The organism is Methylophilus sp. DMC18, from assembly GCF_056314005.1.
The window spans coordinates 169,874-225,191 of the sequence record NZ_JBQUZE010000003.1; the positions used below are offsets into that span (position 1 = coordinate 169,874).

The following is a 55,318-nucleotide window of genomic DNA, read 5'->3' on the forward strand; positions in this document are numbered from 1 at the left end:
ACCATCAGACTCTTTGATCGCGTAAGCGAAGATGATTTCCAGAATGCCAGCGGCGAAAAGTTGTAACCAAGCCATAAATTGTCCTAAAGTGAAGCCAAGCCGTCCTGTGAAAACGCAATGGCTGGATGGCTTCCCCACTGCGCTAAAGATAGTCATCTTTTTGTGCAACATCCCTATTAAAAGCAAAAAATATTTTTGAATGGATCAGGGAAATGTCAGCGGTCCGCTGACAGACCCAGCAAAGCTATTGGTGTTGCAAGTAATCTCGCCATCCAGAAAACTGAGAAATTTCATCTGCAGTTTCCAGGGCGTAATCCTCACAAATAAATCCGGTGACCCATGAGCCATCTATCAGTTCAACCTTGCCCAGTCCTAATGGCGCCGGAATATCATTTAGAAAGGCGCCTAGCTCTTGGGTGGGGATTTCCCAGATTTCCACCTCAAATGACCGGCCACCGGTTGCAACTCTTCTTAACCCTGGTCGTTTGGGCGGTGAGCCCGCCAAGGCATAAAACTGGTAAGCAGGGGAGGTCTGTGTTTTTTTGAGCAATTGCCCGCCTTTATCTTTTAATTGCCAATTCAAGGGTAAACCGTCTAAATGTGCGCCACACACCAGCAGCTGTGAGCGATCATTTTTTGCCAAGGTGGTAGGGGGCGCGGCCATGTGTTCGAATTGACCAATCAGCGGTAGTTTTGAGGTGCGCTGAAAACTGTCCGCAATACTTAAAAGATATTGGTCACAGAATGCACGCCCAAAAAAAGTCACCCCGGAAGGCAGGCCATTCCGCATGAATCCAGCCGGAACCGCTACCGCCGCATAGTCGAGCAGATTCATGAAGTTGGTGTAAGTCCCCAAATCAGAGTTACGTTTCACAGGCTCTGCCGCTAGCTCGACCAAGGTGACTGGGCGGGGGTAGGCCGGTGTGATCATGAAATCCAGGTTGGCAAGAATGGCATCCGTCTTGACTTTTAGCGCTTGTAATTTGTATTGCGCTCTAAACGCTTGCACCGCCGTGGCAGTTGGTGCTTTCTGCAGCACATCTCTGATGACAGGCAGCACCGCTTCTGGATTATTCTCAATCAACTCGCCAACGACGCTGTATCTTTCAGCGACCCAAGGGCCTTCGTAAAGAAGCTTCGCAGCCTCCAGAAAGGCACTGAAGTCTATTTCAATGGCAATGCCCCCCATGGTCTCAAGGGTGGAGACTGAACGCTCAAAGAGGGCCTGACTTTCAGCGCAACCTAGAAACTCTAATTGTTTAGGGACGCCAAACTTAAATCCGGAGGCGGGGATACCAAACGATCTGCCCGTGTTCCAGCCAACATTGGCACGACTGTATTCGTCTTCTGGATCCTTATGCGCAGTGAGTGCTAGCAGTTTGCTTGCTTCCAATGCAGTCGCGGTAAAAAAGGTCGTGCAATCCAGTGTGCGACAAGCTGGCACCACGCCAGCCGTTGAAATTAAGCCCTTGGTGGCTTTCAATCCAATCAGGTTATTGAGCGCTGCCGGAACACGCCCGCTGCCTGCGGTATCCGTTCCGAGTGCAAACGATGCCAGTCCCAATGCCACTGCCAGCGCGGAGCCTGCACTGGAGCCGCCACTGGGATATTCAGCAAGGACGCTATTGCGGCAGAGTCCATAGGGGGAGCGGGTGCCGTTAAGGCCAGTCGCGAACTGATCAAGATTCGTTTTACCGATGGGGATCGCGCCTAGTGCGATCAACTGCGCAACAATGGTGGCATTTTTTGCCGGGATGTAACTAAACGCAGGACATGCCGCCGTGGTCGGGACACCTGCCAGGTCGATGTTATCCTTGACCGCAAATGGGACGCCATACAGCGGTAAGCTTTCCGGCCCGGTTGCCTCTAGATTTGCCAGATAAGGCGCTAATTCTTCTTCGGTCAGAATGTGGATGAAGAGCTTGTATTCTGGATTTAACTGGAGGGCTCTTTCGCGCAATGCTTGAATGAGTTCACGGGGTGAGAACGCATGCTTGGCATACGCATTTTTAAGGGCATCCAATTGCAGGTTATATGGGTGTTTCATTTCAATGTCCTTTAAGCTTCGTTAATCACGACCACACACTGCCCGGCTTTGACTGGTGAGCCAGGGGAGACCCGTATCTCTGCCACGACACCATCGACAGGTGCTTGGATTTCAATTTCCATTTTCATGGATTCAAGAATGACTAAAGATTCGCCAGCGGTCACCTGTTGCCCAATCTGCACAACGACTTGCCATAAATTGCCGGCAATATGACTTTCTACGCCGACCTGACCCTCGGTTAAGGTGGATTCTTCAGTGTCACTGGTTAAGTGTTCATCTATTTCAAAATTGGCCTGGCCAGTGTCAATCCAGCGCTGACGCTCCGCATCGAATGCCTTTTTTTGATGGGTTCTGAACGCTTGAATCGATGATGCTTCCCGCGCCAAGAAGGACTGATATTGCGAAAGATTGAGGCTGGTCTCTTCAATCTTTAATGGATAGCGACCGAGTGGAAAATCACGCCGGATGACAAGTAATTCTTCGGCCGACACGGGGTAAAAGCGAATCTGGTCAAAGAAATTCAATAACCATGGCTTTCCTTCAAACGCAGCTACCTTTTTATAGCGACTCCACATTTGCAGGGTGCGACCCACAAACTGGTAACCCCCTGGGCCCTCCATACCGTAAACGCACATGTAAGCGCCGCCAATGCCGACGGAGTTCTCGGCCGTCCAGGTTCTGGCCGGGTTGTATTTGGTAGTGACTAATCTGTGCCTTGGATCCAAAGGGGTCGCGACTGGCGCGCCAAGGTAAACATCACCCAGCCCCATGACCAGGTAACTGGCGTCAAAAACGATTTCCTGCACTTTTTGAATATCCGGCAATTCATTAATGCGGCGGATAAACTCCAGGTTGCTCGGGCACCAAGGCGCATCTTTACGCACGGTGGTCATATATTTTTCGATCGCCAATTGGCAAGCGGGATCGTCCCAGGACAATGGCAAATGCACTACCCTGGATGGCACGGTAATGTCTTGCGTTGAACTGAGTTTGCCCCAAATTTCTTGGATCAACGCCAATAATGTTTTTAATGGCAGCTGTTCAGGCTGGTAATGCACTTGCAAGGAGCGTATGCCAGGGGTGAGGTCAATAATGCCTGCAGGATTACTTTGTTCGATGGCTTGCATCAAAGCATGCGCTTTGAATCGTAAGACAAGGTCTAGCTCAGGGGCACCGATCTCAATCAACAAGTGCGTATCGCCAGATAGTCTTGCGACGAGCTTGGACTCCTTTTCCCCAATTTCCAGCACGATAGGGGTCTGCAGTTCTGCCGCCTGCCAGGATGCAGTGATTGGACTCAGGCCTGCAATTTGTTGCTGTTGTTCTTTAAAAGCCTGTCTGGCGGTGGCGATGGTCACCGGGATAAAGCGAACTTTGTCTCCTGCCTTGAGTTGTCCCAGGTGCCACAAGTCCGCTTCAATCATCGTCACCGGGCAGACAAAGCCGCCCAGGCTGGGCCCGTCAGGTCCGAGAATCACCGGCATGTCACCGGTGAAATCAACCGCACCTATCGCATAGGGATTATCGTGAATATTGGAAGGGTGTAAACCCGCTTCACCGCCGCTTTCTCGGACCCACTCAGGTTTAGGTCCAATCAGGCGAACACCGGTTCTGCTGGAGTTGAAATGTACTTCCCAATCTGTGCTTAAAAACTGTTCGATGTAGCGCTGAGTGAAATATTCCGGGGCGCCATGCGGGCCATAAATGACTCGGATCTGTCTGGTCTCAGCAAGGGGGGGGTAGAGGTCTGGCGGTAGCGCGATGCCCGCAGCAGCATCCTCTAATGCTGGCAGGTGGATGACATCCCCGGCCCTTAAAGCGCGCCCGGCATGCCCGCCGAATTGGCCCAGCGTAAACGTACTTTTACTGCCCAAATATTCAGGAATCTCCAGGCCGCCCCTGAAAAGCAAATAGCTGCGGGCGCCTGTTTCGGCAATTTTGCCTAAGGTTAACGTTGACCCTCGCTTGATGTGGAGAGAGACATTGTGTGGCACCTGCTCTCCATCCACTTTTACCGGGATGGTTGCACCCGTGATAGCGACAACGGCATCCGTATTGAAGCGCAAGGTGGGACCACTCATGGTGATTTCCAATCCGGCGGCACGTTCCTCGTTCCCCAGCAAACGGTTCCCCAAACGGAACGCCAGGCTATCCATTGGGCCTGAGGGCGGAACACCGACGGCCCAATATCCCTGGCGGCCAGGATAATCCTGGATAGTGGTTTGCGTGCCCGGAACAAGGACTTCAAATGTGTGAGATTGATACGCCAACCCCTCAAGGCAGCGCGTCCAGGGATGACCTTCTGAAAATGGCCGGTCGGATAATATTTGTCTGAGGTAGTCACGGTTGGTCTCTACGCCGTATAGCACGGTCTCTGCGAGCGCGTCATCCAGACGCTTTCTGGCTTCCTCCCTGGTGGTTGACCAGCTAATCACTTTTGCAATCATGGGGTCAAAATAGGGCGGCACTTCGCATCCCGCCTCAACCCAGGTGTCTACACGCAATGCTTTTCCATCCGCATGTGGAAACGCAACATTGGTCAACAAACCAGGGCTGGGTTGAAAGTCTTTCCCTGGATCTTCTGCATACAGGCGCGCTTGTATTGAATGGCCTTGGGGGTGCAGTGTTTGGCGAATGTCTGACAAAGGCGGTAAGTCGCCAGCCGCCAATTCAATCATCCAACGCACCAGGTCAACGCCCCATACTTGCTCGGTAATACCATGCTCTACCTGTAAGCGGGTATTCACTTCGAGGAAATAAAATTGCTCGGCAAGGCTGTCATACACAAATTCTACGGTGCCCGCACTGCGGTAATTAACCGCTGTTGCTAATTTAATCGCCGCTTCACATAGCGCCTGCGCCATGCCGTCCGGCAAATTGGGCGCCGGGGTTTCTTCTAATACTTTTTGGTTTCTGCGCTGCACTGAGCAATCACGCACCCCCAAGGCAATGACCTCACCGTTGCCATCCCCAAACACCTGAACCTCTAAGTGTCTGGCGCGTTCAATGTATTTTTCAATAAACACGCCAGAGTCACTAAAGTTGTTCTGTCCCAGGCGCCTCACGGCTTCAAACGCTTCGGCAAGGTCGCGTTCGTTCCAGCACACGCGCATACCTATGCCACCACCCCCTGCGGTACTTTTCAGCATGACCGGGTAACCTACCTGCTTGGCTGCAGCGGTCGCCTCGTGCACGCTCTCCAACAACTCAGTGCCCTCCAGCATGGGCACCTGATGGGCTTTTGCAATGGCCCTTGCCGTGTGCTTAAGCCCGAAAACGCGTAATTGTTCCGGGGTTGGGCCAATAAAGGCGATGCCTGCTTGTTCGCAGGCTTCTGCGAACGCTGCATTCTCAGATAAAAATCCATACCCAGGATGAATGGCAGTCGCCCCTGTGGTTTTTGCGACTTCAAGTATTCGCGCTACATTGAGATAAGTATTTGCAGCGGGGCCATCACCTAGGCTAATCGCCTCGTCGGCCTGCTGAATATGTAAACTGGCAATATCCGATTCTGAATAAACCGCCACCCCTTTCACGTTCAGGGCTTTTAGGGTGCGGAGGATGCGGCAAGCAATCGCCCCTCGATTTGCAATCAGTAGTTTATTGAACATACAAATGATCTTCTGAGGGCGGGTCGTCCCGCATATACGAAACCGCGCTGAGGTCGTCCACAGCGGGATCCACTGGCTAGGTGAGTATTTGGATAGCCGTTAAGTGACTGACTAAATCATGTTTATTTAGAGAAGTCTGCTCTTGCTGTCATGCCTTGATACAAGGCATCAAGCACTTTTCGAAAGACGCGTATCATCTTCTTTTTGAATGTTAGTTCCATACAAACACCTCCGCTTGGGTTGGGTTCCATCCATTACATGGGTTGTTCAGTTGTGGGCAATTCGAGATCAACACAATTAAATCCTGGTGCGCTTTTAATTCCACATATTTGCCTGGCGCTGAAATGCCATCTGCAAAGGTCAAGCCGCCCTCCGGAGTGACCGGAACGTTCATGAAGAAGTTAATGTTTGCGCCAATATCCCGCTTGTTCAATCTGCCATCATGCAAACAGGCGCACATGAAATTGTCTCTGCAACTATGCATGTAGCGCTTGTCGAGTGAATAACGTACGGTATTACTTTCCTGAGCGCATGCGCCTCCCAGGGTGTCGTGGCGACCGCAGGTATCTGCCACAATCGTGGCTAATGGATTGCCCAGATTTGAGTACAGCGTTGTACCGGTCGTCAGGTAAACCTTGTTCTGATTACGCATGGTCCGTTGCGCGTCATAACGCTCTCTTGGATTGCTCGCGCTATAAAAAAGGGTATCCACGGCCTGGTTACCTTCAGTGTCTAACAGCCTGAATGTCTGTCCTGCTTTGACTTCAAACAAATAAGGTTCGCCTGCCGGAATGACATGGTGAAAAAAGGCTTTTTCAGCAGCTAATGGGCTTGAGATGATGTTCATATTGATTCTTTCCTCACAGGTAGAAGCGTTCAGTGTTATGGAAAGCACGACCGTTTTCTGGCCGTGACTGTCGACACACTTCACTGATACTTTCGCTCTCTGCGTTGCGCCATGACAGTTGCACGGGGCGGGGGTGATACTCAGGATTGGGATCCAATGGATGTTGAATGGCGGTCAGAATCACCAAGGTGTCCATTGGTGCATACAACTCCACGTAATCACCTGCACAAGAATGGTTGGGCTCAAAGAACAGGGATCCCTCGTCATCCACGGTCACTTTGCTAAAAAAGTTGACGACCATGAGCAAGTCTTGAAGATCAAGGTTCCATTTACCCATCTCAACCAACAGATTATCCGTGCCATTACGATAGAAATTATTTCTGAGTTCCTGATAGCGGCCAACGCCATATTTCGCTAGGACTTCTTGAGCGTTTAACACCCCGCCCAAACTGTCATGCCAACCGCATGTATCCTCTGTGATGGCGGCGAGTACTCTCCCCATGTCCGAGTAAAAGCAATGTCCTTTTGTGAGCTTGGCCGTGTGTTGCGCTTTTAAGGTGTCTGGTAAGTTCAGCCGCTCGCTGTGTTGATGTGCATTCAACATCATGAGGCTGACATTGGCGTGACCTTCGACGTCGGTCATGCGCAAAACCTGGTCTTTTTTCAGGATGAAGGAGGTGTGACCTCCGCCTGGAACAAGCTCTTCGTAGAGGATGCTAGATGTATTTGTATCGTTGTTCATCGGTAAACCTTTTAATTCGTTTGATTAAGCACATGGGTGGGCAAGGTCGCCACCTGCGCTTGTTGCTGGCGTCTGTCCTGATTGAGCTTGATGTCGTAGGTGATACGCGCACCGTAGGCTTTGGGTGCATGTGGATCGACTCTGACCTTATCAAATACCATCAATCGGGTGCCCAAATGAAAGCCCTCAGACAAGTCATGGGTGACCATGAAGACCGTCAATTTTGTCTCTTTGCATAGCTCTAACATGAGTGCATGCATATCTTTGCGAATACCAGGATCCAGCGCGCCAAAGGGTTCATCCAGCAACAGGATACGTGGTTGAGCGATCAAAGCCTGCGCGATGGCGAGGCGTTGCTGCATGCCGCCAGATAGCGCAGACGGGTATTGATGCAAATGGTGATCCAGCCCGACACGGCTGAGAATTTGCGTAGCCTTGCGTCTTGCTTCTTTCTTTTTAGCTCCCCACAGGCGCCCCCAAAAAGGCGATGCTGAAAACTCCATACCTATGACTACATTCTCCAGAACCGTCAGGTGCGGGAACACCGAGTATTTTTGGAATACCACCCCGCGGGATGGGTCTGGCTCTGCCGGGAGTTTTTGCCCATCCAAAAGAATCTCACCTTTGGTGGGGGTCTCCTGGCCCAGCAGCATGCGCAGGAATGTAGATTTTCCGCAGCCGGAAGCGCCTACCAGCGTGCAAAACTCGCCTTCTTCGACCTTAAGATTCAGGCCTTCTAAAACGACATGGTCTCCGTAGCTTCGCCACACATTCTTAAACTCTATAAAGCTCATGCGTCTGCTCCTTCCGCCCAAGGAAAGCAGACTTGATGCAGTTTTTTGAGGGCATAATCTGTCAGCCAAGCCAGCAAGGTGATCCACAAAACATAGGGCAAGATCACATCCATTGCCAGATATCTACGCACTAGAAAGATGCGATATCCCAGGCCTTCTGTGGATGAGATAGCTTCCGCAGAAATCAGAAACAACCAGGCTGAGCCCATCAGTAAGCGCAGGGAAGTCATCAGTCTAGCCAGCAATTGCGGTAGTACCACCCGTATCATTAACGTCCATGAGTTAGCGCCTAATGTCTGTGCTTTAATGATGATTTCCTTGGGCAATTCTCGTGCCCGTTGTTCGAGGTCGCGCGCCAGCATGGGCGTGAGTCCGATCACGATCAGCATGACTTTAGAGAGCTCATCCAGGCCAAACACGATAAACAGGATGGGAAGAATCGCCAGCGGCGGCACCATGGAGATGATCGCGACCAAGGGGGAGAGTGATGCCCGTAACAACGGGATCGACCCTAATAAAATACCGAGCGTTAACCCAAGCGATGCAACAATGGCTAAGCTCATCCCTAGTCGCTTCAAACTGGACAAGGTGTCATCCAGCATCAGAAAGGTCCCTGTGGAGGGATCTTCTGTAAAGGCCATCAGCTTCAGGGCTTCCCACATTTGAGAAACACTAGGCAGGAGCTTGTCCTCTGGATTTTCAACCAGGCGAAGATGTGAGTTCACCAAATACACAACAATGATCAAGATCATTGGTATTGCGGCAAGCATCCATCTCGTCCCCCTGCTGGGGTGTTGATTAATTAATCTCATGATTGACCTGTTTAGAGCTTGCCATCAACCGCCATTTGCAGATACGTGTCAGTGAATCTGAGTTTGATATTTTTGCTATTACCGGTGACGACGCCGTTGGGATATTCAATGCCAATGGCGGTTGCGGATTTTGCTGCAGGCCCCAGCAATCCATTCTCGAAAGAAAAACTAGAGACCTTTTGCATCACCGTTGGCAGTTTCGCGTCCCTGACAAAGGCCAGTGAGGCAGCAGGTTCATAAAACAGGGCGGTGGTGGAAATTTGCTGCATGTATGAATCCAGGGTTGTGCCAGAGTGCTTTGCCATGTATTGCAACGCCTCTTTATCTTTTGCTTTCATGAGTGCCATCACTTCAAACCATGCGCCCGTTAAAGCTTTCCCTAGCGATGGGTTTTTTCGTAAAGTGTCTGTATTGACGACCATCAAGTCGATGATTTCGCCAGGAATCTGGCTGGAGGTGAATGCTTTTGAGGTATTTGGCAGCGCGGCTAACTCAGAGAGTTGAGGGTTCCAAGTTGCCATTGCTTTCACAGAGGGTGTGCTAAAGGCGGCGACAACATCTGCATCTGAGACATTGACTAACTTCAAGTCCTTTTGGGTGAGTCCGGCCTGTTCCAGAGCCCTTGCCAGTAAGTAATGCGATACAGAATATTGAACCAAGTGTACGCTTTGCCCCTTGAGGTCCTTGATCTGTTTATTCGCACCCTTAATGACAATACCGTCGTTACCATTTGAATAGTCGCCGACAATTAATGCGGTGGAGTCAACGCCACCCGCCGCTGGCACAACCAATGCATCCAGATTGGCCATACTGCAACCATCAAATTGCCCTGCGGTATATTGATTAATGGACTCAGCATAATCGTTCAACTGAGTAACTTTAATCGTGATACCGTATTTCTTTGCCCATTTGGCGACGATGCCTTTTGCTTGCGCATAATCCCATGGCATCCATCCAGCATAAATGGTCCAGCAAATATTGAATTGTTTTTTTGAGTCAGCAGCGAATGCTGTGGTATTGAACAAAGAAAAGCAAAGCAGCGTCAGTGCGATTGTAAAGCGTCGAACTAGCATAGGAGAACTCCAAGTAAATTATTCGGCAAGGGAGCAGCTAACATTCAAAATGTTGCTATCTCCCGGGCTTTTATCCCGCCGTGTAACCTCTTGGAGGTCGTCAGCTCTCGGACCAGCACTCACTCACGTAAGCCGGAACCCTAGCCAACCATTAGGTAATGCAGCGTTCATACCTGCTGCCCCACATGACTAAACTAGCAACTAATATGCCAGTCAGTAAATCCTTGTTTTAAATGGATTTCCTATAAAAGTGATCAATATTTATGCACTTTGATAGTGCGTTAAGTCCAAGTTTGGGCGTGATTAAAATCGTGCAATACGATAAAAATGCAATCATTCACTGGTAAATGACAGAGAAAATACTTTCAGAGAGAGTCAGCCTCACCTCACAAAGGCATGCTTACCAAGCGTCTCTATTCAAACTGATCAACCAGGAAAAAATAAAGCCCCAGAAGGTCCGGGGCTTTAGCGCAGGTGTTTGGTATCACCAAACAACGCTTTTAATATACAGGTTAATGTTTGCGACTTTTAGTTTATTGTCGCCAACGACTCTGCGAATTAAGCAAAGTTTTTTGCTGCAAATTCCCAGTTCACCAGGTGATTGAGGAATGTTTCAACGAATTTAGGACGGGCATTGCGGTGGTCGATGTAGTAGGCGTGTTCCCAAACGTCGATGGTCAACAATGCAGTGTCGCCTGTGGTCAATGGGGTGCCCGCGGCGCCCATGTTGACGATGTCTACAGAACCGTCGGCTTTTTTCACCAACCAGGTCCAGCCTGAACCAAAGTTGCCGACTGCTGAAGCTTGGAAAGCTTTTTTGAACTCTTCATAAGAGCCCCATTTGGCATTGATGGCTGCAGCCAATGCACCTGTTGGCTCACCACCACCGTTTGGAGACAGGCAGTTCCAGAAGAAGGTATGGTTCCAGATTTGTGCAGAGTTGTTGTAGATGCCAGCAGAAGATTTTTTCACAATCTCTTCCAGGCTGGCATTTTCAAACTCGGTGCCTTTGATCAGGTTGTTGAGGTTGGTGACGTAGGCTTGGTGGTGTTTGCCATAGTGATAGTCAAAAGTTTCTTCAGACATGTGTGGGGCTAATGCATTTTTTGCAAAAGGCAATGCTGGTAAGACGTGTTCCATGGAATTTCCTTTTTTAGGTTTGATTGAAATAACTGCCTGTCATGACTAAACGCAGGCGATGTGACTTTAGAGTCACGAGACTGGTAGAAAGTTTACCAATTTAGTAGGGTTATTTTGCCACAATTTATGCACTTGCAAAACCATGTGAGGACTAGGGTAAAGGCTAGGCCATTGATTCAGCCATTTATTTTTTTTTGGCACGCGGGTGTGCAGCGTCATACACTTTGCTCAAATGCTGAAAATCCAGATGTGTATACACCTGGGTGGTGCTGATATTGGCGTGCCCAAGCATTTCTTGTACGGCACGTAAGTCACCGCTACTTTGGAGTACGTGACTGGCAAAGCTGTGACGCAGCATATGAGGATGCACCTGGTTATGCAGGCCCTGCTTGATGGCCCAGTCACTGATGCGCTTTTGGATGCTGCGACCATTGAGGCGGCGACCTTGCTGGCTAATGAAGACCGCGGGTTGCTGTGGCTGTTTGAGCAGCCACAGTGGTCGCTGGGCCAACCAGGCCTTCAGTGCAGCAACGGCTTTGCTACCCAGCGGGACCATCCGTGTTTTATTGCCTTTGCCGGTGACGGTGACCATGCCTTCATTTAAATCCAGCCGGTCCAGGTTGAGGCCGACCAGTTCGCTCAGTCGCAAGCCTGAGGAGTAGAACAGTTCCAGCATGGCGCGGTCGCGCACAATGATGGCGGTATCGCCCTCCAGTTCGACCAGTTTGATGGTTTGCTCGATGGATAACGCGTGTGGCAGCGTTTTGGCGGCTTTGGGTGCGCGCAAGCCGATGACAGGATTGGAGGGGAATTGGTGATGCAGGACCAGATAACGGAAGAAGCCGCGCCAGCTGGAGAGCATGCGCGCGATGCTGCGGCCACTCAGGCCTTGGCTATGCAGGGTGGCGATGCTTCGACGGATGTGTTGCGGGGTGATCGATTGCAGCGTGTGCCCGTGTTGCGCGAGCAGTTGTTCTAGGTCACGCTGGTAGTTGTTGCGGGTGTGTTCACTGAGACCACGCTCGAAATGCAGAAAATCGAGGTAGTCATCTAGCAATTCATGCATGCGAGTATCCGCAGTACTTTAAATATGAGTCAGCGGTAGCCAGTGCCCGCCGCAGTTGGAGTGACCATGCTTGTTCATGCGGACTCTGGGTCACAGCCAACGCGGCAATCTGGCTGCGTTGCCATGGTTGATTTACGCTGACAATTGCCGCAAGAAGATCCCTCTTGGCGGAAACCTCAGCGGGGGCTTTCATACGATATAGCGTGCCAGCGAGGCGCTGACCAGTTCACCAATGCGGTTAAGGAACAGGGTGCCCATGCCCGCATAAAAGCGGCTGCGTTGTTCGCTGGGGATGGCCATCAAACCAAACGTCACTTCCTGGTAGCGCATCGGAATCACGGCCAGCGAAGCCGGAGTTTCACTAAACCAGCCAGCAATATCCATGGTCGGCAGCGTGCCACAGTAAGGTTGGCTCAAGTCTTTGGCCCAGTTTTTGAGCGAGTCTTCTGCCGCAATAAACAGGCTGTCTGGCGCATGGGCGTCATTGGCCCATAGTTTGAGTTGCGTATTTGGCAACTGAAACTGGCTGGACAAAAACTCGACCAGATGCGCATGCAAGGCCGGCACGTCTTTGGCATACAGTAAGCCTAAAGTCAGCTCGTGCACCTTGTTGGCCGTGGTTTCGTTTTCTTCAGCAGTCAGGATCAGCTCGGTAAATCTAGACTCCAGCACGCGGATTTTGTCGCGCTGGGCGATTTGCTGACGTTCTGCCAGTGAAATGGTGCCTTTGCCATGTGGGCTGGGCAGGAACAGCTCTGCCAGTAAGTGGGCATGACGCTCAAAGAAGTCAGGGTGTGCTTTGAGGTAATGCTTGATGTCGTTTTCGTTGATGCTTTCTTCCATGATACTGCTGTTCTTTATCTTAAGTTCTTTGTTTTAAATTTCAATTTCGCCGTCAAATACAATCTCTGCCGGCCCGGTCATCAAGACGGGCGACTCTCCGCCTGCCCATTGGATGGTGAGGATGCCGCCACGGGTATGAACTTTGATCGGGCTTTGTAGTGTACCCAGTTGGATGCCACTGACGGCTGCCGCGCAGGCGCCAGTGCCGCAAGCCAGCGTTTCACCACTGCCGCGTTCATAGACACGCAAATTGATCTCATGCTCGTTCAGGACCTGCATAAAACCCGCATTCACGCGTTGCGGAAATTGAGGATGCGATTCTATTTGCGGACCAAGGCTGGCGACTTCGGCCGTATGCACATTGTCTACCAGCATGACTGCATGCGGGTTGCCCATGGATACTGCGCTGACTGTGATGGTTTCGCTCGCCAATGGCAATTCATAAGTGGTTGCTTGTTGCTCAGCCTCAAATGGGATCTGCGCGGGTGTAAAACGAGGCGCGCCCATATTCACTGTGACTTGTCCGTCTTCTTGTAATTTGAGCGTAATCACGCCACTGGCGGTTTCGACCTTGATTTCGTGTTTGTCAGTGAGCCCTTTATCCACGACAAATCGCACAAAACACCTGGCCCCATTGCCGCATTGCTCAACTTCGCCACCATCTGCATTAAAAATGCGGTAACGAAAGTCCACGTCAGGCGTGGTCGTCGACTCGACCATCAATAACTGGTCGCAACCCACGCCAAAATAGCGGTTGGCGATGTGCTGGATTTGGGCATGGGAGAGGTTGACGGGTGCGCGAGTCGCATCAATGACGACAAAGTCATTGCCGGCGCCCTGCATTTTGGTGAATCTTAATTTCATAGCTCAAGATAATACCTTATCACGCCGTTGAAGGCATCCATGGTCCGCATATTTATTCCTTGTTGCCGTTAAACTCGGGTAGAATCTTCGTTCCCAATTTTGCGGTCGGCTTTAGCCTTTAGTCGATCGCTTTTATCAACTCTTTATACTTTTCAAGGCGTCAAACATGAGTGAATATCTTTTTACTTCGGAATCCGTTTCCGAAGGTCATCCTGACAAACTGGCCGATCAAGTTTCTGACAGCATTCTCGATGCCATTCTCGCCCAAGATCCGACAGCACGTGTGGCGGCGGAAACTCTGGCAAATACCGGCCTGATTGTGTTGGCCGGTGAGATTACGACGACAGCCAATGTTGATTACATCAAAGTCGCGCGCGATACGGTGAAACGCATCGGCTACGACAATACGGATTACGGCATTGACTACAAAGGTTGCGCGGTACTGGTGGCTTATGACAAACAGTCCCCGGACATTGCGCAAGGCGTCGATAACGCCAATGATGATCCTCTGGATCAGGGCGCGGGTGATCAGGGTCTGATGTTTGGCTATGCCGTGAACGAAACGCCACAACTGATGCCTTTGCCCATCTGGTTGAGCCACCGTGTCATGGAGCGTCAATCGCAACTGCGTAAAGATGGCCGCTTGCCTTGGCTGCGTCCGGATGCCAAATCACAAGTCACTATCCAGTATGTCGATGGCAAACCGCATAAAATTGACACCGTGCTGGTGTCTACCCAGCATGCCCCCGAGATGAATTTAGAAGCTATTCGTGAAGCTGTCATTGAAGAAATTATCAAACCGACCTTGCCCGCAGAATTGATCAAAGGCGAGATCAAGTATCTGGTCAATCCGACCGGTCGTTTTGTCATAGGCGGCCCGCAAGGTGATTGCGGCCTCACTGGCCGAAAAATTATTGTGGATACCTATGGCGGTGCTGCACCCCATGGTGGTGGCGCATTCTCTGGCAAAGACCCTTCCAAAGTCGACCGCTCAGCCGCTTATGCAGGTCGTTATGTCGCCAAAAACATTGTGGCTGCAGGCTTGGCAGATAAGTGTCTGGTACAGGTGAGCTATGCGATTGGCGTGGCGCAACCGACCTCTATCATGGTCGAGACCTATGGTACCGGCAAGGTGTCTGATGAACGTCTGACACAATTGGTACGCGAGCATTTTGACTTGCGTCCCAAAGGCATTGTCAAAATGTTGGACCTGTTGCGACCTATTTACAGCAAAACAGCAGCATATGGTCACTTTGGCCGCGATGAACCCGAGTTCAGCTGGGAAAATACCGACAAGGCGGCAGCACTGCGCGCGGCGGCAGGATTGTAAACAACATTCACGTAAAAGTAATTTTGAAGAGGGCATTTGCCCTCTTTTTTTATGGCTATTTGACCTGAATCAATTGTAAAATTGTTAGCAGTTGTATGGGGGTTGTAAACGGGATGCTTAAAACAATTAAAGTGAAGGACGTGCGCCTAGGCATGTACATTCATGAGCTCAAGGGGCCGTGGATGGATCATCCATTTTGGCGCAGCAAGTTTGTGCTCAAAGACCCTGAAGACTTGCAAAAACTCCTTGCCAGCCGCATCCAAGAGGTAGTGATTGATATCAGCCAGGGCCTCGATGTTGCTAAGGCCAAAAAAACCTTGTCCGAACCCCCTCCGCAGCCAGCCTTGTCCGATAAGGAACTGGTCATGCTTGAGCTGGATGGTCCTGCACCGTCCCCACCGCCCGCCTCACCTGATCCGAATAGACACACCCCGACCACGATTGAGGCTGAGCGAGAGCAAGCGGTTAAGATCATTGCTTCTTCGCGCAAAGCCATTAGCTCAATGTTTCAGGACTTGCGCCTGGGAAAAGCGATAGAGGCAGAAGCAGTGATGCCCATCGTGGAGGAGATTTCTGACTCTGTTACACGTAATTCGCATGCGCTGATTAGTCTGGTACGGCTAAAAACGGTAGATGATTACACGTATATGCACTCGGTGGCGGTATGCGCACTGATGGCGGCCCTGGCAAAAGAGCTCAAACTTTCTGATGCAGAGATCCGTAAAGCCGGATTGGCCGGATTAATGCATGATATGGGCAAAGCTGCGATTCCGCTGGATATTTTGAATAAACCTGGCGCACTCTCTGATCAGGAGTTTGATATCGTCCGCCAGCATCCGCAGTTGGGCTACGATATGTTGCTTAAAGCGAATGTTGCCGATGAAGTCACGCTCGATGTTTGTTTGCATCATCATGAGAAAGTGGACGGAAGCGGCTATCCCAAGCGACTGTCTGGAGACCGCATTAGTATTTTTGCCAAGATGGGCGCTATTTGTGACGTGTATGACGCCGTTACGTCGACCCGTTCATATAAACCGGCTTGGGAGCCAGGTATGGCACTCAAACGTATGGCCAGTTGGGCCGGGCATTTTGATCCGGTCATCTTTAAGGCTTTCGTCAAGAGCTTGGGTATTTATCCTGTGGGGACTGTGGTAATTTTGAAGTCTGGCCGTTTGGCTGTCGTGGTCAGGCAATCGCCTGACAGTTTACTCAAGCCGGTCGTGAAGGTGTTTTTCTCCACAAAATCCAAAACGCGTATTCCCGTGGTTGAATTAGATTTATCCAAGGGAATGGATGAGATTGTAGGCAATGAGTCCGCTGCAGCCTGGGGTGTAGACAACATTGATCATTTATGGACGAATCATTAGTCCTCGCCATCGCAGCAACAATAAATAAAGGGAGCTTAGCTCCCTTTATTTATTCTGCTTCGGTTTTTTTTGTGCGTTTGCTGGTGGTTGTCTTGGTTGTTGTCTTTTTGGCAGGCGCTTTTTTAGCTGTCGTTTTTTTACCAGTTTTAGTGCCGCCGTCTTTCGCTGCCTTTTCGGCCAATAACTCTAGCGCTTGCTCAACGGTTAACTCTTCCGGCGTCACACTCTTTGGCAGTGTGGCGCGGATCCCGCTATGTTGTACATAAGGACCATAACGTCCTGAGAATACCTCAATACGCCCCTCGCCTGAAGGGTGCGCCCCCAAATCAGCCAGCGGTGCCGGGCCCCCGGCAGCCGCCAACAGTGCGACTGCGCCTTCCAGCGTAATGCTGAACACGCTTTCAGTTTTTGGGATGGACTTGAACTTGCCGTCGTGATTGACGTAGGGGCCAAAGCGGCCAATATTGGCGACGATTTTTTTACCGGTTTCCGGGTGTGCGCCCAGGTCCCGAGGCAGGCTGAGCAGCATGTGCGCCGTATCAATATTGATCTGGCTGAGGGGGATCTCTTTGGGGATGCTGACGCGTTTTGGTTTTTTCTTTTCGCCTTCCACGGGCTGACCTACCTGCAAATAGGGGCCATAAGGGCCGTTCATCAGGTAAATGTCTTTTTGGGTTTCCGTGTCCTGACCGATGACGACCGGTTCGGCGGCGGCATTGGTTTCACCATCCAGGCTGCGTTTGTAATCACATTTGGGGGTGGCGTTGTAGCCGGTACAACCGATAAAGCTACCATAGCGGCTCAGTTGTTTCTGCAACTGGCGGCCACATTTGGGACATTGTTCATCGATGAGCTCATTGCCCGGACGTTCGACATCGGCCTTGACCTGAATCTGCTGGTTAAACCCTTGCCAGAATTTGTCCATGACGGGCACCCAGTCTAAATTCCCCTCCGCAATTTCATCGAGCTCGTTTTCGAGTTTGGCGGTAAAGTCATAATCCACATACTGGGTAAAGTGCTCGGTCAAAAACTTGTTGACGACACGACCTACGTCCGTAGGGGTAAAGCGTTTCTTATCCAGTAGCACATACTCGCGGTCTTGCAAGGTGGAGATAATGCTCGCATACGTCGAGGGGCGGCCAATACCGTATTCTTCCAGTGCTTTGACCAGGCTGGCCTCAGAGTAACGCGGCGGCGGCTCGGTAAAATGTTGCTCGCCATAAATACGCTCAACGTTCAGCACTTCGCCTGTTTCCAGGTGCGGTAGTTTGGCCTCGGCATCTTCGTCGTCTTTGTCGTCGTCCTTGCCTTCCATATAGACGGCAATAAAGCCAGGGAAGACCAGCGTTTGCCCACTGGCACGGAACAGATTAGCCTCGGAGCCGACGGCCAGATCAACACTGACCGCGTCATATTTGGCCTGTGTCATCTGACAAGCCAGCGTGCGCTTCCAGATCATTTCATACAGTTTGAACTGCTCGTCATTCAGATATTGACGCACACTGGCTGGCGTCCGTGTAATATCGGTTGGGCGGATCGCCTCGTGTGCCTCTTGGGCATTCTTGGCTTTGGTTTTGTACATGATGGGCGCTTTAGGCAGGTAGTCTGCGTCAAAATGCTTTTTCACGTAGTCGCGGATTTGCATGACTGCTTCAGTGGCCAGGCTGAATGAGTCGGTACGCATGTAGGTAATCAAACCGACGGTGCCGCTACCCACGTCTACCCCTTCATACAGTTGTTGTGCAACACGCATGGCGCGGCTGGTGGTAAAGCCCAGCTTGCGCACGGCCTCTTGTTGCAAGGTTGACGTGGTGAAGGGGGCGGCCGGACTCCGGCTGCGTTGTTTTTTCTCAACGCGGGTGACCGTTGTTTTGCCGGCAGACGCCAGCAGCAGTTTGCCGACGATATCGGCTTGCTGGTCATGATTGATGACGGTGAACTGTTCGACTTTTACCCCATTGAGCTGCACCAGCTTGGCTTCAAAACCATGCGCATGCTTGAGCGCACCCATATGGATGCTCCAGTATTCCTGACTGCTAAAGGCTTCGATTTCGAGCTCGCGTTCAACAATCAGGCGCAAGGCCGGGCTCTGCACGCGGCCAGCCGAGAGGCCGCGGCGGATCTTTTTCCATAGTAGTGGCGATAAATTAAAGCCAACCAGATAGTCCAGCGCGCGGCGCGCCTGCTGCGCATTGACCAGGTCCATCGAAATGTCGCGCGGATGATCAATCGCATACTTGACGGCGGTTTGCGTGATTTCGTTAAACTCAACGCGTTTGAGCAATTTGTTCTTGATCAGCTTTTTCTCGGCCAGAATCTCGGCAATATGCCAGGAGATGGCCTCGCCTTCGCGATCCGGGTCGGTTGCCAGATAAATGCTGTCTGCATTTTTGACTGCTTTGGCAATCGCATCTACATGCTTGCTGTTGCGGTCGATAATGCCGTACTTCATGGCAAACTGCTGGCTTGGATCGACGGCGCCATTTTTCGGAATCAGGTCTCGTACATGCCCGTAAGAGGCCAAGACTTCAAAGTCGCCGCCCAAATACTTTTTTAGGGTTTTGGCTTTGGAAGGGGATTCTACAATCAGTAGTTTGGACATTGCGTAGTCTGTTTAAGCGTTGGCTAGATAATAGCAAGCGTTGCAACGGCTAGACAACCTTCCATACAAGAAAGTGCCGTTTTATACACCTGCCATCCTCAAATAGTTGTTTTATTCTTCAGTGGACACCGCAACTGGAAACGGTTTGCGTGCAAAGGCAATATGTTTTTCGTCTTGTGTGGCAATGGTCAGCGCCATGTCGTTGCTCGAAAATTTCTCGTGGTCAAACATGGGATCTTCATCCTCCTCTTTGGCCTGGCTCAAATGCTTGAAGTCATACAAGTCAAAATCTGCCAAGTGTGAGGGCTCCACATTACCAATGGCACGGAAAATATTATTGATGCGCCCTGGTTGTTCACGCTCCCAGTTGTTAAGCATGTCTTTCACTTTTTGCCGCTGCAAGTTTTCCTGGCTGCCGCACAAATCACACGGAATAATCGGAAACTGCATGCCGCGTGCATAAGCGGCAATGTCTTTTTCGGCACAATATGCCAGCGGGCGGATCACCATGAATTCGCCACGGTTGGTCGCCAGCTTGGGCGGCATCGCCTTCATCTTGGCCCCGTAAAACATGTTTAAGAACAAGGTTTGCACAATGTCATCGCGATGGTGTCCCAGCGCAATCTTGTTAGCACCCAGTTGCTGCGCCGTGGTGTAAATAATGCCACGACGCAGGCGTGAACACAGGCTGCAAGTGGTTTTACCCTCAGGGATTTTTTCCTTGACGATGGAATAGGTGTCCGCCTCGACGATGCGATATTCCACCCCCAGTTTTTCAAAGTAGGCCGGCAGAATGTCGGCTGGAAAGCCCGGCTGTTTCTGGTCCAGATTCATCGCAATCAGTTTGAAGTTGATCGGCGCGCGTTCTTGCAGCGCCAGCAGAATCATGAGCATGGCATGGCTGTCTTTGCCGCCGCTCATGCACACCAGCACGGTATCGCCTTCCTCAATCATGTTGTAGTCACCAATGGCTTTACCGGTGGCACTAATCAACTGGTTGCGCAGCTTTAAAAAATTCTGGCTGACATCGTCAGGGTAATGTTTGATCTTCATAGGCGCGCATTATAGCGGAAAGCCGGGCGTAAAAATGGTAAGTGTTTGATTATTTGAGGTGATTTTGTTTATTCCAGCGTAACATCTGCATCGCATCGCGTATCTGCAGCAATCCAGCGTCTGAATAATCGGCTGGCCGCACGGTTGAGCCTGGTCGGCAGCCAGCTTAAAAACTGCGCCGGCGCACTGACCATGCCGCAAAAATAACGTTTTTCAACATCACTCCAGATCAGGGCGCGGCATGGGGTTTGATGCGGCCAGAGCAGGGTCAGACTCACCGGGCAGGGCTCGGCCGCACAACAGACACCACAGCCATTACAGGCTGCCCCCAATTCGGGTTTGGGGGGCGCAGCAGCATGGATGGTGATGGTTTGCTCTTTAATCCGCATCGCTAAGTTAAATACTTAAATGGCGGCCGCCATCCACGGCCAGCACATGGCCGGTGATAAACGGCGCGTCATACACCAGAAACTTGACCGCCTTGGCAATGTCATCCGGTTCGCCTGTGCGCTTAAGCAGGGTCTGGTTGACGACCTGTTGCCGGTAGGTTTCATCAAACTCCTGATTGTCTTCTGGCCACAACACTGGCCCTGGTGCAACCGCATTGACGCGTACATTGGGCGCCAACTCCTGCGCCAGCGATTTGGTCAGGTTGACCAGACCGGCTTTTGCGGCACTGTAAATGATGTAATGCTTTTTCGGGCGCTCTATGTGCATGTCAGTGATGTTGACGATGCATCCCCGGCTGGCGAACAGGGCATCGGCGGCGGCCTGGCTTAAAAATAAGGGCGCTTTAATGTTGCTGCCGGTGAGTTCGTCCCATTGTGCTTCGCTAATGCCACCGAGGGGTGTCGCATAATAGCTGGAAGCGTTGTTGATCAGTGCATCGAGTCGGCCGAATTGTTGCAAGGTGGCTTGGATCAGTTTGGGTAAATCTGCCGTTTGCAGTAGGTTGGCCTGCATGATCGCTACACTGTCGGCACGCGTCTGGTTGAGCTCTGCTTGCAGTGTTTCGGCTTCTCGCTGACTGGTGTGGTAGTGCAACATCACATTGGCCCCTTGCTGGTGCAAGGCGCGGGTGATGGCGGCGCCTACCCGTTTGGCACCGCCAGTAATCAATACCACTTTATTGTTAGGGCTGAATTTCACGTTGTACTCTTTTCTAAACGGCTCACATTATAATGATTGAATGACTGTTCAACCCACTTCTTCCCGCTTGCCTGTGCCGGATGCGCTGATGCAGGCGCACAGCGACGCCCTGCACCAACAGATCAAAGCGCATATTGAGCAACAAGGCGGCTGGATTTCCTTTGCGGATTACATGCAGCAAGCCTTGTATACGCCACACCTCGGATATTACAGCGGCGGCGGCAATAAGTTCGGTATAGGCGGCGATTTTGTGACTGCTCCCCAAATTTCGCCTCTCTTTGCGCAGGCCATCGCCAACCAGCTCGCCCCTGTGCTGTTAGAAACCGGGGGGGCTATTTTGGAGCTAGGCGCAGGCACCGGCAGATTGGCGCAAGGCTTGCTGCAAGCGCTGCATACCCAGCACCAGCTACTCCCACACTACTCTATCCTTGAGGTAAGTGCCAACTTACGGATGCGCCAGCAAGAAAGCTTGCAGGCAGGCTTGCCAGCCGAGCTTTATGCACGGGTGCAATGGCTGGATCGTTTGCCTGAACAATTCACGGGCGTGGTGATTGGCAATGAAGTGCTGGATGCGATCCCGGTACAGCTGGTGGAGTGGCATGGCGGCCGCTGGCTAGAGCGCGGGGTTGGCTATGAACATGGGTTTGTATGGCAAACGCGCCCTTTGCAAAATGAGGCAGGCGTCGCACACATCGACGCCGCTCAGTTGCCAGAAGGCTATCTCACCGAAGTTAATCCTGCGGCACAAGGATTGATCGCCAGTCTAGCCGCGATGCTACAGCAAGGATTGATCTTGCTGCCTGATTACGGCTTCAGTGCCCGCGAGTACTATCACCCGCAGCGCAACCAGGGCACGCTGATGTGTCATTATCAGCACTATGCGCATGATGATCCGTTGCGGTATCCCGGCTTGCAAGACATCACCGCCCACGTCGATTTTACCGCCATGGCCGAAACGGCATTGGCACATGGACTCGATTGCGCGGGATACACCAATCAAGCCCAATTTTTGATCAATTGCGGCATTCTGCAATTGCTACAGCAGGTTAATCCCGAAGACAGTGCTCATTATTTGCCGCAGGTGGCTGCGGTGCAAAAGCTGTTGTCACCGGCGGAGATGGGCGAACTATTCAAGGTATTGGCTTTGAGTAAAGGGATCTCGTTGCCATTGCTGGGCTTTTTGCAAGGGGATAAGCGGCATCAGCTTTAAGTTTGGGCTGGTTGATGGCGGCCGTGTATGCTTGAAACAGCCATGTTTGCGCTTGAGTGAATGCAACCTTGATTGACACATTGTTGTACTCGCGAGTGGTTGCAATGAAGCTGAAAGCGCAGACCGTAAAAATCACAAAATCAAAAGCATGCCTCTCAAGTATAATGCGCCCCATGAGTGAATTAGACCAAACCCTCCCCATTGACGAAGCGCCTTATCAACGCCGTATCCGCAGTTTTGTGCTGCGTCAGGGCCGCTTGACCAAGGGCCAGGAGCGCGCATTACAAACGGCCTGGCCGCAATTCGGGATCGAGTATGCAGCGCAGCCGCTCGATCTGAATCACGCATTCGGGCGTAGCGAGAGCAAAAAAATCCTTGAGATCGGTTTTGGCATGGGGGATGCGACGGCAAAGATTGCACAAACCTTGCCTGACTATGACTTTCTGGCAGTCGAGGTGCATACCCCAGGCGTGGGGAGTTTGCTCAAGTTGATGCAGGAGGGGGATATCCAGAATATCCGTATTATTCAGCATGATGCGGTTGAGGTGTTACAGCAGATGTTGGCAGACGGTTCGCTGGATGGCGTACACATTTTCTTTCCCGATCCCTGGCACAAAAAACGTCATCACAAACGTCGATTGATCCAGGCTGAGTTTGTAAAGCTGTTGTGCTCAAAATTGAAAGCGGGCGCTTACATTCATGTGGCGACTGACTGGCAGGAGTATGCCGAGTGGGTACTTGAGGTATTGCGCGCAGAGTCACAGTTGCAGAATACTGCGGCAGATTACGCCGAGAAACCGGCCTACCGTCCGCTCACCAAGTTTGAAAACCGGGGTCTCAAGTTGGGACACGGGGTGTGGGATTTGGTATTCAGGCGCGTTTAAGGCCCACTAAAAAGGCAGACTGTGCGTCTGCCTTTTTTATTCGCTGGCTGGCGCCACCGCTTCCGTTTGGGTGTCGCCGCCAAAAAACCATTCGCCCAGCACTTTTTCTGCTTCATCCACCCCTTGCTTTTTCAGGCTGGAAAAGAGTTGCACGGTGATGGCATTGCCCCAGTTGGCTTGGAGCTCTTTGCGGACTTTACCTAAGGTGATAGTAGATTCGCTGCGCGACAATTTGTCGCTTTTGGTCAGCAGTACGTGCACAGGTTTGCCGCTGGGGCAGAACCAGTCCAGCATTTGCCGGTCTAGTGGTGTGAGTGGGTGACGGCTATCCATGACCAGTACCAGGCCGGCCAGGCTGCTGCGTTCGCTCAGGTAGCGGGACAGCACGTTTTGCCAATGCATGCGCATGGCTTCAGGCACCTTGGCGTAACCGTAGCCAGGCAGGTCAACCAGGTGCTTGTCATCGCCTAGGGTGAAAAAGTTAATCAGCTGTGTGCGGCCTGGTTGCTTGCTCACAAACGCGAGCCGGTTGTGGTTGGCCAAAGTGTTCAGCGCGCTCGATTTTCCGGCGTTAGACCGGCCGGCAAACGCTACTTCAATGCCACTGGCTGGGGGCAAGTCCCGCAGGTGGTGTGCAGAGAGGTGAAAGCTGGCATTTTGGAAAACAGGCATGATGGCGTTGAGCTGACTCAAGATTTGTGGACTATTCAGGCTTGCATGCTATCACGAACAGGCTTTGTTTGATAAAATGCTGCAGAATAAAAACGTTGGGGCATTCAGATATGTTAAAGAGTTTTAAAGCGGGATTGTTTTTATTGCTGGCAACTGGCTTGCAGCCTGTTTTTGCTGAGGAAGCGGCCCCTGCGGCGGCGGCACCAGCGGTCAATGGCCCTGAGAAAATCGTGCAGAACGTCTGTGCGGCTTGTCATGGCGCAGATGGTAACAGTGTGATTACGACCAACCCCAAGTTGGCGGGTCAGCATCCTGAGTACTTGGTCAAGCAGTTGACTAATTTTAAAGAAGGCACGCGTGCCAACGCAGTGATGTCCGGCATGGCCGGTGCCTTAAGCCAGGAAGACATGGAAGGCTTGGCAAAATACTTTTCTTCCCAAAGCATTAAGCTGAACAAGGCGAAAAGTAATGGCAAAGGCTCACTGGGCGAGAAGATCTATCGCGGCGGGATTGCTGCAACGCAAGTGCCTGCCTGTGCAGCTTGTCATGGCGCAACAGGTGCCGGCTTGCCCAAGCAGTTTCCGCGCTTGGCCGGGCAGCATGCAGATTACACCTTGCAGCAACTGCGTACTTTCCGCACGGGTGAGCGCGCCAATGCACCAATGATGATGACCATCGCCGGTAAAATGAGCGATGCCGAGATGCAGGCTGTTGCAGACTATATCCAAGGTTTGCGTTAATTTTTGACTGCTCGAAAAAGGTGGCTTTGGCCACCTTTTTTACTGTAGCCGTATGCAACCTTTGCAGTTTTGTGTCGTCCACAACAGCGGGCCTTGCGTTAAGACCGTGACTGACCAGCAACCAAACTTATCCATCTTTTTGACGAGAACGATTTGAAATCTCCAGCTTCATTTTCCCGGCGTGTTTATGAGTTACTGAGTTCCATGCGTTTTGCCGTGAGCTTGTTAACGCTGTTGGGCGTTGCGTCGATTATTGGTACCGTGCTCAAGCAGAATGAGCCCTATACCAATTACATCGTCAAGTTCGGTCAATTCTGGTTTGAATTGTTCGAATTGCTGGGGTTGCTGGATGTCTATCATGCGGCGTGGTTTTTGGTGATTTTACTGTTTTTGGTGATTTCAACCACCTTGTGCGTGCTGCGGAATACACCGCTCATGCTCAAGGAATGGAAAACCTATAAAGAGCATGCCACTGAAAAGTCCTTACGTTTATTTGAGCATCAGGCCAGTCTGACGACGGCTTCGGCAGCAACCGCCTTACAGTCACAGTTGTCCGCCTGGTTGTCGGCAGAGCGTTACACTTTTAAGACCACGCCACAAAGTAATGGCGATGTGCTGATTGCGGCCAAATTGGGGACGCATCAGCGCTTGGGCTATATCTTTACGCATGCCGCGATTGTGGTGATTTGTTTTGGTGGCCTGCTCGATGGCAATTTGCCGTTCAAGATTCAAGAATTGCTGGGTTACAAAAAGGTTGAGACGCGCGATATTCCTTCACGCCAGGTGCCGCCTGAGAGTCGGCTGGGAGTGGGCAACCTTTCATTCCGCGCCAATATGACCTTGCCGGAAGGCGAACGTGATAACGTGTCTTTCTTGCGGGTGCGTGATGGCTATCTGGTCCAAGAATTACCTTTTACGGTCATGCTCAAGGACTTCCGTATCGAGCATTACCCGACCGGGATGCCGAAATCGTTTGAAAGCGATATCCTCATCACTGATTCAGACCTGAAGCAACCGATTGAGGCGACGGTCAGAGTGAATCATCCTTTTATTTACAAAGGGATTGCGATTTACCAATCTGACTTTCAGGATGGTGGCTCACAGCTCAAATTCAAACTCTGGGATTTGGCCGCTAACCAGCAGGATGGATTTGATGTGGATGGCGTGATCTTGCAAAAAGGCTCGCTCGGTGACGGCGCGCAAAAGCTGACAGTCGAATTCAACGAGTTTCGCCAGTTTAATATCCTGAATCTGTCGGCGGATGGTAAAGGTAAGCCGCACAATGTGGGTCCAAACACCACGTTCAAATTGCGCAATGCCAGTGGCCAGGCACGTGAGTATGTCAATTACATGCAGCCTCTGATACTGGATGGCCGCGCTTATTTCGTCTCTGGCATGCGTGAGACCGTGCAGGAGGACTTCAAGTACTTGCGCATTCCCGCAGATGACGACATGGAAATCACCGGTTTTATGCGATTGCGCCAAACCTTGCGCGATGACAAGTCGATTCAGGCGATCGCGCAGCAGGTGGCCGCGCAAATGCCAGGTAATAACCCCACATTACGAGCGCAGTTTGAGCAAAGCTTGCAGCAATTGCTAATGACCTTCAAGCGTGGCGGCTACAGTGAGTTGTCGCGCATTATTGAAAGCGCTGTGCCCAAAGACCAGCGCGAGCAAGCGGCACAAACTTATCTCAAATTGTTGAACCGTGCAGCGATGCAGGCATATCAAATGAGCCGTGCACAACGTCACTTGCAGCCTATCGCAGAGGATCAGACCAGCGCCATCTTTATACAGGATAGCCTGAATGCCATGAATGACTTATTCTTTTATGGCACACCGTATTATTTTCAGCTCAAGAATTACACGCTGAAACAAGCCAGTGGTTTCCAACTGACGCGCTCGCCTGGGCAGAATTGGGTATATCTGGGTTCGGTGATGTTGGTACTGGGTATTTTTGCCATGTTCTATATTAAGGAACGTCGCTTGTGGTTATTGATCAAACCTGCACAGCACGAAGTCCTGGTGGCCATGTCGTCTAACCGTAAAAATATGGACTTGGATCAGGATTTTGCGCGTGCGCGCCAGCAACTTTCAACGCTGTTGCAAGCACCTTCAGCATAATGCGTTATTGAATCGGGGAATAAGATGAATACGTCAACGTTATCCAAGCCAGTATCCTTCTGGCAGTCGTTAAGCAAGTTTGATTGGGTCTATGCCATTCTGTTGCTGGCGGGTGCGGTGTTTTCGTATCAGCGCTATGCAGGCTTCATGGATATTTACGAGGTCAGCTTTCTGTTTGGGGCAGTCGCGGTATTTAGTTATTTGGGCTGGCGCTGGTCAGCCATTGCCCGCCTGGTCTTGGGTGTGGCTGTGCTGAGCCTGATTGGCGTCTACGTTTATCAGGGCGACTTGAGTCAGGGTGGTCAACGCTTCTTGCTCAAGTTTCTGTTGGCCAGCCAGTCTGCCATCATGTGGATGAATGTGCTGTTTGTATTGGCTATGCTGACCTATTGGCTGGCCATGTTCCAAAAATCAGAGTTCACCGCCAAAGTGGCCTCGGCCCTGACATGGACGGCGACCTTGTTTGGGTTTGTCGGCCTGATGGTGCGCTGGTATGAGTCCTACCTGATTGCACCCGATATCGGCCATATTCCGATCAGCAATTTATACGAAGTGTTTATCCTGTTTTGCCTGATCACGGCTTTGTTGTATTTGCACTATGAGCAATTGTTTAAAACGCGCCAATTGGGTGGTTTTGTGCTGGTGGTGATCAATGCCGCGGTGGGCTTTATTCTCTGGTATACCTTCGATCGTCATGCCAACGAGATTCAGCCATTGGTGCCTGCCTTGCAAAGTTACTGGATGAAAATTCATGTGCCCGCCAATTTTATTGGCTATGGCGCCTTCTCGCTGGCGGCGATGGTTGCCGGGGCTTACCTGCTGGCAAAGCGGGGCATTCTGGCGAGTCGCTTGCCCGCGCCGCATGTGCTGGATGATCTGATGTATAAAGCGATTGCGGTCGGTTTTGCATTTTTCACGATTGCAACGATTTTAGGGGCAATGTGGGCCGCAGAGGCTTGGGGAGGCTACTGGTCATGGGACCCTAAAGAAACCTGGGCACTGATTGTCTGGCTAAATTATGCGGCCTGGCTGCATTTGCGTCTCATGAAGGGCTTGCGCGGCAGCATGTTGGCCTGGTGGGCGCTGGTGGGGCTACTGGTGACAACGTTTGCATTTTTGGGCGTGAATATGTTTTTAAGCGGGCTGCATTCTTACGGTACGCTTTAATTTTAAGTAGCCATTTCAACGGGCAGATGTTTACACATCTGCCCGTTTTCTTTGGTCTTTTTGCTAGATTCCTGGTGTTTTATTTGTTAAATATATTTAATTAATGTTAAAGTTGTTGCTGTGCCGGTCTATTCATAGCATCGGTGCAGATGCGTCTTGGGTCATGCTTTTAACAACAGGTTTAAGCTATCAGGAGGATTTAACATGAAAACACAACAAGGGTTTACTTTGATTGAATTGGCGATTGTGCTGGTGATCGCCGGGTTGCTATTGGCCGGGGTGATGCGCGGGCAAGAATTGATTGCCAACGCCAAGGTGAAAAGTCTCGCCAGTGACTTTAGAAATATCCCCACTTATTTTTATGGCTATCAAGACCGTTTTCGCGTCTTGCCCGGGGATGATCATGCGGCGGATATCCATGTCAACGGCACCAATGCGACTACGAACGGGCAAACACAAAATGGCTTGATTCAGGGTGCTTGGAATTCAAACACGGATACGGATGAATCATTTTTAATCTGGCAACACCTGCGATTGGCGGGCTTGGCTACCGGATCAACCGACCCCACCAGTACGCAGTATGTGCCACGTAATAGCGAAGGCGGGCAGTTGGGTGTCAGCAACGTGACAGCTTTGACAGCGGTCACCGCAGGCGCGTTTAGCAGTGCGCACGCCATGTGTTCCGATGCGATTTTAGGGCGTTATGCGGCGCAATTGGATACCATGCTGGATGACGGTGTAGGCAATACTGGCGCCATGCGTGTTGTCCTAAATGGCACACCTAGTGCCGGCGTTGCCACACCGCTACCCGGCACGGCCTACTTAGTGTGCATGAGTTTTTAGTGTAGAATACAACAGATTGCTAATACAAAAAGCCTGGTTTTTCAGGCTTTTTGTATTATGAGGTTTACATACATCTTTTCAATTTGAATCTGTTTTAGAATAAGAGCCGATTTACAACTCCCACTTCCTATGGCGAACGCAATTGTAGAAATTCAAGACCTGTCTTTCGGCTACAAAGGCCGATTGTTGCATAAAGGCATCAACATGACGTTTCCCAAAGGTAAGGTGGTTGCCATCATGGGCGGCAGTGGCAGCGGTAAAACCACATTGTTGCGTTTGATCGGTGGGCAGTTAAAGCCGACCAAGGGGCAAGTCAAAGTGGTTGGTGAGGTCGTTCATGAGCAAGATCGTGAAGGCATTTACCGATTGCGCCGGAAAATGGGCATGTTGTTTCAACATGGTGCCTTGTTCACCGATTTATCCGTGTATGAAAATGTTGCGTTTCCGATGCGTGAGCATACCAGCTTGCCCGAAAGCATGATTCGTGACCTGGTGCTGATGAAGTTGAATGCGGTTGGTTTGCGGGGTGCACATGCCCTGATGCCTACAGAGCTGTCAGGCGGTATGGCCAGACGTGTTGCACTGGCGCGCGCGATTGCCCTGGATCCCAGCATTATCATGTATGACGAGCCATTTGCCGGATTGGATCCGATTTCCATGGCTGTTATTTGCGACCTCATTCGCAGCCTGAATGACGTGCTGGGGGCAACTTCTATCATCGTCACGCATGATGTTGAAGAGACTTTCCAGTTTGCTGACTACGTCTATTTCGTCGCCGACGGCATTGTCGCTGCCGAGGGCACGCCCGATGAGCTGCGCCAGTCCGAGTTGCCGTTTATCCATCAATTTGTGCATGGTGAAAAAGACGGTCCGGTTCCTTTCCATTATGCGGCGCCTGAATATCATGCCAGTTTGTTAAGAGGGGCGCGTTAATGATTGTGCATAAAATCAAGCGGCTGCTGACCAAGCTGGGGGCGGGCTTTATCAATAAAATCTGGCGTCTGGGAGCGGGTGGTCGCCTGTTGTGGTTAACGCTGATTTCCTCCGGCGAGAGCTTTCGCCGCTTTCGGCTCACGATCCGCGAAGTTTATTTTACTGGCGTCCTCTCGCTGATCATTATTCTGGTCTCCGCGTTTTTCGTCGGCATGGTGCTGGCGTTACAGGGCTATAACACGTTGCAAAAATACGGCTCGTCGGAAGCGATTGGCGTATTGGTTTCGTTGGCCCTGGTGCGCGAGTTGGGGCCGGTGGTTACGGCCTTGTTATTTGCCGGACGTGCCGGTACCGCCATTACTGCTGAAATCGGCTTGATGAAGGCGACAGAGCAGCTTTCTGCAATGGAAATGATGGCGGTCAGTCCTATCGCACGCGTCATTGCCCCGCGTTTCTGGGCGGGGGTGATTGCCATGCCGATATTGGCGGCCCTGTTCTCGATGGTGGGTATTTTGGGGGGCTATTTGGTGGCAGTGCCCTTGATTGGCGTTGACGCTGGCGCATTCTGGTCACAGATGCAAGCCAATGTGGACTGGCAGTATGACATCCTGAATGGCGTGTTGAAGAGCCTGGTGTTTGGCGTTGCTTGTACCATGATTGCCTTGTTTGAGGGCTATGATGCACCGCCGACCGCTGAGGGGGTCAGCCGGGCCACAACACGCACAGTGGTGAGTTCGTCACTGGCGGTATTGGGACTGGATTTTATATTAACCTCGTTCATGATCGCGGTTTAGCAGGACAACGTACGAGATATTTGCGGGAGCAGCAATGGAAAGAACAACAATTGATTTATGGGTAGGGATCTTTGTGGCATTAGGATTGGCCGCTTTATTGGGCTTGGCCATGAAAGTGGGCAATCTCACTACCAGTAATATTGGCCAGACCTATACCGTGACGGCGAATTTTGAAAATATCGGCGGCCTCAAACCTCGCGCCCCTGTGAAAAGCGCAGGGGTGGTGGTCGGTCGCGTCAATGATATTGTGTTTGATCCTAAAACTTATGAGGCCGTCGTCAGTCTCAACATTGATGCCCGTTATGCATTCCCCAAAGATACGTTCGCCAACATTTACACTGCAGGCTTGCTGGGTGAGCAATACGTTGGGCTCGAAGCCGGTGGTGACGAAATCAACCTCAAAAATGGGGACAAGATCACACAGACCCAGGATGCGGTTGTGCTGGAAAAACTGATTAGTCAGTTTTTGTATAGCAAGGCGACAGAAAGTAACGAGAATGGAAATAAAACGGCAGCTGCATCAACCGAAAGTACAGTTGATGCGTTAGATGCCAGCCCGCTTGATAAAGTGGGCAAATAACTCAAACGATATAAAGGGATAGCGATGAAAAAGTGGTGGATGGCAGCAGCCATATGGTTGGTCAGTGGTGTAGCAATGGCAGCAATGGCGCCCGATCAACTGGTGAAAAAGACCGCCGACGATGTGATTGAAGTCATCAAAAGCGATAAGGATATTCAAGCGGGCAACCAGCAAAAGATTTTCAGTCTGGCAGAAGAAAAGATACTGCCAAACTTTGATTTTGAGAAAGTGTCACGTCTGGTGTTAGGTAAAAACTGGACCAATGCGAGCCCAGATCAGAAAACCGCTTTCCAGGCTGAGTTCAAGACGCTGCTGTTACGCACTTATGCTACTGCATTGTCTAAATACAAAAATCAGGTAATTGAATACAAGCCTTTCCGCATGGAGTCCGGGGCGGATACAGCAACCGTCAAAACGGCGATACAGCAGCCTGGTGGCGATCCGATTGCCGTTGATTACACGTTGGGTAAAAAAGGCGACGACTGGAAAGTGTTTGATATCGTCATTGAAGGCGTGAGTCTGGTCACTAACTACCGTAGCCAGTTTGCACAAGAAATTCGCCAAAATGGTCTGGATAGCCTGACGAAAAAACTGGCGGACAAGAACAAGGCAGCCACAGGTAAATAACTGCGTGGTCTGAAAAAATCGGGAGAAACGGGTGGCTCAACTGACGCAACAACAAAATAGTTTGCACTTTAAAGGTGATTTGCTGATTGCCAATGTCAGCGAAACTTTAGCTGACTTCCAAAAATTGCAGCTGGCCTCGCCACTGACCCTGGACTTTTCAGGGGTGAAAGAGGTGGATACGGTGGCGATCAGTATGATTCTTGAGATACAGCGCAGACTTAATCATGACTATACGCACCCGGGTAACATGTCAGTCGTCGGGGTGCCAGACAATCTGCGAAGTTTAATGCAGCTATACGGTGTCGATGGATTCTTGTTGAATTAACCACTCACAAAATCGAACAGCCCCAGCTCAGACGAGGTGGGGTTTCGTTTTTTTTGGGATAGCGAAAGGATAGACGTGGCCGCTGCCATAGAAATCACAGGAATTACCAAACGGTTTGGTCAGTTTGAAGCCCTAAGGGGCGTGGATTTGCAGATTGAGCAAGGCGAGTTTTTTGCCTTACTTGGCCCTAACGGGGCAGGCAAATCCACGCTGATCAATTTGATGGCGGGGTTGTTGCAACCCACGAGCGGCAGCATCCGCATCATGGGGCACGATGTGCAGTCTGATTATCAGCGTGCGCGTCAGGCATTGGGCGTGGTGCCGCAAGAGCTGGTATTTGATCCGTTTTTCAATGTGCGTGAAATGCTGCGTTTCCAGGCTGGTTATTTCGGGCATGGCCCCGAGAATGATGTCTGGGTCGATGAGATTATCGAAGGGCTGGGGCTCACTGACAAAGCCTATACCAATATGCGAAAACTGTCGGGCGGCATGAAGCGTCGGGCCCTGATTGCGCAGGCGCTGGCGCACAAGCCTCCCGTCATCGTGCTCGATGAGCCAACCGCAGGGGTGGATGTCGAATTGCGGCAAATGCTGTGGGCCTTTATTCAAACACTGAATCAGCAAGGGCATACGATTATTTTGACCACGCATTATCTCGAAGAGGCTGAGGCTTTGTGTCAGCGCGTGGCAATGATGAAGCAAGGCCGCGTTGTGGCGCTAGACAGCACGCGCGCTTTGCTCAAGAGCCATGCCGCAAAGCAGTTGTCGTTACGCTTGTCGGCGGCCTTGCCCGCCGTGTTACAGCCGCTACTCAAGCAGCAAAACGGGGAGGAGGTCGTCCTGGCGATCACGGAGTTAACGCAGGTGGAAGCGGTGCTGACTGCGTTGCGTCAGGCGGGCGTGCATGTGCTGGACATGCAACTGCAGGAGGCGGATCTGGAAGATGTCTTTCTTAACCTGGTGGGGAATCAGCAAGGAGTGCTGGCATGAAGTGGCTGAATCCATTTTTTTGGCTGGATGACAAAATCAGCCCGCAGCGTCGCGGCGTTTATACGCTGTTTAAAAAAGAGCTGTTGCGTTTTTGGCGCGTGGCATTTCAAACCATTGCTTCGCCCATTCTGACGGCATTATTATACCTGCTGATTTTTTCGCATGTGCTGGAGTCCCACGTCAAAGTCTACGATCAGGTCAGTTATACCGCGTTTCTGGTGCCCGGCCTGATGATGATGTCCTTGTTGCAGAATGCCTTTGCCAATAGCTCATCGAGCCTGATCCAGTCTAAAGTGATGGGTAACATTGTCTTTTTGCTACTTACGCCGCTGACGACCATGGAGTTTTTTATCGCTTTTCTGGCGGCATCCATGATCCGTGGTTTAGTGGTTGGGTTGAGTATTTATCTGGTTGCGTTGTGTTTTGTGTCGGTACCAACAGTGCATCCAGGGTGGATTATCACGTTCGCCCTTTGTGGTAGCGCATTGCTGGGCACGTTTGGTGTTATTGCCGGTATCTGGGCGGACAAGTTCGACCAGATGGCCGCTTTTCAAAACTTTGTCATCATGCCGCTGACGTTTTTATCCGGTGTTTTTTATTCGATTCACTCGCTCCCCCCTTTCTGGCAGGCGGTCTCGCAATTGAATCCATTTTTTTACATGATAGACGGTTTTCGTTATGGCTTCTTCGGGCAGGGGGACGTGTCGCCATGGCTGAGTTTGGCAGTGGTGGCTAGCTTCTTGCTCGGATTGGCGTGGCTATGCCTAAAGATGTTAAAATCCGGTTATAAATTACGCAGTTAGCTGGCCAGACCCCTGGCTAGATTCAACTGTATTTTGTAGAACAAGAGAGGTTTTGTGTTAACAGCAGCGCAATTAGAGGCTTATATCCGCAACGGGTTGGAGTGCGATTACCTGAAAGTCAATGGCGATGACGGCACGCATTTTGATGCGGTGATAGTCAGTCCGGCATTTGAAGGTAAACGCATGGTGCAGCAGCACCAGCTTGTCTATGCCGCACTGGGAGACCGGATGCGCGCTGAAATCCATGCGCTGTCTATGCAAACCTATACCCCGACGCAATGGCAGCAACTGCAGGCCTGAAGCGTTCTTAACACGATGGAGTGATTAATCATGGATGTACAAGCAAAAATCAAAGAAACAGTGACCAGCAACAAGGTGGTGCTGTATATGAAAGGCAGCCCCAAGTTTCCGCAATGCGGTTTTTCAAGCGTGGCTGCGCAAATCCTCAACGCCTGTGGTGCCGAGTTTGTTGCGGTAGACGTGTTGCAAGACATGGAGGTGCGTGAAGGCATCAAACAATTTGCTAACTGGCCGACTATTCCGCAACTGTATGTAGGCGGGGAGTTTATCGGTGGTGCCGACATTATGCGCAGCATGTACCAGAGTGGTGAATTGCAAGAACTGTTGGCGAAAGCGTAATTTTGGATAAACTGATTATTGAAGGTGGCGTGCCTCTGCACGGCGAAGTCGTCGTGTCTGGCGCCAAGAATGCCGCGTTGCCAATTTTGTGCGCTGGCTTGCTGGCGGAAACGCCTTTTACGCTCACGGGGGTGCCTGAGTTACGTGACGTGGCGTCTACGCTGAAGCTGCTGGACACCATGGGCGTCAAGGTCAGCAAACAGGCGGATCAGGTCATACTGGATGCCAGCGATGTCGCCTCTTTTGAAGCCACCTATGACATGGTGAAAACCATGCGTGCCTCGATTCTGGTACTGGGGCCATTGCTGGCCCGTTTTGGCACTGCACGCGTGTCTTTGCCTGGGGGATGCGCTATTGGTTCGCGGCCTGTCGATTTGCATATCAAAGGGCTGCAAGCCATGGGTGCTGCCATGCATATCACGCACGGTTACATCCAGGCCAGCACCTTGCACTTGCCTAACCGCCGCCTGCAAGGCGCTAAGTATTATATGGATCTGGTGACTGTCACCGGCACAGAAAACCTCATGATGGCCGCTGCGCTGGCGCAAGGCACGACAGTGCTGGAAAACGCCGCCAAAGAGCCAGAGGTGGTTGATCTGGCCGAGTGCCTGAATAAAATGGGTGCCAACATTAAAGGCGCTGGCACAGACACGATTACCATCGAAGGGGTGGAGCGTTTGCTTGGCGCACAGCATCATATTGTGTGTGATCGTATTGAAGCCGGCACCTATATGGTAGCCGCTGCCATGACCGGTGGTGAAGTGACCTTGAAAAACGCACGTCCTGATTTGCTCGAGGCGGTGATCGAAAAACTGCGTGAAGCCGGTGCCCAAATCAGTCATGACGCGAACAGTATTACGGTCAAAAGTGATGGCAAACTCAAAGCCGTCAATGTGCGTACGGCGCCGCATCCTGCCTTTCCTACTGATATGCAGGCGCAGTTCATGGCCATGAATACGGTGGCAGAGGGCGTATCTACGGTGATTGAAACCATTTTTGAAAACCGCTTTATGCATGTGCAAGAGTTGCAGCGCATGGGGGCCAATATTGATGTGCAGGGCAATACTGCACTGGTGAAAGGTGTCTCCGTACTGGAAGGCGCAAATGTGATGGCCACCGATTTGCGTGCGTCTGCCGGCTTGGTTCTGGCTGGCCTGGTCGCTGAGGGGGAAACCGTGATAGATCGGATTTACCATCTGGACCGCGGCTACGAAAAGCTCGAAGAAAAATTGAATCAACTGGGCGCCAAAGTGCGCAGATCGAATTAATCATGATTACTATCGCACTCAGCAAGGGGCGTATTTTTGAGGAAACCACGCCATTGTTGGCCGCAGCAGGGATTCAGGCATTAGAAGACCCTGAGTCCTCACGCAAACTGATTTTGCCTACCAACCGTGAGGATGTCCGGTTGGTGATCGTCCGTGCGACCGATGTGCCCACTTATGTGCAATATGGTGCAGCAGATATTGGTATTGCCGGTAAGGATGTCCTGGATGAGCATGGTGGAGAAGGCTTGTATCAACCGCTGGACTTGAATATTGCGCGCTGCAAAATGATGGTGGCGGTGCGTGATGACTTCGATTATGAAGCCAGCATCCGTCAGGGCGCGCGCCTCAAGGTGGTGACCAAGTATGTGAAAACTGCACGCGAGCATTTTGCCGCCAAAGGCATGCATGTGGATTTGATCAAGCTTTATGGCTCGATGGAATTGGGCCCTTTGGTCGGCTTGGCCGATGCGATTGTGGATTTGGTCAGCACCGGTGGAACTTTACGCGCCAACAAGCTCAAAGCAGTAGAAGAGATTGGCGCCATCAGCTCACGGCTGGTGGTCAATCAGGCCTCTTACAAAGTGAATCGGCCTTTGTTGCAGCCGATTATTGATAGCTTTGCGGGCGCTGTCCGCAAAGATTAATGTTTAGAAAATGATGAAGATTAAACGCTTAAATACACAGGATCAGGGCTTTGATGCCGAATTGAAGGCATTGCTGGCTTTTGAGACCGCGCAAGATGACAGCATAGACCTGGTGGTCGCCAACATTCTCAAGGATGTGAAGGCACGCGGCGATGCAGCTGTGCTTGAATATACCAACCGCTTTGATAAAACCAATGCCTCCAGTCTGGCGGCATTGGAAATTCCTCAAGCGGAGTTGCAAGCGGCCTTAACCAGCCTGCCGGCGGCACAGCGCGAGGCTTTGCAGGCAGCAGCTGACCGGGTGCGTAGCTATCACGAAAAGCAGGTCATGCAGTCCTGGCAATATACCGAGGCTGATGGCACCTTGCTTGGTCAACAGGTGACGGCGCTGGATCGCGTGGGTTTGTATGTGCCTGGCGGTAAGGCGGCTTATCCTTCTTCTGTGCTGATGAATGCGATCCCTGCCAAGGTGGCGGGTGTGCAAGAGTTGGTGATGGTTGTGCCTACGCCGAATGGCGAGAAAAATTCATTGGTACTGGCTGCGGCAGCGGTCTGTGGCGTGGATCGCGTGTTCTGTATTGGCGGTGCACAAGCCGTGGGGGCGCTGGCATATGGCACTGAAACCGTGCCACAGGTAGACAAGATTGTCGGGCCAGGCAATGCCTATGTGGCTGCGGCCAAGCGCCGGGTGTTCGGGGTCGTCGGTATTGATATGGTGGCAGGCCCCTCAGAGATTCTGGTCATCAGCGATGGCAAGAGCAATCCAGACTGGACAGCCATGGATCTGTTCAGTCAGGCGGAACATGACGAGTTGGCACAGGCGATATTGCTGTCGCCAAGCGCAGAATTTCTGGATCAGGTGGAGGCCAGTATTGCCCGTCAGGTGGTCGACATGCCGCGCCAGGAGATTATTCGTACCTCGCTGCAAAACCGGGGTGCACTGATACAAGTAAAGGACCTGGCTGAGGCCGCAGAGATTTGTAACTACATCGCGCCAGAACACCTGGAGTTATCCATGGACGATGCCTTGGCCTTTAGCAAGCAGATCAAGCATGCCGGGGCGATCTTTATGGGGCGTGATACCTGTGAGGCGCTGGGCGATTATTGCGCCGGCCCCAACCATGTGCTGCCGACCTCACGTACCGCCCGATTCAGTTCGCCGTTGGGGGTCTATGATTTCCAGAAGCGTTCCAGCCTGATTATGGTGTCGTCTGCGGGGGCGCAAACACTGGGCAAGATTGCTGCGACGTTGGCGTATGGCGAAGGCCTGCAGGCGCACGCGCGCAGTGCTGAGTATCGCTTGAAATAAGAGGCAGCCATGAGTCAATATTGGAGCAAGATTGTTCATAAGTTGACCCCTTATGTGCCGGGCGAACAGCCCAAGTTGCAAAATCTGGTCAAGCTTAATACCAATGAAAATCCTTATGGTCCCAGCCCCAAGGTGATTGCTGCCTTGCAGGCAGAAGCTGCAGACAGTTTGCGCCTGTATCCCGATCCGGATTCCAGTCGCCTCAAGGCGGCGTTGGCTGAATATCATGGGCTGCAAGCCAATCAGGTGTTTGTCGGCAACGGTTCCGATGAGGTGTTGGCGCACGTGTTTCAGGCCTTGCTCAAGCACGACTTGCCTTTGTTGTTTCCTGATATTAGTTACAGTTTCTATCCGGTCTACTGCGGCTTGTACGGCATCCACTTTGAAACCGTTGCGCTCAATGCGCAGTTTGAAGTGGCGATAGACGATTATTTGCGCCCCAATGGCGGGATTATTTTCCCTAACCCCAACGCGCCAACCGGCATTCCGCTGCCATTAAGCGAAATTGAGCGCTTGCTGGCCCACAATACGCAATCTGTGGTGGTGGTCGATGAGGCCTATGTTGACTTTGGCACCGAATCCGCGGTCGCACTGATTCATCGTTACGCAAATCTGCTGGTGACGCATACCTATTCCAAATCACGTTCGTTAGCAGGCTTGCGCGTGGGCTATGCGTTGGGCAATGCCGCGCTGATTGAGGCATTAATCCGGGTCAAGGACAGCTTTAACTCATATCCGATTGATCGTTTTGCCGAGGCGGGTGCCATTGCGGCATTGCAGGATGAAGCTTACTTTCAGCAAACGCGTCAACAGGTCATGGCATCGCGTACTAACCTGGTCAGTGCGCTAGAAGCATTGGGATTTGAAGTGTTGCCTTCCGGGGCAAACTTTATTTTTACCCGTCACCCGGCGTATGCGGGTGAGCAGTTGGCCGCAGGGCTGCGTGAACGCGCCGTGATCGTCCGCCATTTCAAAAAACCAGCCAGAATTTCTGATTTTTTACGGATTACCATCGGTAACGAGTCGCAAAATCAGGCCTTGATGCAGGCAATACGTGCGCTTGTGCAAGCCTGATGTCGTCAAAAGCGCGGGATTTGTACTAAATTACGGGCTAATCGCGGTTAATTGATTGTAATCGCACATAAAAATATCCAGCGAATATTGTCATTGTGTGGCAAATCCGGTTATGATGCACCCTATTGTACATAATGTGCAGTGACGGTTGCGTTTGCATGATTGCTGCGCATAGATTCATTGGATTGAAAATAGAGCAAACTCGGAGGAAGAAAAATGGCACAAACCCAGATGGCATTGGACTCATTGGATTTTGACGCGACGATCGCTTTAGCAGCTAAAGTGGCGCCACACGTTGATATCTTGGAAATCGGTACCCCTTGCATCAAGCACAACGGTATCGAACTGTTGAAAGCACTGCGTGCAAAATTCCCTAACAACAAAATTTTGGTTGACCTGAAAACCATGGATGCTGGCTTCTACGAAGCTGAGCCATTCTACAAAGCAGGTGCTGACATTTGTACCGTTTTGGGCACTGCTGACATCGGTACCATCAAAGGCGTGATTGATGCTGCCAACAAATATGGCAAAGAAGCGCAAATCGACCTGATCAACGTAAAAGACAAAAAAGCCCGTACGCTGGAAGTTGTTAAGTTGGGTGCACACATCATCGGCGTGCACACTGGCTTGGACCAACAAGCGGCTGGTCAAACTCCATTCGCTGACTTGGGCCTGGTGTCCGGTCTGAAAACAGGCGCTAAAGTGTCTGTAGCTGGTGGTGTAAAAGCTGCAACGACTAAACAAGTGGTTGACGCTGGTGCTGATATCGTCGTTGCTGGTGCAGCGATCTACGGTGCTGCTGATCCTGCTGCTGCTGCAACAGAAATCACCAAAATTGCACACGGTGCAGGTGCTGGTGCTGCTAAAGGTGGTAACAAGTTGCTGCCATGGATTATTGCTGCAGTTGCTGCAGTATTGGTATTCTCTTTGTTGGGTAAAAAATCTGAAGAAGCTGCGCCTGCTGCAGAAGCACCAGCTGCTGAAGAGGCTGCCCCAGCTGCTGAGGCGCCTGCTGCCGAAGCACCTGCTGCTGAAGAAGCTGCTCCAGCCGCTGAAGCACCTGCTGCAGAAGCTGCGCCAGCGACTGAAGAAGCAAAATAATCCGCTTTTATTTCTGATAAATGCACGATTCAAAAAAGCAGTCCATTGGGCTGCTTTTTTGTTTTTCACAACTGGTTTTGCCTGTCTGCCAAGACTTGCTGTAAAATGCGTGTAATACTTGCAAACTCTCAGTGATCACCTTCCTCTCTCATATGTCACGTCAAGCCGAAGTTACGCGTAATACGCTAGAAACCCAAATTACTGTGTCGATTAATCTCGATGGTTCAGGGCAGTCTGAATTGGACAGTGGGCTGGGCTTTTTGGATCACATGCTGGATCAAATCGCCCGTCATGGCATGATAGACCTGAAAGTGCATGCCAAAGGCGATTTGCATATTGATGCCCACCATACGGTTGAAGATATTGGGATTACCTTGGGTCAGGCATTCAGCAAAGCGTTGGGCGACAAAAAAGGCTTGACGCGCTACGGGCATAGCTATGTCCCGCTGGATGAAGCCTTGAGCCGTGTGGCGCTGGATTTGTCCGGTCGTCCGGGCTTGGCGTTTGATTGCACCTTTACGCGTGCCATGATCGGTGAGTTTGATGTAGATCTGATTCACGAATTTTTCCAGGGCTTTGTCAATCATGCACTGGTCACGCTGCACATTGATAATCTCAAAGGCCAAAACGCTCATCACCAGGCGGAAACGATTTTTAAAGCGTTTGGCCGTGCCTTGCGTATGGCGGCCACCCAAGATCCTCGCATGGCCGGCTTGATGCCATCAACCAAAGGTGCGTTATAGCCCGATTGTTTATGATGAATCGTTTGCAAGTCGCCATTGTTGATTATGGCATGGGAAACCTCCGTTCAGTTGCCAATGCTTTCAAAGCGGTAGCGCCTGATACCACGGTTGCAGTCACCAGCGATCCTGCGCAAATTGCCCAGGCGGAGCGGGTAGTGTTTCCGGGGCAGGGCGCCATGCCGGATTGCATTCGTGAACTGGATGCGCGCAATTTGCGCCAGGCAGTGCTTGATGCAACACAGCAAAAGCCTTTCCTCGGCATTTGTATTGGTTTGCAAATGTTGTTTGAGCATTCTGAAGAAGGCAATGTGCCTGGGCTAGGCGTGTATGCCGGCGAGGTCAAGCGCTTTCCTCAGGCAAAAATGGTGGATGTGCATGGTGAAAAGCTCAAGGTCCCGCACATGGGCTGGAGCCAGGTACATCAGACTCAGCCGCATGCCTTGTGGCAGGAGATTCCTGACCAGGCCCGTTTTTACTACGTGCATAGCTACTATGTGGTCCCGGATGAGACGGCATTGACCGCTGCGACCACCGCCTATCCATTTGATTTTACCGGCGCGATTGCACGTGACAATGTATTTGCCGTGCAGTTTCACCCGGAAAAGAGCGCCAGTGCAGGCTTGCAACTTTTACGTAATTTTGTAAACTGGAAGCCCTAAGACGGGCTACAGTCGTTTTAGTCACTACTCGTTATTTATCTACTGAAAACAACATGTTAATCATTCCAGCAATTGATTTAAAAGATGGCCACTGCGTGCGTTTGAAGCAGGGACTGATGGAAGAGTCCACCGTATTTTCCGAAGATCCTGCAGCGATGGCCAGACATTGGGCAGATAAAGGCGGTAAGCGTTTACACCTTGTGGACTTGAATGGGGCCTTTGCGGGCAAGCCTGTCAATGAAGGTGCGATCAAGTCTATTGTGGCTGCAATAGGTGGGGATATCCCAATTCAATTAGGCGGTGGCATCCGTGATCTGGATACGATAGAGCGCTATCTGGATGATGGTATCAGCTATGTCATTATTGGGACCGCCGCTGTGAAGAATCCGGGCTTTCTGCATGAGGCCTGCTATGCTTTCCCAGGCCAGATCATGGTGGGGCTGGATGCCAAAGACGGCAAAGTAGCCGTGGATGGCTGGTCCAAGTTGACGGGGCATGATGTGATTGACCTGGCTAAGAAATTTGAAGATTACGGTGTGGAAAGTATTGTTTACACGGATATCGGCCGGGATGGCATGTTGACCGGCGTGAATATTGAAGCGACTGTAGCATTGGCGCAGGCATTAACGATTCCGGTGATCGCCAGTGGCGGGGTGACCAATCTGGATGATGTGCGCAACTTGTGTGCCGTGCAGGATGAAGGCATCATGGGTGCCATTACCGGCCGCGCCATTTATGAAGGTACACTGGACTTTTCTGCTGCGCAAGCATTAGCTGACCAGCTGAGTGGTCAATAAAAATGGGCTGCGCCAAACGCATTATTCCTTGCCTGGATGTGACTGACGGTCGTGTCGTCAAAGGCGTGAACTTTCTGGAATTGCGCGATGCAGGCGATCCGGTGGAAATCGCACAGCGCTATAACGACCAGGGCGCGGACGAACTGACGTTTCTGGATATTACCGCCAGCTCAGACAATCGTGACTTGATTCTGCACATTATTGAGCGTGTGGCCGAGCAGATTTTTATCCCGTTAACCGTCGGTGGCGGCGTGCGCAAGGTTGAAGATGTGCGGCGGTTGCTGAATGCGGGGGCCGATAAAGTCAGCATCAACACCACTGCCGTGGTCAATCCGCAAGTGGTGGAGGATGCTGCCGGTCGTTTTGGTTCGCAGTGTATAGTGGTCGCGATTGATGCCAAAAAAGTGGATAACCAGCCGTTTGAGTGGGAAGTGTTCACCCATGGCGGGCGTAATCCGACCGGTCTCGATGCCGTCAAATGGGCGCAAAAGATGGTGAGTCTGGGGGCCGGTGAGTTGCTGGTCACCAGCATGGACCGCGATGGAACCAAAATCGGATTTAATAACCCGCTCAACAAAGCGATCAGCGAAGCAGTGGATGTGCCATTGATTGCTTCCGGCGGCGTGGGGAATCTGCAACATCTGGTGGAGGGTGTCACCGTTGGTGGCGCCGACGCTGTTCTGGCTGCCAGTATTTTTCACTATGGTGAATTCACTGTGCAGCAAGCGAAAGACTATATGCGTGAACATGGGATAGAAGTGCGATGAGCTGGCTGGAGCAAGTGGCCTGGACGGCAGAAGGCTTAGTGCCGGTCATCGCCCAGGAAAAAGACACCGGTAAAATTCTCATGTTTGCCTGGATGAACCGCGAAGCCTTGCAGTTGACTAGGGACTCTGGTCATGCGGTTTACTATTCGCGCTCACGCAACAAGCTGTGGCATAAAGGTGAAGAGTCTGGGCACACGCAAATCGTGCACGACATTCGTCTCGATTGCGATAATGATGTCGTGCTGATCACGGTCGAACAATTGGGTGGCATCGCCTGTCACACAGGTAGGCATAACTGTTTCTTTCAGCAATTACAGGGCGATACCTGGGTGACTGTAGAGCCTGTGCTCAAAGATCCGAAAGCGATTTATCATGAGTGATGACGTATTAAGCCGCTTGTCTGAGTTGCTGGAAGCGCGTAAAAGTGCCGATCCGGCCAGCTCTTATGTCGCCAAACTCTATGCCAAAGGCATGGACAGCATTCTCAAAAAAGTGGGTGAAGAAGCGACGGAAACAGTGATTGCGGCCAAAGGCGGCAACAAGGAAGAGCTGATTTATGAAACCGCCGATTTATGGTTTCATACCCTAGTGATGTTAAGTCATGCCGGCTTGCAGGCGCAGGATGTGCTTAATGAGCTTGCGCGCCGTGAAGGGCTGTCGGGCATCGTTGAGAAAGCGAGCAGAAAAGAATGAGTGCAGACTGCATTTTTTGTAAAATTGTTGCTGGCACTATTCCGGCGAAATTGCTGTATGAAGATGAAGAGGTCATCGCATTTCATGATATTCGGCCACTGGCGCGGGTGCATTTTCTGATTGTCCCCAAAGCACATATTGAAACGCTTAAAGAATGTACTGCCGAGCATCAGGCGCTTCTTGGCAAAATGATGTTGCTGGGTGCCAAGCTGGCTGCTGAGCAAGGGCTGGTTGGCTATAAAACAGTGATGAATGTCGGGCGTGAGGGTGGCCAGGAAGTGTTCCATATCCATCTGCATGTCTTTGGTGGCGGGCCTGCCGCTTAAAAGTTGACGCGTTAAGGAGATTGCAATGGGTTCATTCAGTTTATGGCATTGGTTGATCGTGTTACTGATCGTGGTGCTGGTGTTTGGTACCAAAAAGCTGCGTAATATTGGCGGTGATGTAGGTGGCGCGGTCAATGAGTTTAAAAAAGCAATGAATGACGGCAAAGAAGGCTCTAAGCCTGATGAGATTTCTGACAAAAGTAAGTAAGTACTGACCGATTGTGTTTGATATTTCGTTTTCAGAATTACTGGTGATTGCGCTGGTTGCCTTGGTGGTGATCGGGCCGGAAAAACTGCCTAAAGTCGCCCGCACTGCGGGCGCTTTTTTTGGGCGCATGCAACGCTTTGTCAGCCAGGTAAAAGACGAGGTCAATCGTGAAGCCAGATTTGCCGAGTTGCAACAACTGCAAGACGAAGTAAAGTCGGGCTTGCAGTCTGTATATGACGATGCGGCACAGCATATTTTGCCTGAGAATTCGATCGCCGAAACCAGTGTCCAGCCAGAGAAGGTTGTTGAGCCGGTTAAACCGCCGCGCAAACCACGACAACGCAAGTCAACACCGGTGAACGATGAACAGTCTGCTGAAGCGGCAGTGCCTAGCGCATTGGTGGTTTCTGAACCTGCACCAGCGCCACAAGCCGAGTTATTTGCAGAAGCCCCTGCGGCAAAACCGAGACAGCGTCGGACTAGGCAGGCAGCGAAGGCGGCTAACGATACGCCACCGAATGAACCCATCCTCTAAGCGTTTGTAGTTTGATCGCGCTTTATAAATTATGACGCCTACTGAAAGTTTTATTTCCCACCTGATTGAGCTGCGTAACCGTTTGTTGCGTGCGGTTGCGGGCTGGCTGGTCATTTTTGTGGCTTTATTTCCGTTTGCTGACCGCATTTATCATTTGCTTGCGGCACCCTTGCTGGCAAAGCTGCCGCAAGGGGCGCAAATGATAGCGACAGCAGTCACCACGCCCTTCTTCGTGCCGATGAAAGTAACCATGATGGCGGCCTTTTTGATCGCGTTGCCATGGATGATTTATCAGTGCTGGGCATTTATCGCACCGGGGTTATACGCACATGAAAAACGATTGATTCGGCCCATGCTTGCGGCGGCCATCGGGTTATTCTTTATGGGCATGGCCTTTGCCTATTTTGCCGTGTTCCCCGTCGTGTTTGGCTTTCTGGTGGGCAGTGCGCCGGCGGGTGTTGCGGTGATGACAGATATTGCTGAGTATCTGGACTTTGTCATCGGCATGTTTCTGGCGTTTGGCTTTGCGTTTGAAGTGCCCATCGCCGTCATATTGTTATCATTGATGGGGTGGGTGACTTTGGCGCAACTCAAGGAGGCGCGCTCTTATGTAATCGTAGGCGCTTTTGTATTGGGCGCCATTTTTACGCCCCCTGACATTGTCTCCCAATGCATGCTTGCCATCCCGTTGTGGTTGCTCTATGAGCTGGGCCTGCTGGTGGTGCGCTGGTTGCCGCAATTGCCAGCAGACAGTGCTACGCCCACATAATTCTACTTTCTAGTTATTGCGCTACTTTGCTTGGTAGTGGGCGCTTACCTACGATCAGGCTGATCTCCATTTTCTTGCCTGCGCGCAAGATTGCCAATGTTGCCTTGTCACGTGGCTTGAGCATGGCGATTATATTTAGCATTGCCTGGCTGTCAGATACAGGTTTGTTGTCGATGGCAATCAGGATGTCGCCAGGACGCAAGCCGGCGCGATCAGCCGGACTGTCTAACAACACACCGGCAATCAAGGAGCCGTTGACATTCTTGAGGTTAAAGGATTCCGCCAGTTCTGGCGTAATGTCTTGCGCTTCTATGCCTATCCAGCCACGCGTCACCGACCCATTAAAGGTAATTTGTTCCATGACCTGTTTGGCGATGCTGACCGGAATAGCAAAGCCTATCCCCATGCTGCCGCCATTGCGGGAATAAATGGCACTATTGATGCCGATCAGGTTGCCGTTGACGTCGATCAGCGCGCCACCGGAGTTGCCAGGGTTAATGGAGGCATCGGTTTGAATAAAGTTCTCAAATGTATTGATGCCCAGATGGTTGCGTCCCAGTGCGCTAATAATGCCTTGGGTCACGGTTTGTCCAACGCCAAACGGGTTGCCAATTGCCAGGACGACATCCCCTACCTTCATCTGGTCACTATTGCTGAATGTAATGGCGGGAAGTTGTTTGCGGTCTATTTTGAGTACGGCCAGATCGGTCTCGGGATCGGTACCGACCACTGTGGCTGAGGACTTGCTGCCATCGCTGAGCGCAACTTCAATTTGATCGGCCGAGCTGATCACATGGTTATTGGTCAGGATCAGGCCATCGGCACTGACAATCACGCCGCTACCGAGGCTGTTTTCAGGTTGCTCATCCTCTTCTTCTATTTCATCACCGAAAAAATGACGAAACAATGGGTCATTCTTCAATGCGCGGTGTGGATCCTGGCTCATGCGGGCCGTGGTGAAAATATTCACCACTGAGGGCATGGCCTTGCTGACGGCATTGCGGTAGCCGGACTTCGCGACCATGGCTTGGCTAGTGGCGGCCGTTTCCTTGATCACCAGGGTTTTGTTCACGGGTTGCGTGAGCAGGGTGGGATAAAAAAGTTTTAAGACAAACAAAATGCCCAGACAAACGGTGACTGCTTGTGAGAAGATAGACCAGAGATGTCGCATAGATGCCAAAAGAGAGAATGTGCAATAAGTGAATGTCTTTAACAACGACTAGTATATGAGACTCAGAGATGGAATTGAATCTTCTTGTTAGTGAATTGGCTAATTTTTTGCAAGTAAGCAAATTCCAGGACTATTGCCCCAACGGTTTGCAGGTGGAGGGGCGGCCGCAAGTGCGGCGCATTATCAGTGGCGTAACTGCCAGTCAGGCGCTGATTGAGGCGGCCATTGCCGCCAATGCGGATGCGATTCTAGTGCATCATGGTTATTTCTGGCGTGGCGAGCCAGCAGAGGTGACTGGGCTCAAGCGTCAGCGCCTCAAGCGCTTGCTCACACATGATATCAGCCTGCTGGCGTATCACCTGCCGCTGGATGCACATCCGCAGGTGGGAAACAATGTGCAACTGGGACAGGTGTTCGGCTGGCCGGTGACACGCTATCTCGATGATAAGAATATGCTGCCTGTGACCACCTTGCCGCAACCGATGTCGCTGGCGCAGGTGGCAGAGCATGTTGCCCAACGATTGGGGCGGCAGCCACAAGTGCTTGGGGCCCCTGATAAGTTAGTACACACTGTCTCCTGGTGTACTGGCGCTGCCCAATCTTATATTCAACAGGCGGTCACTGCTGGCGTGGACCTGTTTATCAGTGGTGAAGTCTCCGAGCAAACCTGGCATACCGTCTGCGAATCAGGCACGGCTTACCTCAGTGCCGGGCATCATGCCACTGAGCGTTATGGCGTCCAGGCGCTTGGGCAGTGGCTTGCACAAACGCATGGCTTGGAGCATGTTTATGTTGAGTTGGGTAACCCTGTTTAATTGATTAATATCAATGACTTATTGAAATAAATTTGGCTTGTTTCTGCGAAAAATGTATAATCGCGACTCAAGTTTTATACTCACTGTTACCTCAAAAGGGTAGATTAAGGAAGCCAATGTCAGAAAACAAAATTGACAACAACTGTTTGTCGTTTTGCCAGCCATCTGAGGTGGATTTGCAAAAACGCGATTTTTTGGTGAAAGCGACTGCCGCCACCGGGGCTGTTGGGGTTGCTGCGGTAGCGGTACCGTTTGTTGGTAGCATGCTGCCAAGTGAACGTGCCAAAGCGGCGGGCGCACCTGTCGAGGTGGATATCAGCAAGTTGAAGCCGGGCGAGAAAATGACGGCTGAATGGCGTGGTCAACCGGTGTGGATCGTGCGTCGTACGCCAGAAATGCTGGATAAGTTGGTCAAGCATGATGACCAGTTGTCGGATCCGAATCTGGAGGTGCCGCAACAGCCTGAGTATTGTAAAAACAAGGATCGTTCTATCAAGCCAGAGTTCGGGGTCATGTTGGGGACCTGTACGCATCTGGGTTGTTCACCAAACGACAACTTTGCAATGACAGCAGACTGGGATGGTGGTTTTGTCTGTCCTTGCCACGGCTCTAAATTTGACTTGGCTGGCCGTGTGTTCAAAGGCTCTCCGGCACCAAAAAATCTGCTGGTGCCGCCGCATCAATATCTGACTGACACGACCTTGCTGATTGGCGATGACAAAAAGGCGGAGGCTTAACTATCATGGCGACGACTAAAAAAACAACTGCCACTGGTTTACTGGGCTGGTTTGATGCCAGATTCCCGCTGACCAGTACCATCAAGGGACACCTTACCGAGTATTACGCACCGAAAAATTTCAACTTCTGGTATTTCTTCGGATCATTGGCTTTGCTGGTGCTGGTGCTGCAAATTGTCACCGGTATTTTTCTGACCATGAACTACAAGCCGGATGCCGAGTTGGCCTTTGCTTCGGTGGAATACATCATGCGGGACGTATTTGGCGGCAACATTATCCGTTACATGCACTCGACCGGCGCCTCCATGTTCTTTGTGGTGGTCTATTTGCATATGTTCCGTGGCCTGATTTACGGATCTTATCGCACGCCGCGTGAGTTGATCTGGTTGTTTGGTGTGGGCATTTTCCTGGTGCTGATGGGCGAAGCGTTCTTTGGCTACCTGCTGCCATGGGGTCAAATGTCTTACTGGGGTGCGCAGGTGATTGTGAACCTGTTCTCAACTGTGCCGTTTATTGGTCCTGACTTGTCTGAGTGGTTGCGTGGTGACTATCTGGTTTCCGATGCTACCCTGAACCGTTTCTTTGCTTTCCACGTGATCGCCTTACCGCTGGTGTTGCTGGGGCTGGTTGCTGTGCATATCGTGGCTTTGCATGAAGTGGGCTCTAACAACCCTGATGGCGTTGAAATCAAGGCCTATAAAGACAAGGCAACCGGTATTCCATTGGATGGCATTCCATTTCACCCTTACTACTCTGTGAAAGATCTGGTGGGTGTAGTTGTCTTCCTGATGGTGTTCTTTGCGATTGTGTTCTTTATGCCTGAAATGGGTGGTTACTTCCTCGAAGCGAATAACTTTATTCCGGCAGATCCTTTGAAAACACCGCCGCATATTGCGCCAGTCTGGTATTTCACGCCTTACTACTCCATTTTGCGTGCAGTGCCGCCTATCGGTATCTCGCAATTCCCTGGTGTGGTAGCCATGGGCTTGTCAGTCGTGGCCTTTGCGTTCTTGCCGTGGTTGGACAAGAGTCCGGTGAAGTCTATTCGTTACCGTGGCAAGTTGTACAAACGCTGGTTGGCCGCTTTTGTGATCAGCTTCGTGATCCTGGGTTATTTGGGAACCGTGCCAGGTGATGTCTGGGGTCAATTTGGACCATGGATGGGTCGTGCAGACCGCGCGACTGTGTTGGCTCGTATTTGTTCAGTGGTGTACTTTGCATTCTTTGTCTTGATGCCTTGGTATACCAAAAAAGATCAAACCAAGCCTGTGCCAGAAAGGGTGACATACTAATGATGAAAAAATTGTTTTTGCAGGCCTTTGCAGGTCTGGCCCTCTTGGCGTCAGTGATGGCGTTTGCAAATGAGGTGCATATTGATGTCAAGGCGCCAATCAAGATGACGGATAAAGCGTCATTGCAGCGTGGTGCCAAGATCTTTGTAAATTATTGCCTGAATTGCCACAGCGCCAACTACATGCGTTACAACCGCTTGCAGGACATTGGCCTGACCGACAAGGAGATTAAAGACAATCTGTTGTTTGCCGGTGAGAAGGTGGGCGAAACCATGCGCATTAGCATGAACCCTAAAGATGCAAAAAAATGGTTTGGTGCTGCACCGCCTGATTTGAGCGTTGAAGTGCGTGCGCGTGGTGCGGATTGGGTGTATGCCTATCTGCGCAGCTTCTACAAGGATGAGTCACGTCCCACTGGCTGGAATAACCTGGTGTTTGACAAGGTCGCCATGCCGCACGTGTTATATGAGTTGCAAGGCGTGCAAGTACTCGATCACGAAACGCACACCCTTAAACTGGACAAAGCCGGTAAGCTCAATCCGCAAGAGTATGACCAGTTTGTCGGTGATCTGACTAACTTCCTCGCATTTATGGCAGAGCCAGCCAAACAATCCCGTTTGTGGATTGGGGTGGCAGTGTTGCTGTTCCTGTCAGGATTGTTCTTCTTGGTGAAAAAAATCAAAGCCGAATACTGGAAAGATATTCGCTAATTGCCAACCAAGTCTGACACCAAGGCGTGAGGCCTTGGTGTCTTTTTTTATAGGGAAAATAAATTATGATGAGATTGTATTCGGGTACCGTTGATCCTTACAGTCACCGTTGCCGTATCGTGCTGTTCGAGAAGGGCATGGACTTTGAAGTCATTGATGTAGACTTGACCAATAAAACTGAAGATCTGGCCATTTTGAATCCGTATGGTGAAGTGCCGGTGTTGGTCGAGCGTGACCTGGTCTTGTCAGAAGCCAATATCATCAATGAGTATATCGATGAGCGTTTTCCGCATCCTCAACTCATGCCAGCTGACCCGGTCATGCGCGCACGTGCAAGACTGTTCTTGTATAACTTTGAAAAAGACTTGTTCAGTCATATCAAGGATGTTGAATCTGATAACCAGGAAACCGCGGATCGTGCACGCAAGGTCATTCGCGATAACCTGACGCAGTTGGTGCCGATTTTTGGCAAGCAAAACTACCTGATGGGCGACGAGTACTCCATGCTGGATGTGGCGATCACGCCATTGTTATGGCGGTTAGGGCATTATGGCATTGAGTTGCCAAACCAGGCTTCGCCATTGCTCAAGTATGCCGAGCGTTTGTTCTCTCGTCCAATGTATGCAGAGGCTATGACGCCCTCTGAAAAGGCGATGCGTAAATAACATCAGTCATGCATAAACAGCGCGAATCCATATTCGCGCTGTTTTTTTAAGGAAGTCCAACATGAGTACATTGATTCCGACCACGGCTTATTTGATTCGCGCCATACATGAATGGTGTCTGGATAATAATCTGACGCCGCATTTGCTGGTCAAAGTGGATGCGCAGACGCGTGTGCCGATGGCTTATGTCAAAAATGGCGAGATTGTGCTAAATGTGAACTACACTGCTGTCAAAGATTTGCATATTGATAATGATGCGGTTGTGTTCTCTGCGCGCTTTAATGGCGTTGCGCAACATATTTATGTCCCGATCAACCGGATCGGAGGCGTATTTGCCAGGGAGAATGGGCAGGGTATGTTTTTTGAAGTTGTGGATGGCGTGCCGCCAGCGCCTGAAAAAATGGTGTCCCCGGTAGCGTCTGCGGTGGATGCGCAAGCGAAAAAGTCACACCTTAAAGTAGTGAAGTAAGGCTGCTGTGCTCGGTGTTTAGCCGATGCTTCATTTTGAATGCAATTTTTTCAACAAAAAATAAAAAAAATCATAAAAGCACTAGATCACATCCCAAAAAAAGTGATATAGTTGCGCCTTCCTGAAATGCCGGGTTAGCTCAGTTGGTAGAGCAGCGCACTTGTAATGCGAAGGTCATCAGTTCGATTCCGATACCCGGCACCAAATTTATGTCAGTTGACATTGACGTTGATGACATAAACCGCGATAATCGCGGTCTATTTTTTGGAGGGGTGGCCGAGTGGTTAAAGGCGACGGACTGTAAATCCGTTCTCTCTGAGTACGCTGGTTCGAATCCAGCCCCCTCCACCAAAAAATGATTGCCTGTAGGTGTTGCTGTAAAGCGGGTTGGTGAGAGCCTTCCTTGGGTGTTCTGCATAGTGCGGGTGTAGCTCAGTTGGTAGAGCACTTGCCTTCCAAGCAAGATGTCGCGAGTTCGAACCTCGTCGCCCGCTCCAACAATAACAAAAGGCAAAACGCCCATGTGGCTCAGTGGTAGAGCACTCCCTTGGTAAGGGAGAGGTCGCGGGTCCGATTCCCGCCATGGGCACCAGATGCGCTCTGTAGTGATATGGGGCTTGGTAAGTAGTCGCGCAAGGGTGCTGTCATCCGCGTCGCATAATTTGTGAAAACAATATTATTGGCTTTATTTAGTACTAATAAAGGAAAAACATCATGGCAAAAGGCAAATTTGAACGTACCAAGCCACACGTGAACGTTGGTACGATTGGTCACGTTGACCACGGTAAGACAACATTGACAGCGGCGATCACCACAGTGTTGACCAAGAAATTTGGTGGCGAAGCAAAAGCTTACGACCAAATTGACGCGGCACCAGAAGAAAAAGCACGTGGTATTACCATCAACACAGCACACGTTGAGTACGAGACTGCAAGCCGTCACTACGCGCACGTTGACTGCCCAGGCCACGCCGACTACGTTAAAAACATGATTACCGGTGCTGCCCAGATGGACGGCGCGATCCTGGTATGTTCCGCTGCTGACGGCCCTATGCCACAAACACGTGAGCACATCCTGTTGGCCCGTCAGGTTGGTGTACCATACATCGTTGTATTCCTGAACAAAGCCGACATGGTTGACGACGCTGAGTTGTTGGAACTGGTTGAAATGGAAGTGCGTGACTTGCTGAGCAAGTATGACTTCCCAGGTGATGACACCCCAATCATCAAAGGTTCTGCTAAATTGGCCCTTGAAGGTGACCAATCAGAAATCGGCGAACCAGCGATCTTCGCATTGGCTGACGCATTGGACAGCTACATCCCAACCCCAGAGCGTGCCATTGACGGTACCTTCCTGATGCCAGTAGAAGACGTATTCTCTATCTCTGGTCGTGGTACTGTAGTAACAGGCCGTGTTGAGCGTGGTATCGTTAAAGTCGGTGACGAAATCGAAATCGTTGGTCTGAAGCCAACACTGAAAACCACCTGTACTGGTGTTGAAATGTTCCGTAAACTGCTGGACCAAGGTCAAGCGGGTGACAACGTAGGCGTACTGCTGCGCGGTACCAAGCGTGAAGAAGTTGAGCGTGGTCAAGTGCTGGCTAAATCCGGTTCTATCAAACCACACACCAAGTTCACCGCTGAGATCTACGTGTTGGGTAAAGATGAAGGTGGTCGTCATACACCATTCTTCAACGGCTACCGTCCACAGTTCTACTTCCGTACCACTGACGTGACTGGTGCAGTTGAATTGCCAGCAGGTACCGAAATGGTGATGCCAGGTGATAACGTATCTATCACTGTGACATTGATCGCGCCTATCGCGATGGAAGATGGTCTGCGCTTCGCGATTCGTGAAGGTGGTCGTACCGTTGGTGCTGGCGTCGTTGCCAAAATCATCGAGTAATTGTTGATGTAGGTGAAAGCTGCGCTACAACCCGTGCAGCTTTCGCTTTAAAGAGTACAGGCCAATAGCTCAATTGGTAGAGTATCGGTCTCCAAAACCGAGGGTTGGGGGTTCGAGACCCTCTTGGCCTGCCAAACACCCAGAATAGTCTGTGGTGTTAATCATAAAGTTAAGTATATGATCGATAAAATCAAACTGGCTTTATCCCTGTTGTTATTAGCTTTGGGGATTGCCGGTTTTTATCTTTTTGAAGATAAAGCAATGGTTATCAGGATACTTGCCGTGTTGGCAGGTATTGTCGCGTCTGTAGCGGTCGCGTGGACTGCGCCACAAGGTAAGCAGGCGCTGGTTTTCTTTAATGAGTCTGTTGCTGAAGCCAAGCGTGTGGTGTGGCCAACGCGTCAGGAAACTATGCAAACGACACTGGCTGTTGTGGTGCTGGTTGTGATCATGGCTGCTTTCTTGGCGTTGGTAGACATCAGTTTTGCCTACATGGTGCAATGGATTATGGGTAGGGGTGCTTAATGGCTATGCGTTGGTATGCAGTTCAGGCCTTCTCCGGCATGGAGAAATCCGTCAAGGCCGGTTTGGAAGAGCGCGTCGCAAGATCGAATATCCCGGATCAGTTCGGTGACATTCTGGTGCCGGTAGAAGAGGTGATTGAGCTGAAAAATGGTCAGAAGACCATTTCTGAGCGTCGCTTGTATCCCGGTTACGTGTTGGTGCAAATGGAAATGACTGACGAAAGTTGGCATTTGGTGAGAAGTACACCAAGGGTGACTTCATTCATCGGTGGCACTGCACAACGTCCAACCCCGATCAAGGATAAGGAAGTCGAAATTATTCTGCGTCGCATGGATGACAGCAAATCTAATCCGACACAGAAGATGACCTTTGAAAAGGGCGAGAGTGTTCGTGTGATCGATGGTCCATTCAAGGACTTCTCTGGCAGCGTAGAGGAAGTGAACTACGACAAAAACAAACTGCGTGTTTCAGTGGTCATTTTTGGCCGTGCGACACCGGTTGAACTGGATTTTGCACAAGTAGAAAAAGAAGTCTAGTTGTGCATTGTGTCGACGGCCTGACTGGCAGTCGATATTTTTTAACGGGGAGCCTGCGACAGGCGCTATTACCCATTCAAGGAGTCAAACATGGCAAAGAAAGTCATTGGCTATATCAAGCTGCAGATCCCTGCAGGTAAAGCCAACCCAAGCCCACCAGTCGGTCCAGCACTGGGTCAACGTGGTCTGAACATCATGGAATTCTGTAAAGCGTTTAACGCGGCAACACAAGGCGTTGAACCAGGTCTGCCTATTCCAGTGGTGATCACTGCGTTTGCAGACAAGAGCTTCACATTCGTGATGAAAACCCCTCCTGCAACTGTGCTGATCAAAAAAGCAGCCAAGCTGGAAAAAGGGTCTCCACGTCCTCATACGGACAAAGTTGGCAAGATTACTCGTGCACAAGCCGAAGAAATCGCCAAAACAAAAATGCCTGACCTGACCGCTGCCGACATGGACGCAGCCGTTCGCACCATCGCTGGTAGCGCACGCAGCATGGGTATCGAAGTGGAGGGTGTATAACATGGCTAAAAGAATTGATGCGTTGCGTGCAAAGATTGACCGCAACAAGCTGTACCCGGTAGTTGATGCGCTGAGCCTGGTAAAAGAAGGCGCAACTGCCAAATTTAACGAATCTGTAGACGCAGTGATTAACTTGGGTATCGACCCACGTAAATCTGACCAGCTGGTGCGTGGCGCGATCGTATTGCCTAACGGCACTGGTAAAACAGTGCGTGTGGCTGTGTTTGCACAAGGCGCACAAGCTGAAGCTGCAAAAGCAGCTGGTGCTGACATCGTTGGTTTTGAAGATCTGGCCGAGCAAGTCAAAGGCGGTATGTTGGATTTTGATGTAGCCATTGCTACACCTGATGCGATGCGTATCGTTGGTGCGTTGGGTCAAGTGTTGGGCCCACGTGGTTTGATGCCTA

General features: G+C 51.1%; 61 protein-coding genes, 5 tRNA genes and 1 riboswitch (2 of these 67 cut by a window edge). Of the genes, 48 read left to right on the top strand and 18 right to left on the bottom strand.

Annotation, left to right across the window (positions count from 1 at the left end; translation table 11 throughout):
- The 12 genes from ACT53G_RS07710 to dapF all read right to left on the bottom strand — a co-directional run.
- Positions 1-75 carry the start of a DMT family transporter gene (locus ACT53G_RS07710; RefSeq protein ID WP_194748797.1) on the bottom strand. It extends 243 nt beyond the left edge of the window, so the window shows 75 of its 318 coding nt (coding positions 1-75); its start codon is at positions 73-75; its stop codon lies off the left edge, out of view.
- Positions 76-244: 169 nt separating this feature from the next.
- Entirely contained in the window at positions 245-2,047 is a 1,803-nt protein-coding gene (gene atzF / locus ACT53G_RS07715) for an allophanate hydrolase (RefSeq protein WP_476169117.1), read from the bottom strand.
- 11 nt (positions 2,048-2,058) lie between these two features.
- Complete coding sequence (uca, locus tag ACT53G_RS07720; RefSeq protein WP_476169118.1) at positions 2,059-5,658, bottom strand: urea carboxylase; 3,600 nt, start codon at positions 5,656-5,658, stop codon at positions 2,059-2,061.
- A gap of 211 nt (positions 5,659-5,869) precedes the next feature.
- The gene (locus ACT53G_RS07725) at positions 5,870-6,505 is read right to left on the bottom strand and encodes an urea amidolyase associated protein UAAP2 (protein ID WP_476144516.1); all 636 of its coding nucleotides are present in this window, start codon (positions 6,503-6,505) and stop codon (positions 5,870-5,872) included.
- 13 nt (positions 6,506-6,518) lie between these two features.
- The gene (locus ACT53G_RS07730) at positions 6,519-7,247 is read right to left on the bottom strand and encodes an urea amidolyase associated protein UAAP1 (protein WP_194748793.1); all 729 of its coding nucleotides are present in this window, start codon (positions 7,245-7,247) and stop codon (positions 6,519-6,521) included.
- 11 nt (positions 7,248-7,258) lie between these two features.
- Positions 7,259-8,041 (bottom strand): ABC transporter ATP-binding protein, encoded by a 783-nt coding sequence (locus ACT53G_RS07735; RefSeq protein ID WP_476169119.1) that lies wholly within the window; start codon positions 8,039-8,041, stop codon positions 7,259-7,261.
- Positions 8,038-8,793 carry an ABC transporter permease gene (locus ACT53G_RS07740; protein ID WP_476169120.1) on the bottom strand — a complete coding sequence of 252 codons (756 nt, stop codon included), beginning with the start codon at positions 8,791-8,793 and terminating at the stop codon, positions 8,038-8,040. Before ACT53G_RS07740 ends, ACT53G_RS07735 begins: the two co-directional genes overlap by 4 nt.
- A 71-nt stretch (positions 8,794-8,864) precedes the next feature.
- Positions 8,865-9,926, bottom strand: coding sequence for a putative urea ABC transporter substrate-binding protein (locus ACT53G_RS07745; RefSeq protein ID WP_275357681.1), 1,062 nt, complete (start codon positions 9,924-9,926; stop codon positions 8,865-8,867).
- Between the two features lie 57 nt (positions 9,927-9,983).
- Positions 9,984-10,081, bottom strand: a riboswitch (guanidine-I (ykkC/yxkD leader).
- A 403-nt stretch (positions 10,082-10,484) separates the two neighbouring features.
- A complete protein-coding gene (locus ACT53G_RS07750; protein ID WP_194748789.1) occupies positions 10,485-11,066 on the bottom strand; it encodes a superoxide dismutase in 582 nt (193 codons plus the stop codon).
- A gap of 184 nt (positions 11,067-11,250) precedes the next feature.
- The gene (gene xerC, locus ACT53G_RS07755; RefSeq protein WP_194748788.1) at positions 11,251-12,132 is read right to left on the bottom strand and encodes a tyrosine recombinase XerC; all 882 of its coding nucleotides are present in this window, start codon (positions 12,130-12,132) and stop codon (positions 11,251-11,253) included.
- Positions 12,133-12,321: 189 nt separating this feature from the next.
- Positions 12,322-12,975: a DUF484 family protein gene (locus tag ACT53G_RS07760; RefSeq protein WP_194748787.1), complete on the bottom strand. Its 654-nt coding sequence runs from the start codon at positions 12,973-12,975 to the stop codon at positions 12,322-12,324.
- Positions 12,976-13,008: 33 nt separating this feature from the next.
- The gene (gene dapF / locus ACT53G_RS07765) at positions 13,009-13,839 is read right to left on the bottom strand and encodes a diaminopimelate epimerase (RefSeq protein WP_194748786.1); all 831 of its coding nucleotides are present in this window, start codon (positions 13,837-13,839) and stop codon (positions 13,009-13,011) included.
- Positions 13,840-14,005: 166 nt separating this feature from the next.
- Between dapF and metK the strand changes: the two genes are divergently transcribed.
- Both metK and ACT53G_RS07775 read left to right on the top strand, forming a co-directional pair.
- On the top strand, positions 14,006-15,169 hold the full coding sequence (gene metK, locus ACT53G_RS07770) for a methionine adenosyltransferase (protein WP_476169121.1): 1,164 nt from the start codon (positions 14,006-14,008) through the stop codon (positions 15,167-15,169).
- A 113-nt stretch (positions 15,170-15,282) separates the two neighbouring features.
- On the top strand, positions 15,283-16,536 hold the full coding sequence (locus ACT53G_RS07775; RefSeq protein ID WP_476169122.1) for an HD-GYP domain-containing protein: 1,254 nt from the start codon (positions 15,283-15,285) through the stop codon (positions 16,534-16,536).
- 49 nt (positions 16,537-16,585) lie between these two features.
- Here the strand turns inward: ACT53G_RS07775 and topA are convergent, their stop codons facing one another.
- From topA to ACT53G_RS07795, 4 genes are all read right to left on the bottom strand, one after another.
- On the bottom strand, positions 16,586-19,138 hold the full coding sequence (gene topA / locus ACT53G_RS07780) for a type I DNA topoisomerase (RefSeq protein WP_476169123.1): 2,553 nt from the start codon (positions 19,136-19,138) through the stop codon (positions 16,586-16,588).
- 111 nt (positions 19,139-19,249) lie between these two features.
- Positions 19,250-20,191: a tRNA 2-thiocytidine(32) synthetase TtcA gene (gene ttcA, locus ACT53G_RS07785; RefSeq protein ID WP_275357675.1), complete on the bottom strand. Its 942-nt coding sequence runs from the start codon at positions 20,189-20,191 to the stop codon at positions 19,250-19,252.
- Positions 20,192-20,259: 68 nt separating this feature from the next.
- A complete protein-coding gene (locus tag ACT53G_RS07790; protein ID WP_476169124.1) occupies positions 20,260-20,580 on the bottom strand; it encodes a hypothetical protein in 321 nt (106 codons plus the stop codon).
- Between the two features lie 7 nt (positions 20,581-20,587).
- A complete protein-coding gene (locus ACT53G_RS07795; protein ID WP_476169125.1) occupies positions 20,588-21,340 on the bottom strand; it encodes a pteridine reductase in 753 nt (250 codons plus the stop codon).
- 40 nt (positions 21,341-21,380) lie between these two features.
- On the opposite strand from ACT53G_RS07795, the gene ACT53G_RS07800 reads away from it, so the two are divergent.
- Complete coding sequence (locus tag ACT53G_RS07800) at positions 21,381-22,550, top strand: class I SAM-dependent methyltransferase (protein ID WP_476169126.1); 1,170 nt, start codon at positions 21,381-21,383, stop codon at positions 22,548-22,550.
- 173 nt (positions 22,551-22,723) lie between these two features.
- Positions 22,724-23,434, top strand: coding sequence for a tRNA (guanosine(46)-N7)-methyltransferase TrmB (trmB, locus tag ACT53G_RS07805; RefSeq protein WP_476169127.1), 711 nt, complete (start codon positions 22,724-22,726; stop codon positions 23,432-23,434).
- A 36-nt stretch (positions 23,435-23,470) separates the two neighbouring features.
- On the opposite strand, the gene yihA is transcribed toward trmB, so the two are convergent.
- On the bottom strand, positions 23,471-24,106 hold the full coding sequence (gene yihA / locus ACT53G_RS07810; protein WP_313985370.1) for a ribosome biogenesis GTP-binding protein YihA/YsxC: 636 nt from the start codon (positions 24,104-24,106) through the stop codon (positions 23,471-23,473).
- Between the two features lie 110 nt (positions 24,107-24,216).
- On the opposite strand from yihA, the gene ACT53G_RS07815 reads away from it, so the two are divergent.
- The 28 genes from ACT53G_RS07815 to tatC all read left to right on the top strand — a co-directional run bounded on the left by ACT53G_RS07815 (position 24,217) and on the right by tatC (position 45,564).
- Positions 24,217-24,846, top strand: coding sequence for a c-type cytochrome (locus ACT53G_RS07815; protein ID WP_379074558.1), 630 nt, complete (start codon positions 24,217-24,219; stop codon positions 24,844-24,846).
- Positions 24,847-25,050: 204 nt separating this feature from the next.
- Positions 25,051-26,970, top strand: a complete 1,920-nt coding sequence (locus ACT53G_RS07820; protein ID WP_476169128.1) for a cytochrome c biogenesis protein ResB — start codon at positions 25,051-25,053, stop codon at positions 26,968-26,970.
- A gap of 24 nt (positions 26,971-26,994) precedes the next feature.
- Entirely contained in the window at positions 26,995-28,137 is a 1,143-nt protein-coding gene (gene ccsB / locus ACT53G_RS07825; RefSeq protein WP_194748774.1) for a c-type cytochrome biogenesis protein CcsB, read from the top strand.
- Positions 28,138-28,341: 204 nt separating this feature from the next.
- Positions 28,342-28,980, top strand: coding sequence for a type II secretion system protein (locus ACT53G_RS07830; RefSeq protein WP_338655448.1), 639 nt, complete (start codon positions 28,342-28,344; stop codon positions 28,978-28,980).
- A 129-nt stretch (positions 28,981-29,109) separates the two neighbouring features.
- On the top strand, positions 29,110-29,913 hold the full coding sequence (locus tag ACT53G_RS07835; RefSeq protein ID WP_194748772.1) for an ABC transporter ATP-binding protein: 804 nt from the start codon (positions 29,110-29,112) through the stop codon (positions 29,911-29,913).
- Positions 29,913-30,707 carry a lipid asymmetry maintenance ABC transporter permease subunit MlaE gene (gene mlaE, locus ACT53G_RS07840; protein WP_194748771.1) on the top strand — a complete coding sequence of 265 codons (795 nt, stop codon included), beginning with the start codon at positions 29,913-29,915 and terminating at the stop codon, positions 30,705-30,707. Before ACT53G_RS07835 ends, mlaE begins: the two co-directional genes overlap by 1 nt.
- Positions 30,708-30,741: 34 nt before the next feature.
- Positions 30,742-31,287, top strand: coding sequence for an outer membrane lipid asymmetry maintenance protein MlaD (gene mlaD / locus ACT53G_RS07845; protein WP_275357661.1), 546 nt, complete (start codon positions 30,742-30,744; stop codon positions 31,285-31,287).
- A 24-nt stretch (positions 31,288-31,311) separates the two neighbouring features.
- Entirely contained in the window at positions 31,312-31,914 is a 603-nt protein-coding gene (locus ACT53G_RS07850; RefSeq protein WP_275357659.1) for an MlaC/ttg2D family ABC transporter substrate-binding protein, read from the top strand.
- A gap of 31 nt (positions 31,915-31,945) precedes the next feature.
- Entirely contained in the window at positions 31,946-32,239 is a 294-nt protein-coding gene (locus tag ACT53G_RS07855) for an STAS domain-containing protein (protein ID WP_476169129.1), read from the top strand.
- 75 nt (positions 32,240-32,314) lie between these two features.
- On the top strand, positions 32,315-33,229 hold the full coding sequence (locus ACT53G_RS07860; protein ID WP_476169130.1) for an ABC transporter ATP-binding protein: 915 nt from the start codon (positions 32,315-32,317) through the stop codon (positions 33,227-33,229).
- Positions 33,226-34,032, top strand: coding sequence for an ABC transporter permease (locus ACT53G_RS07865; RefSeq protein ID WP_194748767.1), 807 nt, complete (start codon positions 33,226-33,228; stop codon positions 34,030-34,032). Before ACT53G_RS07860 ends, ACT53G_RS07865 begins: the two co-directional genes overlap by 4 nt.
- Positions 34,033-34,086: 54 nt before the next feature.
- Complete coding sequence (locus ACT53G_RS07870; protein WP_194748766.1) at positions 34,087-34,332, top strand: BolA family protein; 246 nt, start codon at positions 34,087-34,089, stop codon at positions 34,330-34,332.
- A gap of 30 nt (positions 34,333-34,362) precedes the next feature.
- On the top strand, positions 34,363-34,671 hold the full coding sequence (gene grxD / locus ACT53G_RS07875; protein WP_194748765.1) for a Grx4 family monothiol glutaredoxin: 309 nt from the start codon (positions 34,363-34,365) through the stop codon (positions 34,669-34,671).
- A gap of 2 nt (positions 34,672-34,673) precedes the next feature.
- Entirely contained in the window at positions 34,674-35,939 is a 1,266-nt protein-coding gene (murA, locus tag ACT53G_RS07880; RefSeq protein ID WP_275357654.1) for a UDP-N-acetylglucosamine 1-carboxyvinyltransferase, read from the top strand.
- A 2-nt stretch (positions 35,940-35,941) separates the two neighbouring features.
- The gene (gene hisG / locus ACT53G_RS07885; protein WP_275357652.1) at positions 35,942-36,583 is read left to right on the top strand and encodes an ATP phosphoribosyltransferase; all 642 of its coding nucleotides are present in this window, start codon (positions 35,942-35,944) and stop codon (positions 36,581-36,583) included.
- A gap of 13 nt (positions 36,584-36,596) precedes the next feature.
- On the top strand, positions 36,597-37,892 hold the full coding sequence (gene hisD, locus ACT53G_RS07890) for a histidinol dehydrogenase (protein ID WP_338657608.1): 1,296 nt from the start codon (positions 36,597-36,599) through the stop codon (positions 37,890-37,892).
- A gap of 9 nt (positions 37,893-37,901) precedes the next feature.
- The gene (hisC, locus tag ACT53G_RS07895) at positions 37,902-38,966 is read left to right on the top strand and encodes a histidinol-phosphate transaminase (protein WP_476169131.1); all 1,065 of its coding nucleotides are present in this window, start codon (positions 37,902-37,904) and stop codon (positions 38,964-38,966) included.
- Between the two features lie 216 nt (positions 38,967-39,182).
- Positions 39,183-40,067 (top strand): 3-hexulose-6-phosphate synthase, encoded by an 885-nt coding sequence (hxlA, locus tag ACT53G_RS07900; RefSeq protein ID WP_194748761.1) that lies wholly within the window; start codon positions 39,183-39,185, stop codon positions 40,065-40,067.
- Between the two features lie 152 nt (positions 40,068-40,219).
- Complete coding sequence (gene hisB / locus ACT53G_RS07905) at positions 40,220-40,810, top strand: imidazoleglycerol-phosphate dehydratase HisB (RefSeq protein ID WP_476169132.1); 591 nt, start codon at positions 40,220-40,222, stop codon at positions 40,808-40,810.
- A gap of 14 nt (positions 40,811-40,824) precedes the next feature.
- On the top strand, positions 40,825-41,469 hold the full coding sequence (gene hisH, locus ACT53G_RS07910; protein ID WP_313985806.1) for an imidazole glycerol phosphate synthase subunit HisH: 645 nt from the start codon (positions 40,825-40,827) through the stop codon (positions 41,467-41,469).
- 53 nt (positions 41,470-41,522) lie between these two features.
- Complete coding sequence (gene hisA / locus ACT53G_RS07915) at positions 41,523-42,266, top strand: 1-(5-phosphoribosyl)-5-[(5-phosphoribosylamino)methylideneamino]imidazole-4-carboxamide isomerase (RefSeq protein ID WP_194748759.1); 744 nt, start codon at positions 41,523-41,525, stop codon at positions 42,264-42,266.
- Between the two features lie 2 nt (positions 42,267-42,268).
- Positions 42,269-43,033: an imidazole glycerol phosphate synthase subunit HisF gene (gene hisF / locus ACT53G_RS07920; RefSeq protein WP_338655434.1), complete on the top strand. Its 765-nt coding sequence runs from the start codon at positions 42,269-42,271 to the stop codon at positions 43,031-43,033.
- On the top strand, positions 43,030-43,413 hold the full coding sequence (gene hisI / locus ACT53G_RS07925) for a phosphoribosyl-AMP cyclohydrolase (RefSeq protein ID WP_194748757.1): 384 nt from the start codon (positions 43,030-43,032) through the stop codon (positions 43,411-43,413). Before hisF ends, hisI begins: the two co-directional genes overlap by 4 nt.
- Positions 43,406-43,726 (top strand): phosphoribosyl-ATP diphosphatase, encoded by a 321-nt coding sequence (locus ACT53G_RS07930; protein ID WP_194748756.1) that lies wholly within the window; start codon positions 43,406-43,408, stop codon positions 43,724-43,726. Before hisI ends, ACT53G_RS07930 begins: the two co-directional genes overlap by 8 nt.
- Positions 43,723-44,052: a histidine triad nucleotide-binding protein gene (locus tag ACT53G_RS07935; RefSeq protein ID WP_476169133.1), complete on the top strand. Its 330-nt coding sequence runs from the start codon at positions 43,723-43,725 to the stop codon at positions 44,050-44,052. The genes ACT53G_RS07930 and ACT53G_RS07935 overlap by 4 nt, the downstream gene beginning before the upstream one ends.
- A gap of 25 nt (positions 44,053-44,077) precedes the next feature.
- Entirely contained in the window at positions 44,078-44,260 is a 183-nt protein-coding gene (tatA, locus tag ACT53G_RS07940; protein ID WP_194748754.1) for a Sec-independent protein translocase subunit TatA, read from the top strand.
- Between the two features lie 13 nt (positions 44,261-44,273).
- Positions 44,274-44,795 carry a Sec-independent protein translocase protein TatB gene (gene tatB, locus ACT53G_RS07945; protein ID WP_476169134.1) on the top strand — a complete coding sequence of 174 codons (522 nt, stop codon included), beginning with the start codon at positions 44,274-44,276 and terminating at the stop codon, positions 44,793-44,795.
- 31 nt (positions 44,796-44,826) lie between these two features.
- Positions 44,827-45,564: a twin-arginine translocase subunit TatC gene (tatC, locus tag ACT53G_RS07950; protein ID WP_476169135.1), complete on the top strand. Its 738-nt coding sequence runs from the start codon at positions 44,827-44,829 to the stop codon at positions 45,562-45,564.
- A gap of 13 nt (positions 45,565-45,577) precedes the next feature.
- Here tatC and ACT53G_RS07955 read toward each other — a convergent pair whose 3' ends face one another.
- Positions 45,578-46,735 carry a S1C family serine protease gene (locus tag ACT53G_RS07955; RefSeq protein ID WP_194748751.1) on the bottom strand — a complete coding sequence of 386 codons (1,158 nt, stop codon included), beginning with the start codon at positions 46,733-46,735 and terminating at the stop codon, positions 45,578-45,580.
- 68 nt (positions 46,736-46,803) lie between these two features.
- Between ACT53G_RS07955 and ACT53G_RS07960 the strand changes: the two genes are divergently transcribed.
- From ACT53G_RS07960 to rplA, 16 genes are all read left to right on the top strand, one after another.
- Positions 46,804-47,550, top strand: a complete 747-nt coding sequence (locus tag ACT53G_RS07960; protein WP_313985422.1) for a Nif3-like dinuclear metal center hexameric protein — start codon at positions 46,804-46,806, stop codon at positions 47,548-47,550.
- A gap of 116 nt (positions 47,551-47,666) precedes the next feature.
- A complete protein-coding gene (gene petA / locus ACT53G_RS07965) occupies positions 47,667-48,287 on the top strand; it encodes a ubiquinol-cytochrome c reductase iron-sulfur subunit (protein WP_194748749.1) in 621 nt (206 codons plus the stop codon).
- 5 nt (positions 48,288-48,292) lie between these two features.
- Positions 48,293-49,579, top strand: a complete 1,287-nt coding sequence (locus tag ACT53G_RS07970) for a cytochrome b (protein WP_275357632.1) — start codon at positions 48,293-48,295, stop codon at positions 49,577-49,579.
- Complete coding sequence (locus tag ACT53G_RS07975; protein WP_194748747.1) at positions 49,579-50,289, top strand: cytochrome c1; 711 nt, start codon at positions 49,579-49,581, stop codon at positions 50,287-50,289. Before ACT53G_RS07970 ends, ACT53G_RS07975 begins: the two co-directional genes overlap by 1 nt.
- A gap of 65 nt (positions 50,290-50,354) precedes the next feature.
- Positions 50,355-50,954, top strand: a complete 600-nt coding sequence (locus tag ACT53G_RS07980) for a glutathione S-transferase N-terminal domain-containing protein (RefSeq protein ID WP_194748746.1) — start codon at positions 50,355-50,357, stop codon at positions 50,952-50,954.
- 61 nt (positions 50,955-51,015) lie between these two features.
- A complete protein-coding gene (locus ACT53G_RS07985) occupies positions 51,016-51,423 on the top strand; it encodes a ClpXP protease specificity-enhancing factor (protein WP_194748745.1) in 408 nt (135 codons plus the stop codon).
- A 128-nt stretch (positions 51,424-51,551) separates the two neighbouring features.
- A tRNA-Thr gene (locus tag ACT53G_RS07990) sits at positions 51,552-51,627 on the top strand.
- Between the two features lie 62 nt (positions 51,628-51,689).
- A tRNA-Tyr gene (locus ACT53G_RS07995) sits at positions 51,690-51,774 on the top strand.
- 70 nt (positions 51,775-51,844) lie between these two features.
- Positions 51,845-51,920 (top strand) — tRNA-Gly (locus ACT53G_RS08000).
- A 20-nt stretch (positions 51,921-51,940) separates the two neighbouring features.
- Positions 51,941-52,015, top strand: a tRNA-Thr gene (locus tag ACT53G_RS08005).
- Between the two features lie 122 nt (positions 52,016-52,137).
- Positions 52,138-53,328, top strand: a complete 1,191-nt coding sequence (tuf, locus tag ACT53G_RS08010; RefSeq protein WP_194748734.1) for an elongation factor Tu — start codon at positions 52,138-52,140, stop codon at positions 53,326-53,328.
- Positions 53,329-53,386: 58 nt separating this feature from the next.
- A tRNA-Trp gene (locus tag ACT53G_RS08015) sits at positions 53,387-53,462 on the top strand.
- A gap of 43 nt (positions 53,463-53,505) precedes the next feature.
- Positions 53,506-53,853, top strand: a complete 348-nt coding sequence (gene secE, locus ACT53G_RS08020; protein WP_275357986.1) for a preprotein translocase subunit SecE — start codon at positions 53,506-53,508, stop codon at positions 53,851-53,853.
- Positions 53,853-54,389: a transcription termination/antitermination protein NusG gene (gene nusG / locus ACT53G_RS08025; RefSeq protein ID WP_194748743.1), complete on the top strand. Its 537-nt coding sequence runs from the start codon at positions 53,853-53,855 to the stop codon at positions 54,387-54,389. The genes secE and nusG overlap by 1 nt, the downstream gene beginning before the upstream one ends.
- Before the next feature lie 90 nt (positions 54,390-54,479).
- The gene (gene rplK, locus ACT53G_RS08030; protein WP_029147986.1) at positions 54,480-54,911 is read left to right on the top strand and encodes a 50S ribosomal protein L11; all 432 of its coding nucleotides are present in this window, start codon (positions 54,480-54,482) and stop codon (positions 54,909-54,911) included.
- A 1-nt stretch (position 54,912) separates the two neighbouring features.
- A protein-coding gene (gene rplA, locus ACT53G_RS08035) for a 50S ribosomal protein L1 (RefSeq protein ID WP_194748742.1) crosses the window boundary here: on the top strand, positions 54,913-55,318 show its 5' portion. 281 nt of this gene lie beyond the right edge of the window; the window shows 406 of its 687 coding nt (coding positions 1-406); its start codon is at positions 54,913-54,915; the stop codon falls past the right edge of the window.

What these genes read in the sequence shown, in the direction of transcription:
- atzF (WP_476169117.1), bottom strand. Translation starts at nt 2,047, where the DNA reads ATGAAACACCCATATAACCTGCAATTGGATGCCCTTAAAAATGCGTAT.
- uca (WP_476169118.1), bottom strand. Translation starts at nt 5,658, where the DNA reads ATGTTCAATAAACTACTGATTGCAAATCGAGGGGCGATTGCTTGCCGC.
- ACT53G_RS07725 (WP_476144516.1), bottom strand. Translation starts at nt 6,505, where the DNA reads ATGAACATCATCTCAAGCCCATTAGCTGCTGAAAAAGCCTTTTTTCAC.
- ACT53G_RS07730 (WP_194748793.1), bottom strand. Translation starts at nt 7,247, where the DNA reads ATGAACAACGATACAAATACATCTAGCATCCTCTACGAAGAGCTTGTT.
- ACT53G_RS07735 (WP_476169119.1), bottom strand. Translation starts at nt 8,041, where the DNA reads ATGAGCTTTATAGAGTTTAAGAATGTGTGGCGAAGCTACGGAGACCAT.
- ACT53G_RS07740 (WP_476169120.1), bottom strand. Translation starts at nt 8,793, where the DNA reads ATGATCTTGATCATTGTTGTGTATTTGGTGAACTCACATCTTCGCCTG.
- ACT53G_RS07745 (WP_275357681.1), bottom strand. Translation starts at nt 9,926, where the DNA reads ATGCTAGTTCGACGCTTTACAATCGCACTGACGCTGCTTTGCTTTTCT.
- ACT53G_RS07750 (WP_194748789.1), bottom strand. Translation starts at nt 11,066, where the DNA reads ATGGAACACGTCTTACCAGCATTGCCTTTTGCAAAAAATGCATTAGCC.
- xerC (WP_194748788.1), bottom strand. Translation starts at nt 12,132, where the DNA reads ATGCATGAATTGCTAGATGACTACCTCGATTTTCTGCATTTCGAGCGT.
- ACT53G_RS07760 (WP_194748787.1), bottom strand. Translation starts at nt 12,975, where the DNA reads ATGGAAGAAAGCATCAACGAAAACGACATCAAGCATTACCTCAAAGCA.
- dapF (WP_194748786.1), bottom strand. Translation starts at nt 13,839, where the DNA reads ATGAAATTAAGATTCACCAAAATGCAGGGCGCCGGCAATGACTTTGTC.
- metK (WP_476169121.1), top strand. Translation starts at nt 14,006, where the DNA reads ATGAGTGAATATCTTTTTACTTCGGAATCCGTTTCCGAAGGTCATCCT.
- ACT53G_RS07775 (WP_476169122.1), top strand. Translation starts at nt 15,283, where the DNA reads ATGCTTAAAACAATTAAAGTGAAGGACGTGCGCCTAGGCATGTACATT.
- topA (WP_476169123.1), bottom strand. Translation starts at nt 19,138, where the DNA reads ATGTCCAAACTACTGATTGTAGAATCCCCTTCCAAAGCCAAAACCCTA.
- ttcA (WP_275357675.1), bottom strand. Translation starts at nt 20,191, where the DNA reads ATGAAGATCAAACATTACCCTGACGATGTCAGCCAGAATTTTTTAAAG.
- ACT53G_RS07790 (WP_476169124.1), bottom strand. Translation starts at nt 20,580, where the DNA reads ATGCGGATTAAAGAGCAAACCATCACCATCCATGCTGCTGCGCCCCCC.
- ACT53G_RS07800 (WP_476169126.1), top strand. Translation starts at nt 21,381, where the DNA reads ATGACTGTTCAACCCACTTCTTCCCGCTTGCCTGTGCCGGATGCGCTG.
- trmB (WP_476169127.1), top strand. Translation starts at nt 22,724, where the DNA reads ATGAGTGAATTAGACCAAACCCTCCCCATTGACGAAGCGCCTTATCAA.
- yihA (WP_313985370.1), bottom strand. Translation starts at nt 24,106, where the DNA reads ATGCCTGTTTTCCAAAATGCCAGCTTTCACCTCTCTGCACACCACCTG.
- ACT53G_RS07815 (WP_379074558.1), top strand. Translation starts at nt 24,217, where the DNA reads ATGTTAAAGAGTTTTAAAGCGGGATTGTTTTTATTGCTGGCAACTGGC.
- ACT53G_RS07820 (WP_476169128.1), top strand. Translation starts at nt 25,051, where the DNA reads ATGCGTTTTGCCGTGAGCTTGTTAACGCTGTTGGGCGTTGCGTCGATT.
- ccsB (WP_194748774.1), top strand. Translation starts at nt 26,995, where the DNA reads ATGAATACGTCAACGTTATCCAAGCCAGTATCCTTCTGGCAGTCGTTA.
- ACT53G_RS07830 (WP_338655448.1), top strand. Translation starts at nt 28,342, where the DNA reads ATGAAAACACAACAAGGGTTTACTTTGATTGAATTGGCGATTGTGCTG.
- ACT53G_RS07835 (WP_194748772.1), top strand. Translation starts at nt 29,110, where the DNA reads ATGGCGAACGCAATTGTAGAAATTCAAGACCTGTCTTTCGGCTACAAA.
- mlaE (WP_194748771.1), top strand. Translation starts at nt 29,913, where the DNA reads ATGATTGTGCATAAAATCAAGCGGCTGCTGACCAAGCTGGGGGCGGGC.
- mlaD (WP_275357661.1), top strand. Translation starts at nt 30,742, where the DNA reads ATGGAAAGAACAACAATTGATTTATGGGTAGGGATCTTTGTGGCATTA.
- ACT53G_RS07850 (WP_275357659.1), top strand. Translation starts at nt 31,312, where the DNA reads ATGAAAAAGTGGTGGATGGCAGCAGCCATATGGTTGGTCAGTGGTGTA.
- ACT53G_RS07865 (WP_194748767.1), top strand. Translation starts at nt 33,226, where the DNA reads ATGAAGTGGCTGAATCCATTTTTTTGGCTGGATGACAAAATCAGCCCG.
- grxD (WP_194748765.1), top strand. Translation starts at nt 34,363, where the DNA reads ATGGATGTACAAGCAAAAATCAAAGAAACAGTGACCAGCAACAAGGTG.
- hisG (WP_275357652.1), top strand. Translation starts at nt 35,942, where the DNA reads ATGATTACTATCGCACTCAGCAAGGGGCGTATTTTTGAGGAAACCACG.
- hisD (WP_338657608.1), top strand. Translation starts at nt 36,597, where the DNA reads ATGAAGATTAAACGCTTAAATACACAGGATCAGGGCTTTGATGCCGAA.
- hisC (WP_476169131.1), top strand. Translation starts at nt 37,902, where the DNA reads ATGAGTCAATATTGGAGCAAGATTGTTCATAAGTTGACCCCTTATGTG.
- hxlA (WP_194748761.1), top strand. Translation starts at nt 39,183, where the DNA reads ATGGCACAAACCCAGATGGCATTGGACTCATTGGATTTTGACGCGACG.
- hisB (WP_476169132.1), top strand. Translation starts at nt 40,220, where the DNA reads ATGTCACGTCAAGCCGAAGTTACGCGTAATACGCTAGAAACCCAAATT.
- hisH (WP_313985806.1), top strand. Translation starts at nt 40,825, where the DNA reads ATGAATCGTTTGCAAGTCGCCATTGTTGATTATGGCATGGGAAACCTC.
- hisA (WP_194748759.1), top strand. Translation starts at nt 41,523, where the DNA reads ATGTTAATCATTCCAGCAATTGATTTAAAAGATGGCCACTGCGTGCGT.
- hisF (WP_338655434.1), top strand. Translation starts at nt 42,269, where the DNA reads ATGGGCTGCGCCAAACGCATTATTCCTTGCCTGGATGTGACTGACGGT.
- hisI (WP_194748757.1), top strand. Translation starts at nt 43,030, where the DNA reads ATGAGCTGGCTGGAGCAAGTGGCCTGGACGGCAGAAGGCTTAGTGCCG.
- ACT53G_RS07930 (WP_194748756.1), top strand. Translation starts at nt 43,406, where the DNA reads ATGAGTGATGACGTATTAAGCCGCTTGTCTGAGTTGCTGGAAGCGCGT.
- ACT53G_RS07935 (WP_476169133.1), top strand. Translation starts at nt 43,723, where the DNA reads ATGAGTGCAGACTGCATTTTTTGTAAAATTGTTGCTGGCACTATTCCG.
- tatA (WP_194748754.1), top strand. Translation starts at nt 44,078, where the DNA reads ATGGGTTCATTCAGTTTATGGCATTGGTTGATCGTGTTACTGATCGTG.
- tatC (WP_476169135.1), top strand. Translation starts at nt 44,827, where the DNA reads ATGACGCCTACTGAAAGTTTTATTTCCCACCTGATTGAGCTGCGTAAC.
- ACT53G_RS07955 (WP_194748751.1), bottom strand. Translation starts at nt 46,735, where the DNA reads ATGCGACATCTCTGGTCTATCTTCTCACAAGCAGTCACCGTTTGTCTG.
- ACT53G_RS07960 (WP_313985422.1), top strand. Translation starts at nt 46,804, where the DNA reads ATGGAATTGAATCTTCTTGTTAGTGAATTGGCTAATTTTTTGCAAGTA.
- petA (WP_194748749.1), top strand. Translation starts at nt 47,667, where the DNA reads ATGTCAGAAAACAAAATTGACAACAACTGTTTGTCGTTTTGCCAGCCA.
- ACT53G_RS07970 (WP_275357632.1), top strand. Translation starts at nt 48,293, where the DNA reads ATGGCGACGACTAAAAAAACAACTGCCACTGGTTTACTGGGCTGGTTT.
- ACT53G_RS07975 (WP_194748747.1), top strand. Translation starts at nt 49,579, where the DNA reads ATGATGAAAAAATTGTTTTTGCAGGCCTTTGCAGGTCTGGCCCTCTTG.
- ACT53G_RS07980 (WP_194748746.1), top strand. Translation starts at nt 50,355, where the DNA reads ATGATGAGATTGTATTCGGGTACCGTTGATCCTTACAGTCACCGTTGC.
- ACT53G_RS07985 (WP_194748745.1), top strand. Translation starts at nt 51,016, where the DNA reads ATGAGTACATTGATTCCGACCACGGCTTATTTGATTCGCGCCATACAT.
- tuf (WP_194748734.1), top strand. Translation starts at nt 52,138, where the DNA reads ATGGCAAAAGGCAAATTTGAACGTACCAAGCCACACGTGAACGTTGGT.
- secE (WP_275357986.1), top strand. Translation starts at nt 53,506, where the DNA reads ATGATCGATAAAATCAAACTGGCTTTATCCCTGTTGTTATTAGCTTTG.
- nusG (WP_194748743.1), top strand. Translation starts at nt 53,853, where the DNA reads ATGGCTATGCGTTGGTATGCAGTTCAGGCCTTCTCCGGCATGGAGAAA.
- rplK (WP_029147986.1), top strand. Translation starts at nt 54,480, where the DNA reads ATGGCAAAGAAAGTCATTGGCTATATCAAGCTGCAGATCCCTGCAGGT.